This window comes from Neomelitea salexigens DSM 19753, from assembly GCF_000422345.1.
GTDB lineage: Bacteria > Pseudomonadota > Gammaproteobacteria > Pseudomonadales > Spongiibacteraceae > Spongiibacter > Spongiibacter marinus_A.
In genome coordinates this window covers 57,672-115,342 of record NZ_AULP01000006.1, presented here as the reverse complement: position 1 = coordinate 115,342, position 57,671 = coordinate 57,672, and the positions used below count along the sequence as shown (strand labels likewise).

Annotated in this window: 51 protein-coding genes and 1 tRNA gene (2 of these 52 cut by a window edge); 29 read left to right on the top strand and 23 right to left on the bottom strand. The window is 57.1% G+C overall.

Going from position 1 to position 57,671, the window contains the following annotated elements:
- On the bottom strand, window positions 1–20 hold the start of the coding sequence (locus H573_RS0110710; RefSeq protein WP_027874272.1) for an OsmC family protein. The gene continues 403 nt to the left of window position 1, outside the view; 20 of the gene's 423 nt are visible here — the first part of the coding sequence; its start codon is at window positions 18–20; its stop codon lies beyond the left edge, outside the window.
- Between the two features lie 145 nt (window positions 21–165).
- On the opposite strand from H573_RS0110710, the gene crp reads away from it, so the two are divergent.
- Window positions 166–804, top strand: coding sequence for a cAMP-activated global transcriptional regulator CRP (crp, locus tag H573_RS0110705; RefSeq protein ID WP_027874271.1), 639 nt, complete (start codon window positions 166–168; stop codon window positions 802–804).
- 33 nt (window positions 805–837) lie between these two features.
- Here crp and trpC read toward each other — a convergent pair whose 3' ends face one another.
- The 3 genes from trpC to H573_RS0110690 are packed head-to-tail and all read right to left on the bottom strand — an operon-like array spanning window position 838 to window position 3,262.
- Window positions 838–1,635: an indole-3-glycerol phosphate synthase TrpC gene (gene trpC, locus H573_RS0110700; RefSeq protein WP_027874270.1), complete on the bottom strand. Its 798-nt coding sequence runs from the start codon at window positions 1,633–1,635 to the stop codon at window positions 838–840.
- On the bottom strand, window positions 1,632–2,669 hold the full coding sequence (gene trpD, locus H573_RS0110695; protein WP_027874269.1) for an anthranilate phosphoribosyltransferase: 1,038 nt from the start codon (window positions 2,667–2,669) through the stop codon (window positions 1,632–1,634). Before trpD ends, trpC begins: the two co-directional genes overlap by 4 nt.
- A gap of 8 nt (window positions 2,670–2,677) precedes the next feature.
- A complete protein-coding gene (locus H573_RS0110690) occupies window positions 2,678–3,262 on the bottom strand; it encodes an anthranilate synthase component II (RefSeq protein WP_027874268.1) in 585 nt (194 codons plus the stop codon).
- Window positions 3,263–3,401: 139 nt separating this feature from the next.
- Between H573_RS0110690 and H573_RS0110685 the strand changes: the two genes are divergently transcribed.
- The 5 genes from H573_RS0110685 to H573_RS0110665 all read left to right on the top strand — a co-directional run bounded on the left by H573_RS0110685 (window position 3,402) and on the right by H573_RS0110665 (window position 8,005).
- On the top strand, window positions 3,402–3,668 hold the full coding sequence (locus tag H573_RS0110685) for a Trp family transcriptional regulator (protein WP_027874267.1): 267 nt from the start codon (window positions 3,402–3,404) through the stop codon (window positions 3,666–3,668).
- Window positions 3,669–3,681: 13 nt separating this feature from the next.
- Window positions 3,682–5,085, top strand: a complete 1,404-nt coding sequence (locus H573_RS0110680; RefSeq protein ID WP_027874266.1) for an anthranilate synthase component I family protein — start codon at window positions 3,682–3,684, stop codon at window positions 5,083–5,085.
- Window positions 5,082–5,747 (top strand): anthranilate synthase component II, encoded by a 666-nt coding sequence (locus tag H573_RS0110675; protein WP_027874265.1) that lies wholly within the window; start codon window positions 5,082–5,084, stop codon window positions 5,745–5,747. The genes H573_RS0110680 and H573_RS0110675 overlap by 4 nt, the downstream gene beginning before the upstream one ends.
- Before the next feature lie 227 nt (window positions 5,748–5,974).
- Window positions 5,975–7,369, top strand: coding sequence for an alkaline phosphatase PhoX (locus tag H573_RS0110670; RefSeq protein WP_027874264.1), 1,395 nt, complete (start codon window positions 5,975–5,977; stop codon window positions 7,367–7,369).
- A gap of 45 nt (window positions 7,370–7,414) precedes the next feature.
- Window positions 7,415–8,005 carry a DUF488 domain-containing protein gene (locus tag H573_RS0110665; protein ID WP_027874263.1) on the top strand — a complete coding sequence of 197 codons (591 nt, stop codon included), beginning with the start codon at window positions 7,415–7,417 and terminating at the stop codon, window positions 8,003–8,005.
- On the opposite strand, the gene H573_RS0110660 is transcribed toward H573_RS0110665, so the two are convergent.
- From H573_RS0110660 to H573_RS17850, 4 genes are read right to left on the bottom strand one after another with little or no spacing between them, the layout of a single operon-like run.
- Complete coding sequence (locus H573_RS0110660; protein ID WP_051171208.1) at window positions 8,002–8,688, bottom strand: phosphoglycolate phosphatase; 687 nt, start codon at window positions 8,686–8,688, stop codon at window positions 8,002–8,004. The genes H573_RS0110665 and H573_RS0110660 overlap by 4 nt on opposite strands.
- A complete protein-coding gene (rpe, locus tag H573_RS0110655) occupies window positions 8,685–9,353 on the bottom strand; it encodes a ribulose-phosphate 3-epimerase (RefSeq protein WP_027874261.1) in 669 nt (222 codons plus the stop codon). The genes H573_RS0110660 and rpe overlap by 4 nt, the downstream gene beginning before the upstream one ends.
- Window positions 9,354–9,392: 39 nt before the next feature.
- Window positions 9,393–10,049 carry an N-acetylmuramate alpha-1-phosphate uridylyltransferase MurU gene (gene murU, locus H573_RS0110650; protein ID WP_307682347.1) on the bottom strand — a complete coding sequence of 219 codons (657 nt, stop codon included), beginning with the start codon at window positions 10,047–10,049 and terminating at the stop codon, window positions 9,393–9,395.
- A 5-nt stretch (window positions 10,050–10,054) separates the two neighbouring features.
- Window positions 10,055–11,095, bottom strand: coding sequence for an aminoglycoside phosphotransferase family protein (locus H573_RS17850; protein ID WP_036256520.1), 1,041 nt, complete (start codon window positions 11,093–11,095; stop codon window positions 10,055–10,057).
- A 122-nt stretch (window positions 11,096–11,217) separates the two neighbouring features.
- Between H573_RS17850 and H573_RS0110640 the strand changes: the two genes are divergently transcribed.
- The 7 genes from H573_RS0110640 to H573_RS0110610 are packed head-to-tail and all read left to right on the top strand — an operon-like array spanning window position 11,218 to window position 19,001.
- A complete protein-coding gene (locus H573_RS0110640; RefSeq protein ID WP_205618932.1) occupies window positions 11,218–13,602 on the top strand; it encodes an LPS-assembly protein LptD in 2,385 nt (794 codons plus the stop codon).
- Window positions 13,595–14,860, top strand: a complete 1,266-nt coding sequence (locus H573_RS0110635) for a peptidylprolyl isomerase (protein ID WP_027874258.1) — start codon at window positions 13,595–13,597, stop codon at window positions 14,858–14,860. Before H573_RS0110640 ends, H573_RS0110635 begins: the two co-directional genes overlap by 8 nt.
- Window positions 14,860–15,852, top strand: a complete 993-nt coding sequence (gene pdxA / locus H573_RS0110630) for a 4-hydroxythreonine-4-phosphate dehydrogenase PdxA (protein ID WP_036256517.1) — start codon at window positions 14,860–14,862, stop codon at window positions 15,850–15,852. Before H573_RS0110635 ends, pdxA begins: the two co-directional genes overlap by 1 nt.
- Window positions 15,849–16,637 (top strand): 16S rRNA (adenine(1518)-N(6)/adenine(1519)-N(6))-dimethyltransferase RsmA, encoded by a 789-nt coding sequence (rsmA, locus tag H573_RS0110625; protein ID WP_027874256.1) that lies wholly within the window; start codon window positions 15,849–15,851, stop codon window positions 16,635–16,637. Before pdxA ends, rsmA begins: the two co-directional genes overlap by 4 nt.
- A gap of 11 nt (window positions 16,638–16,648) precedes the next feature.
- A complete protein-coding gene (gene apaG / locus H573_RS0110620) occupies window positions 16,649–17,026 on the top strand; it encodes a Co2+/Mg2+ efflux protein ApaG (RefSeq protein ID WP_027874255.1) in 378 nt (125 codons plus the stop codon).
- Window positions 17,027–17,033: 7 nt separating this feature from the next.
- A complete protein-coding gene (locus H573_RS0110615; protein ID WP_027874254.1) occupies window positions 17,034–17,849 on the top strand; it encodes a symmetrical bis(5'-nucleosyl)-tetraphosphatase in 816 nt (271 codons plus the stop codon).
- Between the two features lie 45 nt (window positions 17,850–17,894).
- Window positions 17,895–19,001, top strand: coding sequence for a tRNA nucleotidyltransferase/poly(A) polymerase-related protein (locus H573_RS0110610; RefSeq protein WP_027874253.1), 1,107 nt, complete (start codon window positions 17,895–17,897; stop codon window positions 18,999–19,001).
- Here H573_RS0110610 and folB read toward each other — a convergent pair whose 3' ends face one another.
- Window positions 19,002–19,358: a dihydroneopterin aldolase gene (gene folB / locus H573_RS0110605; RefSeq protein ID WP_027874252.1), complete on the bottom strand. Its 357-nt coding sequence runs from the start codon at window positions 19,356–19,358 to the stop codon at window positions 19,002–19,004. It lies immediately after the preceding gene.
- Window positions 19,359–19,363: 5 nt separating this feature from the next.
- Complete coding sequence (gene tsaD / locus H573_RS0110600) at window positions 19,364–20,395, bottom strand: tRNA (adenosine(37)-N6)-threonylcarbamoyltransferase complex transferase subunit TsaD (RefSeq protein ID WP_027874251.1); 1,032 nt, start codon at window positions 20,393–20,395, stop codon at window positions 19,364–19,366.
- Window positions 20,396–20,589: 194 nt separating this feature from the next.
- On the opposite strand from tsaD, the gene rpsU reads away from it, so the two are divergent.
- From rpsU to H573_RS0110575, 5 genes are all read left to right on the top strand, one after another.
- Window positions 20,590–20,805: a 30S ribosomal protein S21 gene (gene rpsU / locus H573_RS0110595; RefSeq protein WP_027874250.1), complete on the top strand. Its 216-nt coding sequence runs from the start codon at window positions 20,590–20,592 to the stop codon at window positions 20,803–20,805.
- A gap of 131 nt (window positions 20,806–20,936) precedes the next feature.
- Entirely contained in the window at window positions 20,937–21,383 is a 447-nt protein-coding gene (locus tag H573_RS0110590) for a GatB/YqeY domain-containing protein (protein ID WP_027874249.1), read from the top strand.
- Window positions 21,384–21,447: 64 nt separating this feature from the next.
- On the top strand, window positions 21,448–23,337 hold the full coding sequence (gene dnaG, locus H573_RS0110585) for a DNA primase (protein ID WP_027874248.1): 1,890 nt from the start codon (window positions 21,448–21,450) through the stop codon (window positions 23,335–23,337).
- Between the two features lie 123 nt (window positions 23,338–23,460).
- Window positions 23,461–25,248, top strand: coding sequence for an RNA polymerase sigma factor RpoD (gene rpoD, locus H573_RS0110580; protein WP_027874247.1), 1,788 nt, complete (start codon window positions 23,461–23,463; stop codon window positions 25,246–25,248).
- 175 nt (window positions 25,249–25,423) lie between these two features.
- Window positions 25,424–25,843 (top strand): hypothetical protein, encoded by a 420-nt coding sequence (locus H573_RS0110575; protein WP_154653873.1) that lies wholly within the window; start codon window positions 25,424–25,426, stop codon window positions 25,841–25,843.
- A gap of 4 nt (window positions 25,844–25,847) precedes the next feature.
- Here the strand turns inward: H573_RS0110575 and H573_RS19050 are convergent, their stop codons facing one another.
- Genes H573_RS19050 through H573_RS19045 form a run of 3 tightly spaced genes read right to left on the bottom strand, consistent with a single transcriptional unit; the run spans window position 25,848 to window position 30,333 of the window.
- A complete protein-coding gene (locus H573_RS19050; RefSeq protein WP_051171207.1) occupies window positions 25,848–28,076 on the bottom strand; it encodes an ATP-binding protein in 2,229 nt (742 codons plus the stop codon).
- A complete protein-coding gene (locus H573_RS0110565; protein WP_027874245.1) occupies window positions 28,073–28,444 on the bottom strand; it encodes a response regulator in 372 nt (123 codons plus the stop codon). Before H573_RS0110565 ends, H573_RS19050 begins: the two co-directional genes overlap by 4 nt.
- 20 nt (window positions 28,445–28,464) lie before the next feature.
- Window positions 28,465–30,333, bottom strand: a complete 1,869-nt coding sequence (locus H573_RS19045) for an adenylate/guanylate cyclase domain-containing protein (RefSeq protein ID WP_161624255.1) — start codon at window positions 30,331–30,333, stop codon at window positions 28,465–28,467.
- A gap of 169 nt (window positions 30,334–30,502) precedes the next feature.
- On the opposite strand from H573_RS19045, the gene H573_RS0110555 reads away from it, so the two are divergent.
- From H573_RS0110555 to H573_RS0110525, 7 genes are all read left to right on the top strand, one after another.
- A tRNA-Ile gene (locus H573_RS0110555) sits at window positions 30,503–30,579 on the top strand.
- A 161-nt stretch (window positions 30,580–30,740) separates the two neighbouring features.
- Window positions 30,741–31,088 carry an ATP-binding protein gene (locus tag H573_RS0110550; protein WP_027874244.1) on the top strand — a complete coding sequence of 116 codons (348 nt, stop codon included), beginning with the start codon at window positions 30,741–30,743 and terminating at the stop codon, window positions 31,086–31,088.
- Between the two features lie 228 nt (window positions 31,089–31,316).
- Window positions 31,317–31,832 carry a DUF2939 domain-containing protein gene (locus H573_RS19040; protein WP_161624254.1) on the top strand — a complete coding sequence of 172 codons (516 nt, stop codon included), beginning with the start codon at window positions 31,317–31,319 and terminating at the stop codon, window positions 31,830–31,832.
- 220 nt (window positions 31,833–32,052) lie between these two features.
- A complete protein-coding gene (locus H573_RS0110540) occupies window positions 32,053–33,336 on the top strand; it encodes a YncE family protein (protein WP_036256512.1) in 1,284 nt (427 codons plus the stop codon).
- A gap of 195 nt (window positions 33,337–33,531) precedes the next feature.
- Entirely contained in the window at window positions 33,532–34,605 is a 1,074-nt protein-coding gene (locus H573_RS0110535; RefSeq protein ID WP_027874242.1) for an efflux RND transporter periplasmic adaptor subunit, read from the top strand.
- Window positions 34,602–37,739: an efflux RND transporter permease subunit gene (locus H573_RS0110530; protein WP_027874241.1), complete on the top strand. Its 3,138-nt coding sequence runs from the start codon at window positions 34,602–34,604 to the stop codon at window positions 37,737–37,739. The genes H573_RS0110535 and H573_RS0110530 overlap by 4 nt, the downstream gene beginning before the upstream one ends.
- A gap of 130 nt (window positions 37,740–37,869) precedes the next feature.
- Window positions 37,870–38,148 (top strand): DUF3081 family protein, encoded by a 279-nt coding sequence (locus H573_RS0110525; protein ID WP_027874240.1) that lies wholly within the window; start codon window positions 37,870–37,872, stop codon window positions 38,146–38,148.
- A gap of 71 nt (window positions 38,149–38,219) precedes the next feature.
- Here H573_RS0110525 and H573_RS0110520 read toward each other — a convergent pair whose 3' ends face one another.
- The 8 genes from H573_RS0110520 to H573_RS0110485 all read right to left on the bottom strand — a co-directional run bounded on the left by H573_RS0110520 (window position 38,220) and on the right by H573_RS0110485 (window position 45,725).
- Window positions 38,220–38,615 (bottom strand): PaaI family thioesterase, encoded by a 396-nt coding sequence (locus H573_RS0110520; protein WP_027874239.1) that lies wholly within the window; start codon window positions 38,613–38,615, stop codon window positions 38,220–38,222.
- Window positions 38,616–39,113 carry a PaaI family thioesterase gene (locus H573_RS0110515; RefSeq protein WP_051171204.1) on the bottom strand — a complete coding sequence of 166 codons (498 nt, stop codon included), beginning with the start codon at window positions 39,111–39,113 and terminating at the stop codon, window positions 38,616–38,618.
- A 31-nt stretch (window positions 39,114–39,144) separates the two neighbouring features.
- A complete protein-coding gene (locus H573_RS0110510) occupies window positions 39,145–39,789 on the bottom strand; it encodes an exonuclease domain-containing protein (RefSeq protein WP_051171203.1) in 645 nt (214 codons plus the stop codon).
- A gap of 1 nt (window position 39,790) precedes the next feature.
- Window positions 39,791–41,641, bottom strand: a complete 1,851-nt coding sequence (locus H573_RS0110505) for a putative nucleotidyltransferase substrate binding domain-containing protein (protein WP_027874236.1) — start codon at window positions 41,639–41,641, stop codon at window positions 39,791–39,793.
- A 23-nt stretch (window positions 41,642–41,664) separates the two neighbouring features.
- On the bottom strand, window positions 41,665–42,183 hold the full coding sequence (locus tag H573_RS0110500; protein ID WP_051171202.1) for a hypothetical protein: 519 nt from the start codon (window positions 42,181–42,183) through the stop codon (window positions 41,665–41,667).
- Between the two features lie 131 nt (window positions 42,184–42,314).
- Window positions 42,315–44,048: a sodium:solute symporter family protein gene (locus H573_RS0110495; RefSeq protein ID WP_027874234.1), complete on the bottom strand. Its 1,734-nt coding sequence runs from the start codon at window positions 44,046–44,048 to the stop codon at window positions 42,315–42,317.
- Window positions 44,049–44,063: 15 nt separating this feature from the next.
- A complete protein-coding gene (locus H573_RS0110490) occupies window positions 44,064–44,333 on the bottom strand; it encodes a DUF4212 domain-containing protein (protein ID WP_027874233.1) in 270 nt (89 codons plus the stop codon).
- 96 nt (window positions 44,334–44,429) lie between these two features.
- A complete protein-coding gene (locus H573_RS0110485) occupies window positions 44,430–45,725 on the bottom strand; it encodes a DcaP family trimeric outer membrane transporter (RefSeq protein WP_051171201.1) in 1,296 nt (431 codons plus the stop codon).
- Window positions 45,726–45,931: 206 nt separating this feature from the next.
- On the opposite strand from H573_RS0110485, the gene acs reads away from it, so the two are divergent.
- Together acs and H573_RS0110475 are read left to right on the top strand one after the other, a co-directional pair.
- Window positions 45,932–47,893 (top strand): acetate--CoA ligase, encoded by a 1,962-nt coding sequence (gene acs, locus H573_RS0110480; RefSeq protein WP_027874231.1) that lies wholly within the window; start codon window positions 45,932–45,934, stop codon window positions 47,891–47,893.
- Window positions 47,894–48,042: 149 nt separating this feature from the next.
- Window positions 48,043–48,693, top strand: coding sequence for a response regulator (locus tag H573_RS0110475; RefSeq protein ID WP_027874230.1), 651 nt, complete (start codon window positions 48,043–48,045; stop codon window positions 48,691–48,693).
- A 35-nt stretch (window positions 48,694–48,728) separates the two neighbouring features.
- Here the strand turns inward: H573_RS0110475 and H573_RS0110470 are convergent, their stop codons facing one another.
- Window positions 48,729–50,681: a metallophosphoesterase family protein gene (locus H573_RS0110470; RefSeq protein WP_084498021.1), complete on the bottom strand. Its 1,953-nt coding sequence runs from the start codon at window positions 50,679–50,681 to the stop codon at window positions 48,729–48,731.
- Window positions 50,682–50,823: 142 nt separating this feature from the next.
- Window positions 50,824–54,381: a PAS domain-containing hybrid sensor histidine kinase/response regulator gene (locus tag H573_RS0110465; protein WP_027874228.1), complete on the bottom strand. Its 3,558-nt coding sequence runs from the start codon at window positions 54,379–54,381 to the stop codon at window positions 50,824–50,826.
- Window positions 54,382–54,578: 197 nt separating this feature from the next.
- Between H573_RS0110465 and rapA the strand changes: the two genes are divergently transcribed.
- Window positions 54,579–57,452, top strand: a complete 2,874-nt coding sequence (rapA, locus tag H573_RS0110460) for an RNA polymerase-associated protein RapA (RefSeq protein ID WP_027874227.1) — start codon at window positions 54,579–54,581, stop codon at window positions 57,450–57,452.
- Between the two features lie 24 nt (window positions 57,453–57,476).
- Window positions 57,477–57,671, top strand: partial view of a hypothetical protein gene (locus H573_RS0110455; RefSeq protein ID WP_027874226.1) — the 5' portion only. 75 nt of this gene lie beyond the right edge of the window; the window shows 195 of its 270 coding nt (coding positions 1–195); its start codon is at window positions 57,477–57,479; its stop codon lies beyond the right edge, outside the window.

Genomic DNA, 57,671 nt, shown 5'->3' with positions numbered 1-57,671 from the left:
CACTTTACCGTTGCTTTCATCATTACCCCGATAGAATTTGTCAATCCGCTAAGCTTATCACAGCACCTGCATCCAGGCTCGCCATTGCCGGCAAAGCGCGGCATACTAATACACGCGAATGAAACAGCGCTTTGCCCATAACCAAACTAAAAAAGAGAGTGGCCCGTGTTCCAGGCACCGAAACCCGACATACCAAATCTCGACGACTTTCTCGCGCACTGCCATCGGCGCCGACACCCTAGCAAGAGCACGCTGATCTACGCTGGAGACGACAGCGACGCGCTCTATTATATTATCGACGGCTCGGTGACAGTAATTATCGAAGACGACGACGGCCGTGAAATGATTGTCGCCTATTTAAACAAGGGCGACTTCTTTGGTGAAATGGGCGTGTTCGACGAAGACATCCCGCCTACTCGTAGCGCCTGGGTAAAAAGCCGAACCGACTGTGAGATTGCCGAGATTAGCTACAGCAAGTTTCGCGAACTCCAGGATCAATACCCGGACATCCTGCTAGCCCTCGGCAAGCAAATGGCAAAACGTTTACGTCTCACTACTCGCAAAGTTGGCGATCTGGCCTTTTTGGATGTTACTGGCCGCGTCGCGCGAACGCTCCTCGACCTGTGCAAACAGCCAGATGCCATGACTCACCCGGATGGTATGCAGATCAAAATTACCCGTCAGGAAATTGGCAGGATTGTTGGCTGCTCCCGTGAGATGGTTGGTCGCGTACTCAAAACGCTGGAAGAACAGGGGCTGGTCCACGTAAAAGGCAAAACGATGGTGGTGTACGGCACCCGCTAAGCAGCGGCTGCCGATACCCCGACCCGTAGTCCCCTATTTAGCAAACAGTTCTGCTAATTTTTCCCCGGGCTCTGCCGCGCGCATAAAGGCCTCGCCAACGAGAAAGGCATCGACGTTGTGCTGGCGCATTGCCGCAACATCGTCAGCGCTGTGAATACCGCTCTCGGTAACCACAATGCGGTTCTCGTCAATTTGTGCCAGCAGCGAGAAAGTATTGTCCAGGCTGGTCTCAAAATTGTGCAGGTTGCGGTTATTGATGCCGACCAGGCGGTTACCGAGCGGCAAAATACGCTGAAGTTCCTCAGCGTTATGCACCTCGATCAACACATCCATTCCCAACTCGTGGGCCAGGGCATTGAGCTGCGCAAGCTGCGCATCGTCCAATGCGGCTGCTATTAGCAAGATACAATCAGCTTCAATCGCCCGCGCTTCGTATACCTGATAAGGGTCGACAATAAAATCCTTGCGGATCACCGGCAGCGAGCAAGCCTCACGCGCCTGCTGTAAATATGCCTCGCTACCTTGAAAAAAATCGGCATCGGTCAGCACCGACAAACAGGCAGCGCCGCCCTGTTCATAGCTTCGGGCAATTTCCGCCGGATGGAAGTCTTCGCGGATCACGCCTTTGGAGGGCGACGCTTTTTTGATCTCTGCGATAACCGCTGACTGACCCGCCGCTAACTTCGCCTCCATGGCGGCAACAAAACCTCGTGGCTGCGATGCGCTGGCTATCTCCGCTTGCAGCTGGTTGATAGGGCGCCGCGCACTGCGCTCGGCCACTTCTTCAAATTTTCGATCAATGATACGGTTCAAAACCGTTGGTGTTGTCATTGCGTCATACCCTGTGTGAAGGCCGCTAACTCTTGCATTTTTTCCAGCGCTCGACCGCCGTGAATCACATCTTCAGCGAGGGCCACCCCCGCCTTCAAATCGCCGGTAACACCGGCGACATACAGCGCCGCCCCCGCATTTAGCGCGATCATATCCGCGGCTTTCTCTGCAGCGGCAGTATCCCGCTTGCCAAGCGCATTGCGGATCAATGCCAACGACGCTTCACTGTCGTCCACATCGAGACCAATCAAGCTCTGGCTGGCAATACCCACATCTTCCGGCTGTAGACGGTATTCGAGAATCTCACCGTTTTTCAGCTCCGCCACCTGCGTTGACGTTGCCAAACTGATCTCATCCAGGCCGTCGCCTGAGTGCACCACCATTACGTGCTCAGCACCCAAGCGCCCCATCACCTCGGCTAGAGGGCGGCACAAGTCGGCGCTAAACACACCCAGCAACAAGCGCTTAACTCCTGCCGGGTTGGTCAGTGGGCCAAGAATATTAAAAATCGTGCGCTGGGCCAGTTCCTTGCGCGGGCCAATGGCGTGTCGCATCGCGCTGTGATGGTTTACGGCAAACATAAAGCCGACCCCCACTTCGCGTATGCAGCGCGCGACCTGTTCGGGTGTCAGGTCAAGCACGATACCCGCTTTCTCCAGCAGGTCGGCACTGCCACTGTTTGACGACACAGAGCGGTTACCGTGCTTAGCCACATGCGCCCCGGCAGCAGCCACCACAAAACTACTGGCAGACGACACGTTGAACAAGTTGGCACCGTCACCGCCGGTGCCAACAATATCGACTGCGTGCTCCACTCCCTCGATATCGACTGGCGTCGCCAGCTCTCGCATCACGCGTGCAGCACCTTCTATTTCGTCGAGGCTTTCGCTTTTCATCCGCAAGCCCATCAGGAAGGCGCCAATCTGCGCATCGCTGCACTGCCCGGTCATCACTGCGCGCATCACATCAGCCATCTCATCCGTGGTCAGATCAAGCTGTTTAACCACTCTCGCCAGTGCCGCCTTAATGTCCATTTTTTCACTCATGCCTTGCGCTCCAAAAAATTGTTCAAAAGTTCACGCCCCTGTGCGCTCAGGATGGCCTCCGGGTGAAACTGTACCCCTTCTACATCCATACTGCGGTGCCGCAAACCCATAATTTCGTCGACATTCCCCAGTCCGTCCTCGGTCCACGCGGTCATCTCCAGACAAGTCGGCAAGCTGTGCTTTTCGACCACCAGAGAATGATATCGCGTAGCAACTAACGGCATATTCAGGTCTGAGAAAACCCCTTCACTGCGGTGGTAAACCGCAGAGGTTTTGCCGTGCATGACTTGTCGCGCACGCACCACCCTGGCACCAAATACCTGGGCGATACTCTGGTGCCCAAGGCAGACGCCCAACACCGGGCACTTCCCTGAAAAATGTTGGATCGCCGCCATCGAAATGCCCGCCTCATTCGGCGTACACGGCCCGGGAGAAATCACCAGATGACTCGGCGACATTTCTGCCAGGCGCTCAATGCTCAACTCATCATTGCGATACACTGCCACCTCAGCCCCCAACTCGCTGAGATATTGCACCAAGTTGTAGGTGAAGGAATCGTAGTTGTCGATCATTAACACCACAACAGCAGCGCACCTCAAACAGTTCGTGATTGGCTGTAGGCAGGGCCTACTGAGCAGGGCATTGTACGCAAGGCCGCTACCTAAAACACCTAGACCGAATGCTTTGACCCAACAGCATTTTGTGATAGTGTACTAGTACATGAATACGACGCGCAAGACACAAGATGACCGTCATCGGCAGGAACTGCTGGAACACCTCTTTGCCGCAACATCCGAAAGTGAGTTAGATCAGCGCTTAAACGATCTGCTCACACCGTCGGAGTTCAGCGAGGTAAGCAAGCGGCTACAAATTTTCAAGCTGCTCGATGCCGGAATACCTCAGCGCCAAATCGCCGAGCAACTGGGTGTTGGCATTGCCACCGTCACCCGTGGCTCACGCGCCCGCAAACAACACTCCCGAGGCTAAGCACCGACGTCCTATGAGCCAACTACCCCCTCGACTGCGCCTGCCCCGCAAGCCGCATTACATTACCATCAGCGCTGACTGCGATTTTTTTAAACTGTTTAAGAAAATCGAGAAGCGCTACGACAACTGCTTCTATCTGGAGTCGCTCGGCGAGGACAGCCATATGGCCCGCCACTCCATTATCGGTTTCGACCCCGAGCAGCTGCTCTACGCCAATGGCAACACGCTCACTATTGAGGAGCGCGACGGCAGCAAAGCCGACTACCCCAGCGACAACCCCTACTCCCTGCTCCGGGAAATCGTCCCGCAGGACATTATTTCGCGGAAATACGCCGGCGGCCTCACCGGCTATCTCGGCTACGACGCGATGAACTATTTTGAGCCCAGCCTCAGCATCCAGAGTAGCGAGCTGTTTGATGCCTTTCGATTTGGGCTCTTTAAAGACGGCTTGATCCTCGACAAGATGACCGGGGAACTCATTTATTTTTACTACCACGACAGCCGCCTGGATGATGTTGAAGCCCTGCTCGCCGAAGACGATGTCGTAAACGGCCCCTTGAAAATAGTCTCCTGTGGCGAAACCATGAGCCGCGACGATCACCGCGCCGCGGTCATGAAGGTGAAGCAGGACATTATCGACGGCAAGATTTTTCAGACGGAGGTGGGTTTCAAAAAGCGCTTTCGCCTCGAAGGCGACACCATCAATATCTACGAGGAAATGCGTGAGATTAACCCCTCGCCGCAGATGTACTACGTAAAATTCGGCGAGCAAAAACTGATCGGTGCCAGTCCCGAGTTGTTGTTTAGATTGCGCCAGGGCGAGATGGAAACCTTCCCGCTGGCGGGCACCACCCGGCGCGGCGCCGACCCACAAGAGGATACCGCACTGGCCCGTGCACTGCTCAACGACCCCAAAGAAATCGCCGAGCACAATATGATTGTCGACCTGCATCGCAATGATATTGGTCGTGTGGCCCAGTTTGGCACGGTGAAGGTGCGCAGTCTGATGGACATTAAGCGCTTCAGCCACGTGCAGCATATTTCGAGCGAAATTGTCGGCATTATCGCCGAGGGCGAAGACATGTTCTCGGCCCTGCCCAGCAACTTCCCGGCGGGAACGCTAACCGGCGCCCCCAAAATCGAGGCTATGCGGATCATCAACGAACTGGAAGGCGACGGACGCGGTCCCTATGGCGGCGCTGTTGGGCACTTTTCATTCAATGGTGACTGCACCTTTGCCATCCCCATCCGAACGGTATTCGCCAATGGCGAAGAAGCTTATGTGCAAACCTGCGGCGGCAATGTGTACGACTCCAACCCCGACGATGAATACGAGGAAATTCGGCGCAAGTTTGCCGGCACCAAAAAGGTCCTGGATAAGTTTATGGTCGATGACTGCAAAGGAGGCGAATCGTGAAAGTCCTCATCATTGATAACTACGATTCCTTCACCTACAACCTCTACCAATATATTGGCGAGATATTGAGCAGCGAAAAAAGTCGCGGGCAGCTCGTCGACTTTAGTATTGTCGTTAAACGCAACGACGAATTAAGTTTGGACGAGATCCGCCAGCTCGATGCCGACCGCATTATCGTTTCACCCGGCCCGGGCTCGCCGGATGACGAACACTACTTTGGCGTGTGCTCACAGGTGATCGCCGAGCTCGGCAAGCACACCCCCCTACTTGGCGTCTGCTTGGGCATGCAGGGCATCGTCCACGTATTCGGCGGCAAGGTGGTCAAAGCGCCACTGCCCATGCATGGCAAAATCAGCCCGATTACCCACAATGACCAAGGCATGTTTGCCAATGTCCCGGACCAACTGGAAGTCATGCGCTACCATTCGCTGATCGCCGAGGCAGAGTCTCTGCCCGATTGCCTGCAAGTCACTGCGCTAGTCGGCGACATCCCGCCCAATGCCTTTAGCGACCCCAGCCAGGTTCGGCGCGGCGGTGAGTTCGAAATTATGGGGGTTCAGCACCGCGAACACCCTATCCATGGCATCCAGTTTCACCCCGAGTCCTTTGCGACCGAGGGCGGCAAAGAGCTGATTCGTAATTTTCTGTTTGGCGACCACTAGTCCAAGCGAGCACGGCGGCTGCGGGCTAGTATTGGCCCTTCAGCCGCCCCTTCAATAGCCCCACCCTGTCACGCCTTCTGCAAAGTACCTACGCCGTTATCTGCGACACAAACGCGCCCTCCGTGTCATTAAACTGCCACAGTTTTGCTCTACCTTTCGCGGCCTAGTGAATCTTTGCCTAAGGCCTGCTGCCCCCAGGCAGACGCGCCAGTGAGAGGAGTAGACAGGTGACACAGCCACCCCTTATCAAGAACCGCCGCGACGTGCTGCGCGCAATGTTTCTCGGCGCCGCTGCCGTTGGCCTCGCCGCGTGCGGGGGAGGCTCGAGTCGCGGCACAAGCAACACCACGCCAGATAACGGCGACACGCCCCAGCCACCACACCCCCCCGCTTCCCCGGCAACCGAGCTGCCGCTGTCACCGGGCCCGCTAGCCAATATCGGCGACTTATTCACCTCTGACGTTGACGACATATTGATTCCCGAAGGCTTCTCCATACGCCGCGTGGCCCGCGCCGGCTTCTCGCCATCACTCAACTTCACGCTCTGGCACAGCAACCCCGATGGCGGGGCGGTATTCCAAAGCGACGACGGCGGCTGGGTTTACGTATCCAACAGTGAGTCCACGCCCGGCGGGGTGGGCGCTCTGCGCTTTGATGCCAACGGCAGCATTACCGACAACTACCGTATTCTCAAAGATACCCGCAACAACTGCGCAGGCGGCGCCACGCCCTGGCAAACCTGGCTGTCCTGCGAGGAAGTCCGGGATGGCCTGGTGTACGAATGCGACCCCTTTGGCGATGCAGACAGCGCCGTGGCCCGGCCAGCGCTGGGGATTTTCAACCATGAGGCAGTGGCCGTAGACCTGCCCACTCGCACCGTGTATCTCACCGAGGATGCCGGCGATGGTCGGCTCTATTGCTACACCGCCTTAGGGGATGCCCCATCGATAAATGGGCGGCAGGGGCTCAACCTGAATAACGGCCTGCTCGAAGTGCTGGAAATCGAGGGCTTCGAAAATGGCGGTTATCAGGACGCACTCAGCGATGCACGACAGCTACACAAAGTGAAATGGGTGGAAGTCCAATCTCCCGAACGCCCCCAGGCTGACGTTCGCGCCGATATTGCATCAACCGGCGCCGGTGCACCGGGAACCGTCTTCAAAGGCGGAGAGGGAATATGGATACAAAGCTTTACCGACGGTCGCACCGTTGCAGGCAGTAGCCACCCTTTGCGGGCTGTGGTGTTCTTTGCCTGTAAAGGCGACAACCGGGTATATGCCTTGGATATCGACAACGATCTTATCGAAGTGGTGTTCGACAACGAACAGCTCACCGCCGTTGACGAAACCCCCTATGACGATGTCGACAACCTGGTTGTCAGCCCCGCCGGCGACGTTATCGTCGCCGAAGATGGCGATGCGATGCGCTTGATGGTAATGGTCCCCAATGCCAATGCGAAGATTTTGCTGCAAGTCCCCGGCGGTAAAAGCGAACTCACTGGCCCGGCATTTACCGCCGACGGCAGCCGGCTGTACTTCAGCTCTCAACGCGGCCCGGTAAATTTCGGCATACCGTGGTTTGGCACAACCTACGAGCTGACCATTCCGGAAAACTTCCGCTAGAGCCAAGCCCAAGTGGGCGTGTAAACTGGTGGCTTTGAGCACGCTATGCACGCCCTCTACTCCATTGGCTACGCAACAAAACCGCTAGAGGAATTTTTGCGCCAACTGCAGCAACACCGCATTGATGCCATTGCCGATGTTCGCTCTGTTCCCTACAGCCGCGCCTTCCATGACTACCACCGCGAACCACTGGCAAAGCGTTTGCGAGAGGCAGGCATTGCCTATGTCTATTTGGGCGAGGAGCTGGGGCCGCGCTCAAAAGACCCCGCGCACTACAACGAGCACGGTCAGGTGCAATTCAGCCGCCTGCAAACAGCGGCGCTTTTCCAGCGCGGTATCGAACGAGTATTTAACGGCCTGAACAAGCCTTTGCGGATTGCACTGATGTGTGCAGAAAAAGACCCGGCAAGCTGCCATCGCAGCCTGTTAATTGGCCACCACCTTCTCCATCAGCACACTGTGGACACCCTGCACCTTAGCCACGACGGCGAACTGGAGAGCGAGGATGAGTTGGAAAACAGGCTAATTGAGCTCAACGGCATTCAGGCTGATATGCTCACCCCAGCGTGTGAATGCCGATCATTGGCGTGGCAGGCTCAGTGCCGGCGCTACGCCTATATCAAGCCGCAAAATTAACGCAGCGACCCAAAATCATCCACCAACAGATCGGCTCCAGCCTCGGCAATCGGGGCGCCGTGGTTATAGCCGTAGCTAACACAGGCAGCGGGCATGCCAGCGGCGTGGGCAGCGTCTATATCGTTAGAGGAATCGCCCACCATTACGGTATTGCCAGCAGCTACGCCCAACCGCTCACAGGCGTGCAGCAAAGGCGCGGGGGCGGGCTTTCGCTCGGCAAGTGTATCGCCCCCCACCACCACCGGCAGTAACGACTGCAGACCAAATTCCGCAAGAATTGGGTGCGTAAAACGCTCGGGCTTATTCGTGACGCACGCCAGTTTGATACCGGCTTGCTGCCAGTATTCCAGCGCCGCTATCACGCCCGGAAACAGCTGACTGCGGGAGCTGCTGTCCTCGGCGTAGGCCAGATAAAATGCATCTAACAAAACACCGTGCGGCACTGGCGGCCCCGAGCGCTGGGATGTACCCTCCGCCCAATCGAGCGCGCGCTCGACCAGTTTGGCAGCGCCGTTGCCCACCCATGTTCGTACCCGCTCTTCCCCTGCGCCGGGATAGCCACAGTGAATCAAGGCGGCATCCATTGCCGCAGCGAGATCGGGCACCGAGTCCACCAAGGTGCCATCGAGGTCGAATAAAATAGCCTTCAGCGGCGCCTCGCCGAGCAACTGCTGAAGCTTCATACGCCGGCCAGCTCGCTGCGCATATTGTCGATCACTGCGGTGTAGTCGTCTGCATTAAAGATCGCCGAGCCCGCAACGAATGTATCGGCACCTGCGGCAGCAATCTCGGCAATATTCTTAGCGGAAATTCCACCGTCTACCTCAAGGCGAATGTCGCGACCACTGGCGTCGATTAGCGCCCGCACTTCGCGAACTTTATCCAGGGTAGAGGGAATAAATTTCTGCCCACCGAACCCTGGGTTCACCGACATCAGCAACACCATGTCGAGCTTGTCCATCACGTATTTCAATACCTCTGGGCCTACCGCCGGGTTCAACACCAAGCCGGCTTTACAGCCCGCATCGCGAATCATTTGCAGCGACCGGTCAACGTGGGTGGAGGCATCCGGATGGAAGGTGATAATACTGGCGCCCGCCTCGGCAAAATCACCGATCAAGCGATCCACTGGAGACACCATCAGGTGCACATCAATCGGCGCCTTAATACCGTGATTGCGCAGGGCTTTGCAGACCATCGGGCCGATAGTCAGATTGGGGACGTAGTGGTTATCCATGACATCGAAATGCACGACGTCTGCGCCAGCCTCGAGTACCGTGTCGACCTCTTCGCCCAGGCGGGCAAAATCAGCAGAGAGAATTGAAGGAGCTATCCAGTAATCGGCCATAAAAATTCCATTAGCTTTAGGGAAATATCGTGTCCTAGTTTACGCAGAGCGCAGGTAGGCATCCAGTTCAGCGAGCCGTTGCGGCGTTCCAATATCCCACCAGCGCCCGCTGTGCAGCCTACCTCGCAGGCTGCCCTGTGACATAAGATTTTGCATAATCGGCTTTAGCGGCCGTCGACCCGCCGCGAGCCCGGCAAAACACGCAGGCTGCCAGACACTGATTCCCGCAAAGGTATAGCGCGGCGAGCCCGATTCACTCAGTTTGCCATCGGCACTCAGGGAAAAGTCGCCGTCGGGATGATGGGGCGGATTCTCGACCATTAGCAGCTCCGCACTCTGTGGCCGGCATGACAAAAAATCCCCAAAGTCGACATCACAGAACACGTCACCATTGATCAGCAAGAAAGGCTCCGAGCCCAACAGCGGTAAAGCGTTAATGATACCCCCGGCGGTCTCCAGCGGCTCACTTTCCACTGAGTGGCTGATCTGCAAACCGTAGCGCTCGCCGCGCCCGAGGTAGTCGCATAGTTGTTCAGACAGCCAGGCACTATTCACCACAACATCGGCAAAGCCGGCGGCGGCCAGTTTCTCTAAGTGATAGTCGATCAGCGGTTTGTCGGCGGCGGTCAGCAAGGGCTTGGGGCAGTGGTCCGTCAACGGCCGCATTCGCTCCCCCAGCCCCGCGGCCAGGATCATTGCCTTCACAAGATAACCTCGCGGAACCACGACTGCTGGCGCGCCAGCGGCAACAGGGTGTCGCTAAACCACGTGACAAATTCGCGGCAGTCCTCGTATTGCTCCGCCACGCTAAGGGTATAAGCCATCACCAGGGGAAGGTCATCCAGGTACGCCGACTTGCCGTCCCGTAATTTGAGGCGAGCAAAGATGCCCAACACCTTGATGTGGCGTTGCAAGCCCATCCAGTCGGCGTCCCACAAAAAGGCGTCTTCGTCAGGCACCGCGATCCCCGCCGCCACCAATTGTTGGCGGTACGCCAGCAACCAGGTTTTTACAGAAGCCGGCGGCCAGTGCACGTAGCAGTCGCGCAGCAAGGACATGACGTCATAGGTGAGTGGACCGCGCACCGCATCTTGAAAATCAATCAGCCCTAACTCGCCATCGTTCAACAGCATAATATTGCGGCTGTGAAAGTCGCGATGGACAAAGCCCTGCGGCTGCGCCTCGGCGCGCGCGGCAAGGCGATCAAACAAACGCGCCAGCATCTGCCATTCGGCATCGCTCAGTGAGTGGCCCAGCAATTGCTCGACAAACCAGTGGGGAAACAGTGCCATCTCTTCCAGAAGGCGCGCGCGATCGTAGTCCGGCAGATCGCCGTCGGCCAGTGGCATCGACTGCATATTTAGCAGGCAGGTAAAGGCCTCGCGATAGTAGCGATCGGCAGCATCTATGGAGTCCAGGCACGGCAACAATAGCTGGTCGCCAAAGTCTTCCTGCAAGAGAAAACCGCGCTCCAAATCCCAGCCCAGCATTCCAGGAACCCGCAAGTTGGCGGCCATCATACGCTGCTGAACCGCGATAAATGCCGGATTGTCTTCTTTCTCTGGCGGCGCGTGCACGGCAATAAAATGCATGTCGCCAGGCAAGCTCAGGCGGTAGTAACAGCGGAAGCTCGCATCCCCCGACACCACCGACAGCGTCGCGGGCTCTTCAGGGGGTAGGCCTAGCTGCTGCAGGCTCCAACGTTTCAGCTCGTCAGCTATCTGTGTCTTATCTGCTGTCATCAAGGGCGAGAATTTTCGTCAATATCGCTGTGAAACGGGCATCCTAGCAGAGAATGCTTTATTATTCGCCTTCGCCAATTCAGGCCTACAGCAATAAATATTAAAGCCAGTATCGCATGCCCGTGTTCCGCACTCTCATACTGCTGATGATCAGCAGCTACGGCGCCGCCAGCCTCGCGCAAGGCGCGGCAGAACAACGCTGTGGGCCGATCAGTAGCGAACAACTGGACGCTGACATCTCCCAGCTGCCCGCCTACTACCAGCACTGGAACTGGCTACCTCAGGAATACCTGCCCGAATCGGTGCGCTGTAATATGGCGCCGGGCTGCGCCGGTCGCTTTGTGGAACCCGCTCGCGACTGGAGCGGTTCGCAGTTAAGCCCCACTGAGGCGCCATTAGTCGTCTCTGCCGATACCATCGAGTCGGTGGGTGACCGCGCCACCATGTCCGGCGACGTACAACTGCGCAAAGGCAATCTCAGCCTGGACGCCGGCTATGCTCGCTACCGACGCAGCGACAGCAGCGTGATGCTGCGAGACAGCGTAGTGCTGCGACAGCCCGGCTTTATGCTGCGCGGCCAAAGTGCCGAGCTAGATACCAATCAAGGCCTGGGCGAACTGCTCGAAGCAGAAATTCTCAGCTATCAAACCGGCGCACGAGGCAGCGCCGGGCGCATAGCACGCCCCGCCTTCGACCGCTTTGAACTGGAAGCGGCCAGCTATACCCAGTGCACACCCGACAACGAGACCTGGTCACTACATGCCAAAAGCATTGAGCTGGACTACGACAGCGGCCGGGGGGTAGCGCGCGGCGCAACCGTGCGTATCTATGATGTACCGGTGTTCTACACCCCGTATTTAAACTTTCCCGTTGACGACCGCCGCAGCACCGGCTTTTTGTTTCCGACGCTGGGCTTCTCCAACAATAGCCTGGATATTTCGACCCCCTACTACCTCAACCTCGCGCCAAATTATGACCTCACCCTGGCACCGCGCTATATCGAGACCCGCGGCGAAGCCTTAGAGGGGGAGTTTCGCTACCTGAATAAATACTCCGAGTGGTCCATCAATGGCAGCTATTTGCCAGACGACCAAACCAAGAAGGATGATCGCTGGCTGCTCGGTATTGCCGAGCAGGGTTTTATGGGTGAGAGCTGGTATAGCAAGGTCGATTACACGCGGGTAAGCGACGACAGCTATTTCGACGACCTCGGTCTCGCTAACCTCGCCGTTAAGCGCAGCACCCACCTCAACCAAAAAGCGGAACTGGGCTATCTCGGCGACAATTGGAGCGGGCATTTGGAAGTGCAGCGCTACCAAACCATCGCCGCCGTTGACGACCCCTACCAAAAACTTCCGCAGCTCACCCTCAACTATCAATCACCGGCGCGAAACTTTCAGCTAGAGCCCTCGCTGGAATTTGAATATTCGCGCTTTGATCACCGAGATGCGGTGAGCGACGGCGGAAATAAAATTACCGGCCAGCGCGTATACGGGGCGGCTGGGGTTAGCCTCCCCATGCGCTGGCGCTGGGGCTTTATCGAGCCGGCGCTGAAAAGCCGCCACGTCGCTTACGAACTGGAAGACGCCGACAAGATCGGCGTCAACGACAACCCCAGCGCCAGCTCTAATCAGTTGAGTGTCGACGCCGGCTTATTTTTTGAGCGCGAACTCCAGCTAGCGGACAAGGCGCTTACCCAAACGCTAGAGCCACGCATTTACTACCGCAATGCAGAATACGAAGACCAGAGCGATCAGCCGGACTTTGACAGCGCCGCGTTAACCTTTACCTACCAGCAACTGTTTCGCGATACCCGCTTTACCGGCCACGACCGCCTTGGTGATGCCGATCAATTGGCGATTGGCGTGAGCAGCCGCTTTATCGATAACAATCTCGGCAGAGAATTTCTCAGTTTTAGCCTCGGCCAGCTCTACTATTTTGAAGAAGGCCGCGTTCAGCTACCCGGCGACCCCGAACGCAAAAGCAGTAACTCCGACATTGCCAGCCAGTTGCGCTGGTCGCCGAGCAATCGCCATAGCGTCAATGCCGACCTGCTTTACGACGCCCGCCAAGGCACACTCAATCAAAGCAACCTGCGCTACCATCGACGCAATGACGACGGCAGCGTCATCAACCTCGGCTACAGCATCCGCCGCGAAGGCAACCAATTTGGCGGCCTGGAAAATGATGTACGGCAGGTAGACGCCTCAATCGCCATGCCGCTGAACAACCAGTGGAAGCTATTTGCAAAAACCCAATATGATTTGGAAGATAACCGCTCGGTCGAGAACCTGATTGGCGCGGAGTATCAAAACTGCTGCTGGCTAACGCGGATTGTCTATCAGCAGGCACTGGAACCCGATGACAATAGCAGGTCTAATACCAGTGACACTGAAACAAATTCTGCCATCTTAGTTGAATTTCAGCTCAAAGGGCTGGGTGGTCTGGGCACGGCCGTTACCAGCGTACTTAAAGAAAGCATCCTTGGTTACCAATCGAATGAATAAACTGAAAACACCCCTGCTCGCTTCCCTGTGCATGCTGCTGTTTAGCGTGGCTAGCCATGCCGAAACCCAGTGGCTGGACCGCATCGTCGCTATTGTCGACGAGGATATTATTCTCGCCAGCGAAGTGGATGAGCGGCTCACCAGCGTCCAGCAAAACATTGCCCGCTCCGGCCAGCAAGGGCCACCGGAAGATCAGCTGCGCCGTGAAATTCTCGACCTGCTGATCCTGGAGAATATCCAGCTACAAATGGCCGACCGCGTCGGTCTGCGCATTGACGACGAGCAACTCACCGCTGCCGTTGGCCGCGTGGCCGCCAAAAACAATATGACGCTTGAGCAGTTCCGTCAGGCCCTGCTCGACAGCGGCGCATCGTACCGCGATGTGCGCGAGCAAATACGCCGCGAAATGCTTTTGCAACGCGTGCAGATGGGCAACGTTAACCAGCGTATTCAAATTACCGACCAGGAAGTCACCAACTACTTAAACTCCGAAGAAGGCCGCGCCCGTACATCGCCCGAGTATCGCCTGGCACACTTATTGGTGCCGGTAGCGTCTGATGCCAGCGACGCCGATCGCGAGCGCGCACGTCAACAAGCCCAGCAACTAGCGGCCAAACTGCGTAAGGGCGCTGACTACAACAGCCTCGCCCAAGGCAGTGTCAACGCCAGCGACCTCGGCTGGCGGCGTGAGACCGATCTGCCCTCGCTGTTTGCCAGCGTAGCCCCAAATATGAGCGATGGCGGCGTATCAGAGCCCCTGCAAAGTGCCAGTGGCTACCACGTTATTCAGCTGCTGGAGAGCCGTGGCCTTAACGAGACCGTCGCACAAACTCGCGCCAGCCACATCTTGTTAAAACCATCGGCGATTCGCAGCGAGGCACAAACCCTCAGCTTGGCGAAAGAACTGCGCCAGCGAGTGCTCAATGGCGACTCCTTCCGCGACCTTGCCAAGGAATACTCCGAAGACATCGGCTCCGCCCAGGAAGGAGGTGACCTTGGCTGGACGTCGCCGGGGCAATTGGTTCCCGAGTTTCAGCAAGCCATGGAAGACACCGCCATCGGCGATATCAGTGAGCCAGTGAAAAGTAACTTTGGCTGGCACATTATTAAAGTGGTGGATAGACGCCAGCAAAACGTCAGCCAAGACTTGCGCAAGCGCATGGCTCGCAATGTCTTGCACGAGCGTAAATACCAAGACGAACTGGATATCTGGCTGCGTAAAATCCGCGCTGAAGCTTACGTCGATATCAAGCTCTAATGTTGCCGCGTATCGCCATTACGCCGGGCGAGCCCGCAGGGGTTGGCCCGGAGCTACTTATTCAAATTGCTCAGCAAGAGTGGCCCGCAGAGTTGGTGGCCTACGCCGACCCGGCGCTGCTCACTGAGCGCGCCTCGGCGCTCGGCTTGCCCATCTCGCTCAGCCCCTTCGACGCCGCGTCACCCCGCCCCCATCAGCCGGGACGCATCAGCATTGCCCCGGTTGCGTTAGCTGCACCGGCGCAACAGGGGGTATTGAATACGGCCAACGCCGACTATGTTTTAGCCTGTCTGCGCGCGGCAACCGACGCCTGTTTACACGGCGAGTGCCAGGCCATGATGACGGGGCCCGTGCAAAAATCGGTCATTAACGACGCCGGCATCGCCTTCAGCGGCCACACAGAGTTTCTCGCCGAGCGCTGCCAGGTAGAAAAAGTGGTGATGATGCTGGCCAGCGCTGCAATGCGCGTGGCGCTGGTGACAACCCATCTGCCGCTAAGCGCCGTGCCAGCGGCGATCACCTCCCTTGAACTGGAGCGTACCCTCGATATTCTTCACCGCGAGTTGCGTGAACGCTTTGGCTGCCAACAACCGAGAGTGTTAGTGTTGGGCTTAAACCCCCACGCTGGCGAAGGCGGCCACATGGGACGGGAAGAAATAGAGACGATAGAACCGGTATTGGCGAGCTATCGCGCCAAAGGCTGGCAATTGATTGGCCCGCTTCCCGCCGACACAGCCTTCACACCCCGCCACTTAGAGCAGTGTGACGCGGTATTGGCGATGTATCACGACCAAGGGCTGCCGGTACTGAAATATCAGAGTTTCGGCCAAGCCGTTAATATCACCCTGGGCCTGCCCATTATTCGCACCTCTGTCGACCACGGCACGGCACTTGACCTTGCCGGCAGCGGGCGCGCAGACCCGGGCAGCATGGCAACAGCCATGCGCTATGCTATTGATATGGCCGGCCACGCAGCGAGCAACACACTATGAGTACTCATCGCGCCCGCAAGCGCTTTGGCCAAAACTTCCTGCACGACCGCGGCATTATTCAAGGGATCGTGCGTGCAGTTACACCGCGAGAAAATCATCGCTTACTGGAAATCGGCCCCGGTCAGGGCGCCATCACCGCCGAATTGCTGGCCAGCGGCTGCCAACTGCATGTGATTGAGCTGGACCGCGATTTGATCCCGATCCTGGAAGAGAAATTCGCGACCCGCGACAACTTCCATCTGCACGAAGGCGACGCGCTCAAATTTGATATTGCCGCGCTGGCTGGCGATGCACCACTACGGGTGGTCGGCAACCTCCCCTACAATATTTCAACGCCGCTGATCTTTCACTTGCTCAGCGCCCAGCACCGCATTACCGACATGCACTTCATGCTGCAAAAGGAAGTTGTTGACCGCCTGGCCGCGCAGCCGGGCAGCAAGGCCTACGGACGACTAGGTATCATGGCGCAGTATTACTGCGAGGTAGAGGCCCTGTTTGATGTACCCCCCGAGTCGTTTTCGCCGCGCCCCAAGGTAATGTCCTCTATTGTTCGGCTCACCCCACACAAGACCCTGCCCTGCCCCGCAGACGATGTTAACGTCTTGCAGCGCGTACTCAGAGAGGCCTTTACCATGCGCCGCAAGACGCTGCGCAACAACCTAAAGAACACCCTCAACGATGAACAACTGCAGGCGCTGGGCCTCAACCCCGGCGCTCGCCCCGAGACACTCCAGTTGGCAGACTTCGTCGCCATTGCCAATTATATTAGTCGCAACCCCGTTTAATCAGGACCCGCATGCCAGACAGCAACCCCGTACACATTCAGGTTGAAAGCGAGTTTCTCGCCGACCAATCCGCACCGGAAGAATCGCGCTACGCCTTCGCCTATACCATTACCATCAACAATACTGGCGACGAGGCCGTGCGCCTGCTCAACCGCCACTGGATCATTACCGATGGCGACAATCAGGTTCAGGAAGTGCAGGGCGAGGGCGTTGTCGGTAAACAACCACTCATCGAGCCAGGCGAGTCCTTCAGCTATACCTCGGGCGCCGTTATCGACACCGCTGTCGGCACGATGGAGGGCAGTTACGAGATGATCAGCGCCTCTGGTCGGCGTTTTATCGCCCCCATCGGTATCTTCTCACTCGCCCAGCGCTCGGCGCTGCACTAAGAGCCCCGTGGCGCGCTACGCAGTTGGAGACTTGCAGGGTTGCCTACAGCCACTGCTGTGCCTGCTCGATGAAGTTGCCTTTAATCCTGCCCGCGACGAACTTTGGCTCGTTGGCGATCTGGTCAACCGTGGCCCCGACTCGCTAGACACCCTGCGCTATCTGTACCGTATTCAAGACAGCGTAAAGATCACCCTGGGGAATCACGACCTCCACTGCCTGGCGCTGGCCCGTGGCTTCACTCAAAAAGGGCGCCACCCCAGCCTGGAGGCCTTACTCAAGGCTCCAGAGCTCGCCACGCTGATGGACTGGCTACAACAGCAGGCGCTGGTGCTCCGCAGCGATGACGGGCGCTATGTCATGAGCCATGCCGGGATACCGCCGCTATGGACCACACAGCAGGCACTTGCGCTGTCGGCAGAGCTGGAAAGCACCTTGCGCAACCCCACTGAAGCGGCCCAGTTTTTTCGCCACATGTACGGTAACGCGCCCGCCCTCTGGCACGACGACCTACAGGGCCATGACAGACGGCGCTGTATTACCAATTACCTGACCCGCATGCGAATTTGTAGCGAGCAGGGTGAGTTGGAACTGACATTCAAAGGCGCGAGGCAGGACATCCCGCCGCCCTACCGCCCCTGGTTTGAATGGCCACAACCGGCGCGCAGCGAAATACAACTATTCGGCCACTGGGCCGCGCTGGAAGGCCGCACCGAAAACCCGAACATCATTGCCTTAGACAGCGGTTGCGTCTGGGGGCGGCACATGACGCTGCTAAATATGGAGAGCGGCGAGCATCACCGCTGCGACTGCCCCAGCCATTAAGCCCCCACTTCCCAGCAACCAAGAAATAGCGGAGTATGCCACCCTATGGACATCTATTTAGTCGGCGGTGCAGTCCGCGATGAACTGCTGGGCTACCCCTTCCATGAACGCGACTGGCTGGTGGTCGGTGCGACGCCAGAGACCTTGCTCAAACAGGGCTATGAGCAAGTTGGCAAAGACTTTCCGGTGTTTTTGCACCCCGAAACAAAAGAAGAGTATGCGCTGGCGCGCAGAGAACGCAAAACCGCCGCAGGCTATCACGGCTTTCAGTGTGAATTTGGCCCGGAAGTCTCCCTTGAAGATGACCTACTGCGCCGCGACCTGACCATCAATGCCATCGCCAAAAGCGCTGCCGGCGACATTATCGACCCCTACAATGGCCGCAGGGATATTGAGCGTCGCCTGCTTCGCCACGTTTCACCCGCCTTCAAAGAAGACCCCTTGCGTATCTTTCGCGTGGCGCGCTTTACCGCCCGCTACGCCCACCTGGGCTTCACAATCGCCGATGAAACCCGCGCGCTGATGCGCGAAATGTCGACGCCGCAAGAGCTGCAGGCCTTAAGCCCGGAACGCATATTGGTAGAGATCAACAAAGCGCTCAGTGAACGCACACCCACTGCCTTCTTTAACGCCTTACTGGACTGCCAGGCACTGCCCACCTTGTATCCGCAATGGGCTTCCAGCCTGGACAGCGACTTGCTCGGTGCGCTGGACACTTCTGCCAACGCCCCACTCCAAGGCCCTGAGGTCCGCTTTGCACTGAGCTGCAGCAAGCTCGACACCACCGCTAGCCTAAAATTGTGCAAACAACTCCACGCCAGCAAAGCGGCTAGCCAGCTAGCGCAGCTCGGCGCGAGCTTGCTGCCGCTCTCTACAGCACTGGGCAGCCAGCCCAGCGCGGAGTGTGTGTTAGCGATACTGGAGAAGCTAGACTATCTGCGACGCCCACAGATATTGACGGAATTTTGCCAGCTTGCCGACTTGCGCGGCGAAAGTGGTGACTACCTGAATTTACTGACCCAAGCGGCTGATACCTTAGCGAAGATTAACGCTCAAGACTTTATCGCCAAGGGGATAACCGGCGCCGCATTGGGCAAAGCCCTGAGAAACGCCCGACTGGAGCAGTTGCAGCAGTTTATCAATGCAGCTTAATCAGACGCGATCGCCGCGCTCAATCACAATGCCAACTTCCTCGGCATAGTGCAGCGCGTCGGGCTTGGCTAACCGCAAGCGCAACCACGGTACACCGAACTCTTCACGAACAAGCATCGCGCAGCGCTCAGCGAGCGTTTCCACCAGCTTGAATTCACTGCCGCGAATAAACCCGCACAGACGCTCGCTTATGGCCTGATAGTCCAGCGTCAAGGCAATATCTTCGGAGGCCGCGGCAGCACGGATGTCATAGCCCAGCTCCAGGTCCAGAATCACGGTCTGACGATGCGCGCGCTCGTAGTCGTGGATGCCGATAATGGTATCCACCTGCAACCCACGCACATACACAGTATCCATGACGACTAGCGCTCCAAACCCGGCAATTCATTCATTGGCCAACGCGGCTTAACCTGCACCGCCAGCGTTTCGCTCTGCCCCGCCAACAGGCGACAACAACCGGCGTAAGCGATCATTGCACCGTTATCGGTACAGTAAGCAGGGCGCGGATAATACACAGCTGCGCCAATTGTCGCCAGCCGCCCTTCCAAACGCTCACGCAGTGCTGTGTTGGCGCTCACCCCTCCGGCAATCACCAGCCGCTTCAAGCCCTCCTGCTTCAGTGCGCGCAGGCATTTAATAGTCAGCGTGTCGACCACCGCTTCCTGAAAAGCGGCGGCAATATCGTTGCGATCGCCGTCACTCAACTGCCCATCGACCCGACACTCGGCCACGGTATTTAAGGTGTAGGTTTTCAGGCCACTAAAGCTGAAGTCTAAGCCGGGGCGATTAACCATCGGCCGAGGGAAGGTAAAGCGGGACACATCACCCTGAGCAGCGGCCTTCGCCAACTGGGGGCCACCGGGATAGGGAAGGCCGAGCATCTTCGCGGCCTTGTCGAATGCTTCGCCGGCGGCATCGTCCAGCGACTCGCCTAACAAGCGATAGTTACCAATGCCATCCACACGAACAAGTTGTGTGTGACCACCAGACACCAATAACGCAATGAAAGGAAACTCCGGCGCGGTGTCCTCTAACATGGGCGCCAATAAATGCCCTTCCATATGGTGTACCGCCAATGCCGGCACGCCCCAGGCGTATGCCATTGCGCGCCCGGCGCAGGCCCCCACCATCAGCGCGCCAGCAAGCCCTGGACCAGCGGTATACGCTACGGCATCGATATCGCTGCCACGCAAATTGGCGCTATCCAGCACCTGGCGCACCAGCGGTAGCAATTTGCGAACATGGTCTCGGGACGCCAATTCGGGGACGACACCACCAAATTCCGCATGCAGCGCAATCTGACTATAGAGCGCATCGGCCAACAAGCCCCGCTCACTGTCGTAAATCGCCACACCTGTTTCGTCACAGGAGCTTTCTAGTCCCAGTACCCGCACAGCCTACCTATTTGCTCCACCGATTGAGCGCGCATGATACTGATTTCCACACAATGGCACCAGATAAGGCGCTTTTTACTTTGCATTTTCACAAATGAGCGTTTAGAATTCTGCGCCCTTGGAGTGCCACCTTTAGTTAATTGGGTGGACCGATTAGAATTCATTGCCAAATTTTATCAGGACAGGTTTAACGAATGCCTTCAGTCAAGATCAAAGAAAACGAGCCCTTTGATATCGCTCTGCGCCGCTTCAAGCGCTCTTGCGAAAAAGCCGGTGTACTCGCTGAGGTTCGCCGTCGCGAATTCTACGAGAAGCCCACAGCGGTTCGTAAGCGTCAGGCTGCGGCGGCGGTTAAACGCCACGCGAAGAAAGTCTCTCGCGAAATGAAAAAGCAGCAACGTCTCTACTAAGTTGCTCAGCGGGTGCGACCAGCACCTGCTTTCAGTGCGACAACGCGCTACCATAAATGGGCGGCTAAAAGCCGCCCGTTTTTGTGCCTGACACATTTATCTTTTCCGCCCTACTGCAGAGGACAGACACCATGAGCCTTAAGCAATCGCTGACTGACGCCATGAAAGCGGCTATGCGGGCGAAAGAGAAAGAGCGCCTGGGCGCCATTCGTTTGGTACTCGCTGAATTCAAGCGTATCGAGGTGGATGAACGCATAGAGGTCGAAGACGCGCGCGGCCTGGCCGTCCTCGACAAAATGTGCAAACAGCGTCGCGACTCCATTAGTCAGTATGAAGAAGCCGGGCGCACAGAGCTTGCCGAGCAAGAGCGCTTTGAAATGGCCATTATCCAGGAATTCATGCCCGCGCCGCTCAGCGACGAGGAGCTAGACGCACTGATTGATAAGGCTATTGCCGACAGCGGTGCAGACTCCGTAAAAGCCATGGGGCAGGTGGTCGCACTGGTCAAACCCGCCGCCCAAGGCCGCGCGGACATGGGCAGTGTGAGCCGCAAAATCAAAGAGCGACTCAGCCAATAATCGCCAGCTGGCTAGCCAAGCACGTGCCTGCTAGGCTAGCCATTCCGCCTTCGGAATAACGCCAGTGGCCGCAAAAGGACGCATCCCGCAATCTTTTATCGACGACCTGTTGTCGCGGGTGGATATTGTCGATGTTATTAACCGGCGCGTGTCGCTAAAAAAGACAGGCCGCAACTACACTGCCCGCTGCCCGTTTCACGAAGAGAAAACCCCCTCTTTCAGCGTTAATCCCGACAAGCAGTTCTACTACTGCTTTGGTTGCGGCGCAGCCGGCAACGCCATTGGTTTTATCATGGACTACGACCGCCAGGACTTTCCCTCGGCGATCGATAGCCTCGCCCATAGTGCCGGCCTGGAAGTTCCTCGCGAAGAGCTCAGCCCCCAGCAAGCACAGCGCCAGCAGCGCCGCAAAACGATTTACGACGCCATGGAACAACTGGCCGCGTTCTACCAAAACCAGCTGCGCCAGCACCCTCAAGCCCAACGCGCCGTCGACTACCTGAAACAACGCGGCCTCAGCGGACAAATCGCCCGCGACTTCGGCATCGGCTTCGCACCGCCGGGCTGGGACAATGTACTAAAGAGCTTTGGCAGCAACGACGAGTCACGCCAGCAACTGCTGGATGCCGGCATGCTGGTAGAAAAAGAGGACAGCGATAAAGTCTACGACCGCTTCCGCGACCGCATTATGTTTCCTATCCGCGACAACCGGGGCCGCGTCGTCGCCTTCGGTGGTCGCGTACTGGGCGACGACAAGCCCAAATACCTAAACTCCCCGGAAACCGACATCTTCCACAAAGGCCGCGAGCTATACGGCCTCTATGAAGCCAGGCAGTACAACCGCCAGCTCGAGCGGGTGATCATTGTCGAGGGCTATATGGATGTGGTCGCCCTCGCGCAGTACGGCATTCGCTGCGGCGTGGCGACCCTGGGCACTGCCAGCAATAGCGACCATTTGCGCACCGCCTTTCGCTACTGCAGTGAAATCGTGTTTTGCTTCGACGGCGACGACGCCGGCCGCCGAGCGGCGTCGCGAGCACTGGAAAATGCGCTGCCCACTATGGAAGACGGCCGCCGCATTCGCTTTTTATTCCTCGCCGAGGGCGAAGACCCCGACGACACCGTCAGACGCGTCGGCGGCCCCGGCTTTGAAGCACTGGTCGCCCGCGCCGCACCGCTGGAGGAGTACTTCTTCGACGCCTTCAACGACCGCCTTGACCCAGCCACCCTCGAGGGCAAAGCGGCACTCGCCAAACTCGCCACACCGCTGCTAGTTCAATTGCCGGACGGCGTGTTTCGCGAGCTTATGTTCGATGAGCTGGCCAAACGCAGCGGCCTGAGCCGCGCCGCACTCGACAAGCTGCGCGAGCGCAGCGAGGCAGAGGCCCAAACCGCTGCGCAACCGGGTGCCGCTGACGAAACGCCATCACCAGAACAACGCAAACCTAAAAACACGGACACTGAGCGCCTGCTCGGCAGCCTGCCGGACAACAAGCGCGACCCGGCACTGTTTGCACTAGCTATGTTGCTGTACGCCCCAGGGACCATCGCCGCCTCCACCACCGCACTGAAGGCCGCGCCGCCCTCGCGCACGAGCGAGCTGTTGGAAGAAATATTATCCCTGCTGCAAAAACGCCCGGAGTCCTCCACAGCCATGCTGCTCGGGCACTGGCACGGCCAGCCGCAATATTTACTGCTGACCGAAGCACTAAAAACCATTGAACTGCTGGGCGCCACCCTGGATGACCAGCGCGCCAAAACGGCTTTTTTTGACACCCTCAACTACTTCGAGGAGCGCCAGCGCGATCGCGACCTAGAAGTCCGCCTGGAGAGCCTTCGCGAGCGCGACGAAGTCGACAAAGGCCCCGACGGCAACTACGCTGAACTCAGTGATGACACCAAAGCTCAGCTCAAACACGTACAGCAACTGCTGGCCAATAAACACCAGCGCTAAGCGACGGCGGTAGAAATAGATAGGCAATTCTGAACAGAGCCTGTTTTTGCTGGTCGTAGACCATACAGCTGGGGTATAATACGCGGCTGTTTTTTCACCTGCACCTACGAGTATTTTGCAAGAATGAATGATTCCACTCATCAATCGCGCCTCAAACAACTCATTGCCAAAGGCAAGGAGCAGGGATACCTGACCTATTCCGAGGTTAATGACCACCTTCCCGAGGACATCTCCGATCCGGATCAGGTTGAAGAAATCATCCAGATGATCAACGACATGGGCATCCAGGTCTTTGAGCATGCACCGGATGAAGACACACTGATCATGACCGGCGGCGACTCCTCTGACGACATCGCCGCCGCCGAAGCTGCCGCCGCACTGGCCGCAGTGGAAACCGAAACAGGTCGCACCACCGACCCTGTTCGCATGTACATGCGTGAAATGGGCACCGTCGAGCTGCTGACGCGCGAAGGCGAGATCGTTATCGCCAAGCGCATCGAAGAAGGCATCCGCGATGTGATGGCCGCACTGGCCTACTACCCAGGCATCGTCCCAAGCGTACTGGCCGAGTACGACAAAGTTGCCGCCGAAGAGCGCCGCTTGGGCGATATCATGAGCGGCTACCTCGACCCCGCCGACAACGTGCCCTCGCCACAGGCGCAGGCCGCTGCCGCAGCGGAGTCCAGCGACGACGATGAAGAAACCAGCTCTGGCCCCGATCCAGAAGAGGCGCGCGTCCGCTTTACTGCCTTGCAAAAACAGCAAGACAAAGTCGAGAAGAGCATCGCCAAGAACGGTCGCTACAGCAAGCAAACCGCGAAAGAGCTGGCGGCACTGGGCGAACTGTTTAAGTTCTTCAAACTGACGCCCTCCATGTTCGATCCGCTGATTGAAGAAGTGCGCACCACGCTCAGCTCAATTCGCGCGCTCGAAAAAGAAATTATGCTGATCTGCGTGAAAAACGTCGGTATGGATCGCAAAGAGTTTATCCGCAGCTTCCAGGGCAACGAAGCCAATGCTGACTGGGTGGACGAGCACAGCAGCAAATACCCGGCACTGGCCGACTACAAGCCGACGCTGGCGCGAATCCAGTCGCGCATTGCGGCCATTGAAGAGCGCCAGGATCTGACGATTTCCGACATTAAAGAAATCAACCGTCGCATCTCTATCGGCGAGGCGCGAGCGCGTCGCGCGAAGAAAGAGATGGTTGAGGCGAACCTGCGTTTGGTTATCTCTATCGCGAAGAAATACACCAACCGCGGACTTCAATTCCTGGATCTGATTCAGGAAGGCAATATCGGCTTGATGAAGGCCGTAGATAAATTCGAATACCGCCGCGGCTATAAGTTCTCAACTTATGCCACCTGGTGGATTCGTCAGGCGATTACCCGTTCAATCGCCGACCAAGCGCGCACTATCCGTATTCCCGTGCACATGATCGAAACCATCAACAAGCTAAACCGTATTTCTCGGCAGATGCTGCAAGAGATGGGCCGTGAGCCGACCCCAGAAGAACTGGGCGAGCGCATGGAAATGCCTGAAGATAAAGTTCGCAAAGTGCTGAAGATCGCCAAAGAGCCGATCTCCATGGAAACGCCAATTGGCGACGATGAAGACTCGCACCTGGGCGACTTCATTGAGGACACCACGATCTCCTCGCCGGTAGACTCAGCCACGGGTGAAGGCCTACGCGAAGCAACCAAAGATGTATTGGCAGGGCTTACCGCCCGCGAAGCCAAAGTGCTGCGCATGCGTTTCGGTATCGATATGAACACCGACCACACCCTCGAAGAGGTCGGCAAACAATTCGATGTTACCCGTGAGCGGATTCGTCAGATTGAAGCCAAGGCGCTGCGTAAACTGCGTCACCCTACGCGCTCAGATCATCTGCGCAGCTTCCTCGACGAGTAAACCTCTGTAGCGGCGGCTCCTGCGAGCCGCCCTTGTCAGCCCCGAAAACAGCGGAAGAACGACCTTGTTAGCTCGCACATTACGCCATGTTACTGTTTGCCTGACGCTCGCTATTACCGCTTGCGGATCAACGCCGGAAGAGGCACCCGCTCCACCAGTTATGGATGAGCATGCAGTGCAAGCAAAGCAGCTGGAAGAGGCCTTGCAAACTGCGATCAACTTCGTCAACAAAGGTCACTTTTACGTGGCCGAAGACCAACTCAGCACACTCGCACACGAGCCGCGTAACGCCACCCGCATCCGCCAGCAAGCGCTCAGTTATCTAACCCTGCTTTACCTGAACAAAGACAACCCACGGGCCAGCACCGCGCGCGCCACCCGCAGCCTGGATCAGCTCAATGTGTTGCATAACGGCCGTCAGAACGAACAGACCGTATTGTTTGAAGCACTGGGCTATGCCCTTGAAGCCCGCGTTCTGCTTGAGCAAGCCCAGCGCCAGGCAGACATTTCTCAGCAGCGCCAGCAACAGCTTGAGCAAGAAGTTCAAGCCCTACAACTGGCCTTAGACAAGCTCCGCCAGCTGTCGCTGCAATAACGCCCTACTGCCCCGCCCGCCGTAAATAAAGCGCCAACTGCTGCTCAAGTACACTGGTGTCTTCTTCGGTTCGTGCAAGCATGATCGGCACAGACCGCCACTGACCGCCTCGCAGCTCTGACAAGAACTCACCAACGCCTTGCTCGTCGGCATGTGGCCCCACCACAAATAACTGCCACGGTCGCTCCGCCAGCATACTGCGCGCCTGTTCAACCGACTCCGCTTGATACACTCGCCAATATTGCGCACCCGGCGACTTGGCGATCACCTTCGCCAGCACTCCGCCCTGCTCCAACAGCATTAGGTTCCCGGCCGCGCCCGCAGGAATTAGCTCGCGCACTGCCGCCGTCAGCTCTTCGCGCTCCACAGGCTTCACCAGATACTCATTGGCGCCCAGCAACAGGCCGAGGTCGCGCTCGTTCAACATCGACTGCATGAGCACCGGCACCGAGCTCAGCTCTGCGTCGCTGCGCAGCGCATGCAGCACTTGCCAGCCATCCATAACCGGCATCATCACATCGAGCACAATCAGGTCTGGGCGCTGCTGGCGAGCCTGCGCCAAGCCATCTGCACCGGAGCTAGCGAGGCGCACACCGTAGCCCTCTCGCTGCAGGTGGCGGCGAACAATCTCCTGAGTATTACTGTCGTCATCAATAACCAGCACATCGGCCAATTCCTCACCGACCACCGCAGCCTGCATCGCGCTGCTTTGCTCGCCGTTAACAGGCAATTTAAGCAAAAAGCGGCTGCCCTCCCCCTCGCGACTCTCCGCGCTCAGGCTGCCGCCCAGCAGCTCGGCAAACTTGCGCGAAATGGTTAAGCCCAGGCCTGAGCCGCCATATTGTTTCGTTGTCGACAAGTCGGCCTGTACAAACGCGTCGAAGACTTTTTCCAACTGCTCCTGGCTCATACCAATGCCGCTGTCAGAGACTTCAAAGCACAGCTCGTCGGGCGCCTCTTGCTCCGCCCAGACTTTCAAGCGAATATCGCCACCGCGGGTGAACTTGGCAGCGTTACTCAGCAAATTCAGCAACACCTGGCGCAGGCGCGTAACGTCAGTGCGCAGCGGCGTTTCTTCCACGTGATAACTGCAGTGAAGGCGGTTATTATTTTTTGCGACCAATGGCTGAGCGGTTACCTCAACATCGCGCAGCACCGAGGTGAGTTCCACCGTCTCCCAGAACACCGCCATGCGCCCGGACTCGATCTTGGATATATCCAGTACATCGTTGATCAACGTAAGTAAGTGCTTACCGGCGAGCTGCACCTTCTCTAAGTCCGCTTGAAGCTGTTCGGCCGGGAGCTGGGGGTCGTCCTCGATCTCCTCAAGCAACATCTCCGAATAGCCAATAATCGCGTTCATCGGCGTGCGAAGCTCGTGACTCATATTCGCCAGAAAACCGCTTTTCGCCTGGTTTGCGGCATCGGCGCGGCGGCTGGCCTCGCGCACCCGCGCCATGGCATTGCGCAGGTTGGACGCCATCTCGTTAAAGGAGGTTGCCAACTGGCCGAATTCGTCATGCCCCATATCCGCAATGCGGTAGTTAAAGTTGCCGCTACCCCACTCAGCGGTGCCTTTCTGCAATTGGCGGATAGAGCGACGGGTATAGCGCGTCATGTAATACCCGAGTACGAAGGTCACAATCAGTGCCAGTAAAAACACCGCCAGTGCCACCTTGTTGGTGAGGCTAACAATGTCCTTCAGTTTGGCATTAATTTCATCGGAGCGAATAAGGAGCAGGAGTTCGTTTTCGCTCAGCTGACGGCTGATGCGCAGGTAATACTCCGCCAACTCACTGGGGGCCTGCAGGGCCTCGGCATCGCCGTCACCCCGCTCCGTCGCCATCACATAGCGCTGCCACCCATCCAGCAGCGTATCCACGCGCAGCGGCGCGAAATCCTCAGGCCGCATAAACTCCTTCAGGTCGCGGCTAAGCTGGCGCTGCAGAGCGCGCAATTGCTCAAGGGCCTGCAAGATCTCGTTGCGCTCATCTTCGCTCAATTGCTGGTTGGCCGCGGACTGATTAAGCGCTTCGACCACGCGCATTTTTCGCTGCAGGCCGTAGAGCTGCTGGCTGAAGGCATTCATTTCTGCCTGGGTATTGATCACGCTTTGCAGCAGCCAGACATTGCGGCGGCGGCTATCGTTGCCCCATACCTGCACGAGCACACTGCCGAGCGATAGCAGCAAAATTGCGACGAATGAAAAGGTCAGGCGGCGTGTAAAACTCATTCGCCGGACTCGAGTAAGGCATCGATCTTCGAGAGTAAGCGAGGCAGATCAACCGGCTTAGTATCGTAGTCGTCACAACCGGCCTCCATTGCCCGCATCCGGTCGTCGGCCATGGCATGAGCTGTGAGCGCTATTAATGGAATGCCCTGCAGCGCCGGATCGGCCTTCATTTCTCTGGCCACCTGCCAGCCATCTTTTACCGGCAAGCTCATATCCAATAGCAACAGGTCTGGCCCATGCTCCCGGCTCATATCAATACCTTGCTGGCCATCTACCGCAAGCAATACATCGTAACCGCGACGCTGCAAACGCCGGCTCAGCATATCCCGGTTCATTTCATTGTCTTCTACCAACAACAGGGTGGCCATATCACATCTCTTTAATAGGCTTACTTAGCATTGCGGCTATCCAGCGCCAACAACTGCGCGTGTAAACTGGGGTTAACCGTCATTCTCAATTCGTAGTTTCCCGCCTCTTTACCGACAATCTTGCCGTACAAAGAAAGCGCACCGTCGGACGAAAACAAGCAGACGTCGACCGGCAATTGCAGCGCTGTGTCGCAGGCCACCAGCAGCGCATTATCGCGACATGCGTGCAGGGTTACCGGGAGGCGCTCAGCCCCCAAACGCTTATCCACCAGCACGCTCATATGCATTGCTATCGGTTGCGCATACTGGTGCCAGGACTCGTCTCTGCCCTCCAGTAACAGGTCGTAAGGCAGGCCAACACCCAGCACTTCACTGAGTTCCAACGGCTCGTCGAGTCCCTTCACCGATACGCTAATACGCTTGCCGCACAGTACTTCAACACGGCTAAATGCCAGGGTGCTGGGCGATACGAGGATCTGGCCAGCAGCGGTGCACGACTCAATGCGCGAGGTTAGGTTCACGTTGTGCCCCACCACACCGTACTTGCTGCGCAACTCGGAACCGATATTGCCCGCAATAACATCGCCGGTATTCAAGCCGATGCCAATTTCAATCGCTGGCAGGCCCTCGGCCACATTGCGCGCATTCACCTTAGCCATGCCCTGCTGCATGGCCACTGCGCAGGCCAGCGCTCGGTCGGCGTCATCATCTTCCCGCAGCGGCGCACCGAAAACGGCCAAAATGCCATCGCCGACAAACTCATCCACCGTGCCGCGATATGCTTGGATCACCTCAGTCATCACCGCCAGATAGTTGTTCAATAGGCTTACACAGCGCTCAGGTTCTAACTGCAAACTAATGGTGGAAAAGTCGCGAATATCGGCCATCAACACCGTCACACGGCGCAGCTCGCCGCCCAGCGTCAGCCCATCGTTGTCATCCAGCAGGCGCTGAACAATCTCATCAGATAAATAGCGGCCAAAGACTTTGCGGATAAACCGCTGGCTCTTCTCCAGCTCGGCGAGATACTCCCGTTCGCGATCCTGCCAGGCCTTGCGCTCCAGCAGTGCCGACACCCTGGCGTTCAGCAGCGTGGCATTAACGGGCTTGATCAAGTAATCACTGGCGCCAGCATCGATGCAATGAATCGCGCCAACTTCATCCTGCACACCACTGATCACCACCACTGGAATGCGTCGCAGTTCCTCATCATCACGAATAGCCTGCAGTACCTCGTAGCCATTCAACCCCGGCATCACCAGGTCCAACAACACGAGATCCGGCCGGGCGCTGCGCATAACCTCCAGGCAGCGCTCGCCACTCGCCGCCTCCACTACCAGATAATCCTGGCGCTGCAATTGCTGCGCGATAAGCTCTCGTCCACTGTCGTTATCATCAACCACTAAAATAGTCGCCGGCTCGGCGCTGCGCGGCCCCGACGACAAACCTCGGCGAAAGCTCTTAAAAATTGCCGATACCGGATCCGTATCATCGCTTTGCTGGTTGGGGCGGCGAAATTTTTCCAGCGCTACGTGGAATTGTCGGGATAAGTCAGCAATTTCTCGCAATGCCCCTGCCTGCGGTGCATCGTCGGCCAAGTCATCCAATACAATTTCCAGGTAGCCTTCGACCACGCCAATATGATTGCGCTGGTCATGGCGAAGCCTTGCCAATGCAGTGTCGTCATCGTGTTCGCCAGCGGCGCTAAGGGAAGCCTCCAGCGCTTGCAGAGCACCGACCACGCGCTCCAGATCCGCCAGCACATCGGGCTGGCCCTGCAACTCAGCGACCACCGAAGACAAGCGGCTGCGCATCGCCGCCAAAGAGGCATACAAGCTTTGGCGAACATCGTCCAAGTACGCCTTCTCTATGCGTTGTTGATCTTTCAAAATAGACTCCGCGCCAGCGTGGTTAGGCCAATTATGGCAGCACCGCTGTAAAATTACACAGAGAATAACGCCAGCGCTCGACTGTCGCTGGCATTGCAGACAAGGCATCTTTATAATGCGCGCTTGGTCAAAAGCTGGCATCAATGACGGCTTGGCAACCACCCTCTCGGGGCCCGTAGCTCAGTTGGTTAGAGCATCCGACTCATAATCGGCAGGTCGACAGTTCAAGTCTGTCCGGGCCCACCATCCACACCCAATCTCTTTAGGCGAGCGCCCTCTTAAAGCTTGCAACTTATCCAAATACACTAGGGAATTGCTCTGGACACATGTAGGCGACAGTTGTGTTGATCCGCAGCGTCTGACGCTCCCATCAAATCGCCCGAACAGGCGCCGAGCGAATTCGCTTAATGCGCGAAAACGTGGCGCTGAATACGCTGCTGGAGAGCGCGGTCAAAGCGTCGAGTGTGCTAACGGCCGACAACCACGTCGCGATACACACCGAATTTGATCCTGCCATTCCCAACTTACTACTCGACCCGGCAAGAATTCGTCAGCTATTAATAATACTCATCGACAATGCCCGACGCTTTAGCTCCTCACAGGGACGCATTCACCTGCAAACAAAACGCGAAGACCAAAACGTTGTGATCACCGTTGAAGAACAGGGGCCGGGCATCGACCCTCAGGAATTGCCCTATATCTTTGACCGGTTTTTTCGCGGCAGCTCGGCCAATAGTCGCGACGCCCATCATTGAGACCCGGCGCGGCGTGGGCTATCGCTTGCTCAGCCCGGTAAACGACTAGGGCGCCTCCCCAACGGCTGTTCAGCCACCGCCCTCTTCGCGACTCTCACGGCATTGCCGGGAACTGGCTGGAGTCGTGCAGCAACGCATCTTTGTTTACAATGCGCCCCCGTGCGCAAATCAGCCAGGCAGGAAGTGGCTAGGCACTGATGCGAGCGCCGCATGTTTATTGGAGCCCCCATGAAGAAAGTTATCGTCATCGCGATAGTGTTCGCTGCGTATGTCGCCGCATCGCCCTACCTCACCGCATACCAACTGTTCACGTCTGCAGAAAACAAGGATGCCGAGGCGCTGGCCGAAAACATCGAATTCCCGATCCTGCGGGAAAACGTAAAAAGCCAGTTAAACGCCTCCCTTTCGCAGCAGCTCGCCAGCGCGGGTAATGACAACCCCTTTGCCGCCATGGGCGCCGCATTTGGCTCGGTGGTCGTCAACTCCATGGTGGATGCGTTCGTCACCCCTGAAGCGATTGGCCGCATGCTCGACACCAACGAGGGCCAGCAAGCCAAAAGCCGCGAACAACAAGAAGCGCAAAAAGCAGAATTCAGAGAAAATTTCAAAGACGCTAAATTGGCATACGCCGCCTGGGACACTTTTCATATCACGCTGCATGAGGGCACTGCAGAGCAAAGTATTTTCGTATTAAGCCGGCGCGACTTTGGCTGGAAACTGACAAATATTATAATGAACTTTTAATGCCCAATAACTTGCTAAGCCTACACCACATTAACTGCACCGACCCGGTTCTCGTCCCGAAGCCACCAATCAAGCAAGCGGGTACCCTCTGCGTTAGAGGCTTGCCCTAGCGACACCCCGCGAACTGTCACCAAGGCGACAATTACACACCGCCCCTTTTGATATGATTCAGCCCGAAAGCGCGATTGCTGCGCCCGACTAATAACTAAAGGGTTTCATCATGCGACTGTTTAAGACTTTGCTGCTGTCACTGCTGGTGGTGGTTGCCATCGCACTGTTTCTTCTCTCCCGGCCGTTGAGCCCCGTAGGCCCGCAGCTGGCGGCAAACACGCCGATCAACCCCGACACAACCACGCTGCGCAACGCCGTTGTTGTCGGCAGCAACTGGGATGGAACGGCCGAAGTTTTCGACCCGGAGACCTTTGATGTGCTGGCGCGTTTTAACTTAGTGCCGGATATCGACGAGCGCTTCGCCGAGATTAATGACAGCCTGTACCGCCGAATTGCCGCTCGTTTTATTCGCCACGTCATTGGTGAAGGCAACGACCAGTTGGTCGACGACTTGTTTCCATCTAAAGATGGCCGCTACCTCTATGTGTCGCGCCCCAGCCTTGCCGATGCCATCGCCCTGGATGTGCTGACCGGGAAAATTGCCTGGCGCACCAAAGTGAAAGGTGTGCGTTCCGATCACGCAGCGCTGTCGCCGGATGGCAGTATTTTCCTGATTTCCGCCTCAACAGGGGGCGTTGTACATGCCATTGATACCGCCACCGGTGAGATCGTCGACAATTTCTATCCCGGTGATCAGCCCCATGAAAGCAACTACTCCAAAGACGGCCAGCGCATTTATCACGCCTCGATTGGCCGAGTGTTCGTCCCCACCACTTCTGACTGGCTGGATTGGCTGAAGGGCGAGCGACGCTTTGTGATAGCCGACGCCAACAGCTACGAAGTGCTCAACACCATTGATATGCGCGAAAAGCTCGAAGAGTACGGCATGGACTGGGTGGACTCAGCAGTGCGGCCGATGGCGGTAATGCCCGATGAGAGCTTTGCCTACCTGCAAATCTCCTTCTTTCATGGCTTCTTCGAATACGACCTGAAAGCGCACCGCATCACCCGTCACATCGACCTGCCAGTGCCGCCGCAAATTGCCGCCCTGCCACTGCGCAAATACCAGCTTAATTCCGCCCACCACGGGCTGGCGCTGAATCACGCTGGCACCAAGCTATGCGTCGCGGCCACCATGTCCGGTTATGCCGCGATCGTTGACCGGGAAACCTTCGAATACAAAACCGTTACCCTGTCAGAGCAGCCGCTTGGCTCCAAGCCGTATTGGTCTACAGAAAGCGAAGACGGCCGACACTGCTATGTATCCAGTAGCGAGCAGGATCGCGTGGTCGTCATCGACTTCGAAACCGCCGAACAGGTCGCCAGTGTGCCCGTCGGCAACCATCCCCAGCGCATTCGCACCGGCCAGCTACTGCTCGCCAACCCACAATAACGCCGCTGCCGCCAATGCCCGGTCGTTGGCGGCAGCTCAAGCACAGAGATTCCCTATAGCCGGAAACCGCTCTCCGGCTTCCCGCCACCCCTTCCGGCCTTATGGCCCCCGTTTGCAAACGGATAATTAATTCACTGGTAATTTATATTGTGAAGTAAACAGGTATCCTCTCCCCCTTGAGGAAGAGGACGAACAATGAATATAAAACCGTGGCTGCTGCTGGCAATCGTCAATTTTCTATCCGCCTGTTCCGAGCCACCACCGCCCGTGCCCGAGGCTGCCGTTGAGCAGCTATCCGTCAACGTAAAACGCTTCCCCGCCGTCCCCTGGTCTTACCCACTGGAAACCTCCGGAGTACTGCAGTCGGCGGAAACGGTCGATATTGCTGCAGAGGCTGCCGGCGTGGTAACAAAAGTGCTCGTCAAAGAAGGCCAAGCGGTTCAGCAAGGCCAGCTGCTCATGCGCCTGGACAACGAGAAGCAAAATTTGCGTGTCGAGCGCGCCCGTGCCATTCGCGCCAGCAGTGAAGCCGATATGGATCAGGCGCAGCGGCAATGGCAAAAATTCAGCCAATTACGCGAAACCGGCGCGGTCTCTGATGACCAGTTGGACAATGCGCGCTCCCACTACGACGCGCTGAAAGCGCGCTTCCAATCTGCGCAAGCGGAGTTAGAGCTGGCGCAGCGTGAACTCGCCGACCGAGACATACGCAGCCCGATCGCCGGTGTGGTTGACGGTGAGCCCATAGAGCAAGGCGAGCGCGTACAACCGGGGCAGGCACTGATCGAAATTCAGGCTCAGGAAGCCCTGCAAGTCACCACATGGGTCAACCAGGCCGAAGTGAATCAGCTAAAGTTGGGCACCCCCGTGGAGGTGCGCAGCGATGCCAGCAATAAGGTGTACCGCGCCAGAGTAGAGGCGATTGCCCAGTCAGCCCACCCCCGCACGGGAAACTTTGAAGTAAAGTGTCGCCTGTCCGACGCCGATGTACTGCTTAGAGAGGGCATGTCAGCCAGTGTGCGCATAGACGTTGAAAGCAACCGTAAAGTGCTCTTTATTCCTCGCACAGCCGTGGTCGACAGACACCGTAAGGCGGTTGTTTTTGTGGTCAACCAAGGAATCGCCGAGCGTCGCGAGCCGCGCTTTGGCCTACCCAGTGGCGACGAGATTCCGGTGTTGTCTGGCCTCGAGTCCGATGAAATGCTGATCCTTTCTCCCCTGGAACTGATTACCGACGGGCTAGCCGTTACTGTCGAGACTCAGCCATGAAGTCCTTTTACGCTTGGTTTATCGACCGCCCCCTGATCGTCAATCTGGTGATGATCATGGGCATTTTGCTGGGTTTTTACAGCCTGCAAACCGGCGCCATTAAAAGCGCCCCCGACCTGTCCAACGGCCGCTTTTCCATCACCACGCTGCGGCCCGGCGCCAGCGCCGAGAAAATGGAGCTCAGCGTTACCGTGCCGCTGGAGGAAGAGCTGGAGTCTGTCGACGGTATTCGCGAACTGCGCTCGAATAGCGCCGAAGGCATGTCGCTGATTCAGGTCAACGCCGACCCCGAGGCAGATAAGGCGCAGCTGGCCGAAATGGCCAGAGACCTGCAGCGCGCCATAGACCGCGCCCAATCCCGCCTGCCGACAGACCTGCTGGAAAAACCCTTGCTGGTGGAAGCCAAGTCAGCAGACTTCCCTGTGGCCATCGTGATGCTGTACGGCCAAGCACCGGAAGCCACACTGCGCAAACTGGCGCGCTCGCTGCAAGATCAATTGCGCTCGCTTCGCGGAGTTCGCGGTGTCGACCGCCTGGGCTATCGCGACCGCGAAATACATATTCAACTCGACCCGCTGAAACTGGACCGCCTTGGCGTGTCCTACGCAGAAATAGAACGCGCCATCAAAAGCCGCAATGTCACTGAAACGGGCGGCTCGCTGGCCTCCTTTGTCGGGGAGCAAGACATCGTTGCGGTGGGCGAGTTTAGCGAGCCCAAAGAAGTCGCCTCGGTGATCGTGCGAAGCGACGGCTACGGCAACCACCTGCGAATAAAAGATCTGGCAAAAGTGACCGAGGGCTTTTCCGAAGCCACCGTCTCCTATTACAAGGGCGGCTTGCAGGGCATTGTGCTCACCGTTCGCGCGCAGGCAGACAGCAACGACCTGACGCTGTCGGAAGATATTAAAAGCCTGCTCAATACATTTAGGAAAAACCTGCCCAGCACCGTGCAGTTATCGGTCGTCGACGACGGCGCCGATATCACCAAGGTGGTGATCTCTACCCTGCTGGACAACGCCATGCTGGGCGCGATCCTGATCACCCTGGTGCTGTTGTTCTTCTTCCCCTGGCGCTCGACCTTCTGGGTTGTCGTCGGCATACCCGTCGCCGTGCTGCTCGGCATCGCGCTAATGCCGATCTTTGGCGTGACCTACAACACCGTCGCCTTCGTCGCCATCATTCTAATGCTCGGCCTGCTCGTGGATGACGCCATTGTCACCAGCGAGAGCATCTACAGCCATTTTGAGTCAGGCATGTCGATTCGAGACGCTGCCGTGAATGGGGTAAACAGTGTTTCCAGCCCGGTTATTACCGGTGCCTTAACCACCGTGTTTGCCATGATGCCCCTGCTCCTGATCGGCGGGGAAGACGCCAAGTTTATGTGGGTGATCCCGGCAACCGTCGTGCTGATTATTCTCGCCTCGCTTTTCGAATGTTTGATTTTACTGCCCTCCCACATCGCCGAATCGCTGAAACGCGCCGAGGCCGGGCGCGACAAGGCAAGCTGGTTTCGCCATGTGCAACACTTCTATGCCGCCACCCTGACGCCCATGCTGAGGCGACCTATGATCGCTATGTCGGGTGGGCTGGCACTCTTTTTCCTGTCCATCGTCATGCTCTCGCATTACCTGCAGTTTGAAAGCTACCCCGACACCGATGCCACCGACATCACCATTGGTATCGAGATGCCCGCAGGCACGACTATCGATACCACGGCCGCCGTGATCAACCGCATTGAGCAACGCGCGCTGGAGACCATTCCCGATGGCATTATCACCGGCCACTTCTCTGTTGTTGGTGAATGGAACGATCCAAATAGCGACGATATGATCCAAGTAAAATCTCCGTCGCTGGGTAAAGTGCAACTCACCCTGGTGTCCGGGCGACACCGGGAGCTTAGCGCCGCCGAGATTCGCGACCGCCTCAAGCAACTGCGGCCGGAGTTTACACAGGCGATACGCTTTGTCGTCGACATTGAAAACGAGCAACCGCCGGTGGGTACGCCGGTTGAAGCGCGGGTGATTGCCCACTCCGACGAAGTGCGCGGCGAAATTGCCGACGCGCTGATGACCTGGCTGAGCGAACAGCGCGGTGTTACCGAGGTATGGACCAGCTACACCCCCGGCAAAAACCTGATCGAACTCAAACTGGATTATGCCGCAACCGCCAATGCCGGTATCGCAGTCGCGGATGTCACCCGCGCACTGCGCATTGCCTACGACGGTCTGCTGGTCGAAGAGTTGCAAACCGTCGAGGAGCGCATTCGCTATCGCCTGGAGCTACAGGACAAGTACCGCAACGACATCAATGCACTGCGCTCACTCACCGTATTGAGCCCAAGTGGCGAGCAAGTGCCACTGCGCAATATTGCCCAATTCCAGGTGCGCCAGGGCCAAGCGGTTATCGCACACTACGGCGGTCGCCGCGCTGAAACCATCCGCGCGGAGGTGAACCGCGACCAACTGTCGGTGGTGGACATCAATCACCGCCTACAAGCCTGGTTAGATGAAAAACAATTTGCAGCGAAATACCCGGGAGTCCGGGTTGAGTTGGGCGGCGAACTGGTCGCACAGGCCGAAACCGCTGAGTCGATGGGCACCGGCCTGATGATTGTACTGGTCAGCATCTTTTTCCTGATGGTGTTGCTGTTCAATTCCCTCAGTCAGCCTTTGATTATTATGGCGGTCATCCCGCTGGCCTTTGTCGCCGTGCTGATCGTGCTGACCCTGCACGGTTTCGTGCTGGGCGTTTCGGCCATTGTCGGCTTCCTTGGCCTGGCCGGCGTGCTGGTGAACAGCTCACTGGTTCTGGTGGATAAAGTGAATAAGCTCCACCACCAAAGTGGGCAGCCAGGTGCGATTGTTGAGCGCAGCGCCATTGCCGAAGCCGCCGCCGTACGGCTGCGCCCCATTTTAATTACCGCCCTTACCACCAGCGCCGGACTCGGCCCTGCAGCCTACGGTATTGCCGGTGCGCACCCCACCCAGACGCCGATGATCATGGTGATGTTCTGGGGCGGGATTGTCGGCGCGATCACCACCCTGTATACCGTGCCGCTGATGCTGGCCATCGACAGCGATATCCGCCTCTGGTGGCAAAGCCAGCGCCAGCGGCGCAGCAGTGCCGCCCAGTAGTGCTACGCCAGACGCCGCGTTTGCTCGCCAGCAACGCGATCCGGCACGGCCTGATGGGCGGCAAAGGCGGTAACATCCGGCCCTTCGCTTCGCGACGTAGTAATACTGAACGACGAAAGGGCGACCTCCCATGGAAAAACGCAAGTTCAGGCCAGCCGAGCTGTTACGCAGCTTTGAACTGGTTCAGCAATACGGCGTGGCGAGCAGTGATGGCTGGGGGCGGGAGTACGGCCCCATCAAGGTGAGTTCAGGGATCGATGGCTACACCATTACGCTGGAAAACCGCCGCGCATCGGTTACCGTTAATTTCCACAATACCCTGTCTTTTAGCACCACCGACGGTGCCGCACTGGAAAGCCTGCACCGGGATATTGCCAACGTCAGCCGGGACCTGAATGAGGTTGCCTAGCATCGCCGATAGCACGCTGCACGGGTAACGGCGGCCTGGCTTTTGCCCGGCTCGCCTCAAACTCACCCGCGCTAGTCTTTTACTAAGAACTGCGCCCGCGCCTTGGCAATGGGACGACCTGGGTCATCCTGCCAGGCAGTGATACTCACGTTGATCATTTTGCGCCCAAAAAATACCAACTCGCACCGGCAGAAGGTTTCTTCAAATTTTCCGGCGCGCACGAAGTCCACCGCAAAATCGACGATTTTAGGCGTACTGTCGCTACCTCCCTGGCTCAACACATGAATCATCGCCGACAGTTCCATAAACCCGGCGATGGCGCCGCCGTGCAAGGCAGGCAGAGTCGGGTTACCAATATTGCTTTTCCGCGCTGGCAGTAAAAAACAGCCGTCTTCGTTGATCATTTGGATGCCCAGCGTTCGCGCATAGGGCACGCGGTCAATACGCGCTTGAAAATCGTCTGTCATTTACGCCCCTCCCTCTGTCGCTTCGGCACGTCGAAACTCTCGGCGCATCTCCTCAAACAGCGCTGACTCCATTCGGAAGAAATTACCTACCGCAGAGGCGATCGGGTGTTGAACATCACCGTGATGGGCAAGAGCGCGGGTAAATATCACGCTCTCACTAACGCGGTACACCTCGGCATCGGCAATCACGCTTTTGCCCGGCGTCGCCGCGCGCATGTAATCGATGCGCAGGTCAATCGTGGGCGTCATGCCTAGGTCATCAAGGGCGGTGGCCGCGGCAAACCCGCAGCAGGTGTCTAACAGCGCAGTGATAGCGCCGCCGTGAAGCACTCCTGTATCGGGGTCTCCAATAAGCGATTCTCGATAGGGCATACTCATTTGCACGTGGTGGTGCTCGACGGCCTCGACAGCGATACCCAAGGTCGTGAAGTGATCACCGGGGTTCGACTGCAGTACCACATCCACAAAGCGACGTAACTCTTGAAGGTCCAGAGCCATACCAACTCCCATTACAATTCAGCGCGGCAGTTTACCGAGACTTAATCGCCAAAAACAACTCGGCCGTTGCCAGGGCATCACTGAGTGCATTGTGAGCGGGATAGGCGGGCAAATGGTAGTGTTCGCGGCAGTCAGCCAAACGCAGCTCGCCGTTGCGAACCGGTTGATGAGCGCGCTCACGGCGGCCGTGCTCAATTTGCAGGGTGTCGACATAGGGCAGCAGCAAAGGCGCCGCCAAGTGCGTTTGGCAAAGTGCGTTGAGAAAAGCGATATCCAGCTCAGCGCAGTGAAACAGCAACACTCGGCCGGAGGCGGCCTTGAGTAGCGCTTGCAACACCTCCGCCGGGGGTTCACCGTCTACTCGGTCGCAATCGCGCAGTTGGTGGATAACGGCACTTTCGCCCACCAGCGACTCAGCGCGTAAAAGGTGGTGACGCGCCGCCGACAGGTCGATCTCGCAATGAGTAATCGGCACCCAGCCGATACTCACGACCTCCCCTGTATTTGGGTCCAGCGAGGTCATTTCCAGATCGATTGCGAGGTAGGCGGCATCTCTGGCAGGCGACTGCCAACAGGGCGGTGACAACTGCCAGCAGTCGCGCAACGCGCGCGCGGCACGCCGGCGATACTGATAGCGTTTGAATTGCAGGCGCAGCGCCTGACAGAACACCGACATGTCAGTTACCCGCTCGATAGCGCAGCTTGATAATATCCTCGGCCTGATGGACCACCCTGAATGCCTGCTTTAAGTGGCTGCGCTGCAACCGGGTAAGCTGGCGAGGATCGCAGTAATTATCGGGCTCGTCGCCAGCGGCAATTTGCGCGGCCTGCTGTTGCAAACGGATGCCATTGATCAATGTAAATGCATCCTCAAGATTGCGACTATCTGCCAAGCTCATCTGACCAGCGCGCGCCAGTGCCTGCAAGCGCTTATGGGTATTTACCGCGGGAATGCCATTGGCCAGCGAGTGCAGTCGGGCGAGCTCTATCACCGGCAGTACACCGCGTTTTTTCAGGTCGAGGCTGTGTTGGTGCTCGCCGCTGCGCTCCAGCAGAAAACGGCCAAACATGCTCAGCGGCGGCGAGCTTGCCAGAACATTCTCTGCCAGCGCGGCAAGGAAAATGGTATTGCGCTGGCTGTGAGCCAACATATGTTGCTGCAAGGCCTCAGCCAGGCTGCGGCTGCCGGCAATGGCACGCAGGTCGAAGAAAATACTGATGTGCATCACTGCACTGGCGCTGGGGCTGGTCATCCATCCGTCGACCATCGCCTCCCAATCGGCGGCGCGCTTGCGCCACTTTTCCGACTTGGCCATCACGTCACCCGGGCAGTAGTCATAGCCGCAGTCATTAAGCCCAGCGCAGACAAAGTCGGCGAGTTGCGCAAACCACGCCATGTCGTCGTCGATTGCAGCATTATCAATCAGCAAACCGTTGTCCTGGTCACCACCAAGTAACTGCTCGCCCCGAGCCTGGGAGCCAAAGCCCAGCCAGCAGTAGTCGCAGGGAGCGGGGCCAAGCGATTGTTCGGCAAGGTCGATAAGCCGCCGCGTCAAGGCATCACTTACCGCGGTTGTCATTTGCGTAATCTGCGTCACCGGCGTATCGGCCTCTACCCATTGGCGGAACAGGTTCGGCAGGCGCGCTAGTTGCTCCTGAAGCGCTGTAAGAGTGCTCAACCGCGATACCCGCTGCACAAAGTAGATCGGGTCGTCTTCCCTTGCCACGTTGACATCGGAGGTGGTCAGCACACCGAGCAGCTGTTGCGCCTCATCCAACACCGGCAGGTGATGAACACCGCGATTGGTCATCTCCAACACAGCATCGAAAAGCGTTGCATCACTTGCCAGGGCGCAGGGGTTCTCGGTCATGATGCTGGCCACGGTTTGATCGGGCGATAGCCCCTGGGCCAATACACGGCTGCGCAAATCGCGGTCGGTGACGATGCCCATTAGGGTTTCATCGCGTGTCACAAAGGCCGACGACACGCGGCGCTCGGTCATTGCCTGCGCGGTTTGCGCTATCGAAGTCTCGGGGCCAACTTCGAGCGGCTGTTGACTCATTACCGAGGTAACCGGCTGCATTAAAAACGACGGCTGGCCGCGAAAGCGCGCGGCGCGACGCAATAGCCGCTCACTGCGCGCATGGAAAAAGCGGTCTATATGGCGATGTTGGCGCCGCAAACTGCGCAACGCATCGTCCGGCAGGCGGTATATCAAGCAATCTTCTATGGCAACGAAATAGCGCGACTGTGTGACTTCGCCGTCGCGACTGTGGCCATTCAGGGAAAAACTTTCCCCACTCTCAAAGCGCTGCAGTAAGCCGCTCTCTTGCTGTTCATCAACAACGCCGCTACGCAGGATATACAGGCCGTCACCATCCATCGCACTAAAGCGGTGATGGCGTCGCACATATTTGATACGGAGCTGACGAGCAACGTCTTCCAGTGTCTGTGGGTCAAGGCTATCAAAGGGCAAACATTCGGCGAGAAAATCACTCACCAATGCCAGCTCTGCTTTATCACTCATTTGCGCCCCCTGGATCGAAAGTGTTACTGCTGGCCGCCGCGAAAATCTCGCTCAAAGCTGGTTTGGTAGACGGTAAATTCCAACCCTGTTTGACCAAAGTACTGTGCGCCATCGGCGGTCGCCACGACGCGCAGCTGTGGCGCCTCGGTCGCAGGTACTGAGGTGCGAATTAACCAGACCTTGCCATCGGCGGATTCGGCTTCCATATCCATAGGTGGGTAATCCACGGCACTGTCCGGGGCAATGGAAATTTTAGCGCCCTGCAAGGGGAAGGCAGATTCTAAACGCAGCTTAATCACGTGCTCACTGCGAAACTCCGGCCGCAGCGTCAGTGCAAAGTTGCCGTTCTTGAGGGTGCATTCGCCACTCTGATATCGGCATTTAGACATCGCAGCCAATTTATATACAGCGCCTGCTTCGGCTTTATGGGGCCGCTCGCTCACCATTCTATCGACACCAAAATAAGCGATGATCGCCAAAATCGGCGTAACAATTAATGCGGTAATCGTGTGTTTGCTGGTAAGAATTGATGTCGCACTCATTGCGCAGATCCCTTGTTATTGTGTGTTCGACTTTTACTATCATCCTTGGTCGAATGAATTTCCATACTCGTCGAGGAAAAAAAAAGCAGGCCCCTGACGGTGCCTGCTTTGTATCGACCGCTAGTGTCGGCTTAGTGATCCTGCGCCGCACTAACACCAACAGGAACGCGGATGTGCTCAACAAGTTCCTGCACTTCTGCTGGCGGTGCTTTGGTCACTGCAGACACCGCAAAGGCAACCGCAAAGTTCACCACGGCACCCACTGCACCAAACGCGTTGGGTTCAATGCCAAAGAACCAATTCGCTGGCATATCGCCCAAGAAGGCGGTGCTGGCCACGAACATAATGCCTTTGTGCTGGAACACGTAGAACAAGGTGACACCGATACCTGCAATCATCCCAGCAATGGCGCCTTCTTTGTTGATGCGGCGATTAAAGATACCCATCATCAACACGGGGAAGATCGAGGAGGCCGCCAAACCAAAGGCCAGTGCTACCGTACCCGCCGCGAAATCAGGTGGGTTGAAACCGAGGTAGCCCGCAAAGCCGATCGCACCTGCCATAGCAATTCGGCTGGCTCTCAGCTCTGCTTTTTCGGAGATGTCAGGCATCAATACGCCCTTCAACAGGTCGTGGGAGATCGCCGATGCAATTGCCAGCAACAGACCCGCCGCAGTAGACAATGCTGCTGCGAGACCACCCGCTGCCACGAGTGCAATAACCCAGTTGGGTAGCTTGGCTATCTCAGGGTTTGCCAACACCATGATGTCGCGATCGACTTTGACCATTTCATTGGTCTCCGCACTCGCGGTGTATTGAATGCGGCCATCACCGTTTTTATCTTCGAACTCAAGAAGACCGGTTTTTTCCCAGTTTTTAAACCACTGTGGGCGCTCTTCGTAAGCAAGGTTTTGTTCAGCACTTGGCGGCGCAATGGTGTTGTGCAGGTTCAAACGTGCCATGGCTGCCACTGCCGGCGCAGTTGTGTAGAGAATGGCAATAAACACCAGTGCCCAACCCGCTGAGGTACGCGCATCTTTTACTTTAGGCACCGTGAAGAAGCGGATAATGACGTGGGGCAAGCCCGCCGTACCGATCATTAGCGACAGGGTGTACACAAACATATTCAAGGTGCTGCCACGAACATTGTTGGTGTAGTCGGCAAAGCCCAACTCGGTAATCACCTGGTCCAGGCGGTCGAGCAAGTATACGTCGGTACCACTGATCGTGCTGCCCAAGCCAAGCTGCGGGAGGGGGTTGCCGGTTAAGTTAAAGGAGATGAAAAAAGCGGGAATGGTGTAGGCCAAAATTAACACGCAGTACTGCGCGATCTGCGTATAGGTGATGCCCTTCATGCCACCGACAACGGCGTAGACAAAGACGATAGCCATACCCACCAGCAGACCGACTTCATAACTGACCTCTAAGAAGCGCGAGAAGGCCACCCCTACCCCTTTCATCTGACCGATAACGTAAGTCACCGAACAGATAATCAAGCAGACAACGGCAACGATACGCGCAGTCCTTGAGTAGAAGCGGTCGCCAATGAACTCAGGTACCGTGAACTTGCCGTATTTACGCAAGTATGGCGCCAGGAACATGGCCAGCAGCACGAAGCCACCCGTCCAACCCATTAGGAAAACTGAGCCGCCGTAGCCCATATAGGCGATCAGACCAGCCATTGAGATAAACGACGCCGCGCTCATCCAGTCAGCGGCAGTCGCCATGCCATTAGCAACGGGGTGAACTCCACCGCCGGCTACATAAAAGTCTTTCGTTGAACCGGCGCGCGCCCAGATGGCGATGCCGATATAAATGGCGAAGGTAAACCCCACCACAATATACGTTAATGTTTGAAGTTCCATGATGGCTGCCTCTTATTATGCGTCGTCATCTACGCCGTATTTACGGTCGAGATCGCCCATTTTTTTTGCGTAGATAAATGTCAGTGCCACAAAGGTGTAAATAGACCCCTGTTGCGCAAACCAAAAGCCCAATTTGAATCCACCTAACTTGATAGCATTGAGCTGTTCTACAAACAGGATTCCGCATCCGTAAGACACGATGAACCAGATCACTGACAGCCAGAGCATTAACGTGAGGTTTTCACGCCAGTATGCTTTCGCCATTTCTTTCGATTGAAACGCCATTGTTATTCTCCTTTATTCGTCTGAATCACGGCGACATACTCTTTATGCGCTTTGTTGTCGCCGCAATCCATTCGACTTTAGTCAAGAGCGGGACGCTCAGAACACGTACTTCACACTAAACTGCAAGCGATCCAACTCACCGCTGTCGTCGCCGTTAATGCTGCCTTCAATATGTTTTTCGCCGTGGATCAGCTCAGCACCCAAGGTAAGTGCCTTAACCGGCGAATACAGCAAGTTGGCGTGAGCACTGCGGTAAGCGCTTGGCGTGCCAGCGGGTGCGTTGCTGGGCTGATCGGCTTCGCTAGCGGACAACACAAAGCTGCTGCGCCACTTGGGTGCCCAAAAGTGGCGGTAGGCGATAAAGCCACCCACGGTGTCCAGCAGGTCGATATCGCCATTGCTTTCAATGTAACCATCGCGGAAGCTCTGCAAACCCAAGTAGCGGCCAAGATTACCGGCGTTCAGCTGGAACTTGAGGTCATCTTGACCCAGCTGCCATTTACCCGAAAAACTCAATCCATAACCCATCTCGCTCTCGTCACCTTCAATGGGTTGCGCGAGGTTATTGCTAAAGTTTTCTTTGTAAGCAATCTCACGCAGCACCGTTGCCACGCTATAGCTCAGATCGCCTGATTTACCGTTATAGCGAACAACGACATCGGGCAGACTATTGTTGTCAAAATCACCGCCGCCTGCGGCGCCACTAGTACCGCCATAGAGCCCAGTGGACGGGTTTTCCACAGCAACCATCAACGAACTGCCATTCCCCACACCGTGGGTCCAACGCAACTGCGCCTGGCGCTCAAATACTGTGGCCACCGGGCCAACAAAGTCGAGGGTCTCTGGCAGGCTCGCCACGTTAAAGAAAGTGCCCCAGGTTTGACCGGCAAGGAAGGAGCTGTCTTTGTCGTACTGCCAGCTTACAAAGGCATGACGAATGCGCGATACCGCAGAATTACTGAGTCGCTCATCGCCGATTTGGTTGACACCAAAATCCATTTCAATGTGGGTAGAAATGGTACCGGCATCGGTCTGCGTCGCGGTTTTGAACCAGATACGCGAATATTTTGCCTGCATATCAAAGTGAGCATCGCCGGACTCGCCTCCCACGGGAATAACGGAGGGCACCAGGAAATCGTCGCCCACCGCCGCCAAGGCACGCTCGCCTCCACTGTACTGACTTACCATCGCGTCTAACTTGATATAGCCACCAAATTTATACGTCGTGTTGCTGGTCGATTGGGCGGTGGATTCAGCCAGCGCTGCTTCTAAGCGCTGCACGCGCTGCTCCAGCGACTCCGCGGAAACGGAACCCGCGGCAACAGCCAGTGGCAGTGCCGCAAGAGCAGGTAGGTATCGAGATGCGAAAGTGCGCCTTTTATTGCTTTGCATAAGAGTGTCTCCCGGTTGTTTTTATCTGTCACTGGAGGTTATAGGCCGACTTTGCAAAGCTGCGTATTAGCCATTAGTCAAATATCGACGAAAGTCTATGACGGGAGTGCTCAGTCGCTCGACCAAGGTCTAATAGCGAAAAATGCACTCGCGGAGAATACTGTGTGACATAACAAGAATGCACACCTTGAACCGAGGGCAAAGCCATGACAGAACAACGCTACCCCATCAAAGAGTCGATTCGCGAGAATGCTTACATCTCCGCAGACGATTACCAGGCAATGTATGAACAATCGGTCAATGCCCCCGATGCGTTCTGGAAGCAAGTATCGGAACGAATCAGCTGGTACCAGGCTCCTAGTAAAATAAAGAACTGCAGTTTTGATAAAAACGATCTTTATATTAAGTGGTTTGAAGATGGCGTACTCAACGCCTCTGAAAACTGTTTAGACCGACATCTCAGCGAGCGCGGCGAGAAACTCGCGCTGCAATGGGAACCGGATGAAGAGGGCCAGGCCTCACGACAATTCACTTATAACGAACTTCATCAAGAAGTCTGCAAACTCGCCAACGGCCTCAAGAGCCTGGGCGTTAAAAAAGGTGATGTGGTTACTCTTTATATGCCAATGGTTCCGGAAGCCGTTTTCGCGATGCTAGCCTGCGCACGCATTGGCGCCATGCACTCGGTGGTTTTTGCCGGCTTCTCGCCAGAAGCGCTGGCAGGACGCATTAGCGATGGTCAATCGGCATTGGTAATCACCGCCGATGAGGGTCGTCGCGGCGGTAAAACGGTTCCCCTGAAGCAAAACGTCGACGAGGCCATAGAACTCTGCTCTCCGGCCTGCGTTGAAAAAGTTCTGGTGCTCAAGCACACCGGCGCCGATATTCACTGGCGCGCCAACCGCGACGTGGAATACCACAGCCTCGTTGAGCAGCAGTCTGCAGTTTGCCCACCCGAGCCGATGAACGCCGAAGATCCGCTGTTCCTGTTGTACACCTCTGGCTCAACCGGCAAGCCCAAAGGGGCGGTGCACACCACTGGCGGCTATATGGTGTACACCTCTCTGAGCCACCATACGGTGTTCGACTACAAAGCGGATGAAGTTTACTGGTGTATGGCCGATATCGGCTGGATCACCGGGCACAGCTACGCGGTATATGGCCCGCTCAGTAACGGCGCCAGCTGCATCATGTATGAAGGTGTCCCCAACTACCCCGATTGCGGGCGACTGGGCCGGATTATCGATAAATATCAGGTGAATACCCTGTACACCGCGCCCACCGTGATCCGCGCGCTGATGGCCAAGAGCGAGGAAGCCACGGCCACCAGCAGCCGCAGCTCCTTGCGCCTGCTCGGTACCGCGGGAGAGCCGATCAACCCAGAGGCCTGGGGCTGGTTCCACGACGTCTTTGGCGAGGGCCGCTGCCCTATCCTAGACACATGGTGGCAGACCGAAACCGGTGGCATGATGATTGCCCCGATGCCGGGCGCCACAGAATTGAAGCCCGGCTCAGCCACTCAGCCGTTCTTCGGTGTGCAACCAGCACTGCTGGATAACGACGGAAACGTCTTGGACGGCGCCACCGATGGCAACCTGGTCATTTGCGACAGCTGGCCCGGGCAAATGCGCACCATCTTTGGCGACCACCAGCGCTTTATCGATACCTATTTCTCCACCTTCAACGGCTACTATTTCAGCAGCGACGGTGCCCGCCGCGATGCTGATGGCGACTACTGGATCACCGGCCGCGTGGACGATGTGCTCAATGTCTCTGGTCACCGCATGGGAACTGCCGAGCTGGAAAGTGCATTGGTTGCCCACCCGAAAGTGACCGAGGCCGCCGTGGTTGGCTTCCCCCACGAGATCAAAGGCGAAGGCATTTATATCTACGTTAGCCTGCAGCAGGGCGAGCAAGGCGACGACGCCCTGTTGCAAGAGTTGAAGCAGTGGCTGCGCCGCGAAATCGGCCCGATTGCCTCTCCCGACGTGATTCAGTGGGCCGACGACCTGCCTAAAACGCGCAGCGGCAAGATCATGCGCCGAATTCTGCGCAAGATTGCGGCCAACGAATACGACGCCCTGGGCGATATCTCCACGCTTGCCGACCCCTCAGTTGTTGCACGGCTTATTGAGGGACATCAACACATCAACGAAAACGCTGCGTAAACTGAATGTGCAGATGCGGGGTGGTGACTCTCTCCTCCACCCCGAGAAGCCGGGTCTTTACCACAGGCTTTTCCTAAGCGCTTGCCCCGCACTGCGGGGCTTTTTTATACTGGCCTAATCGAAAAACAATAACTGAACAATGAGGCCCCATGACCCAGCGATTTCTGATCGCCGACGATCACCCGCTTTTCCGCTCGGCCATGCGCGGCGCCCTGAGCGCGAGCTTTCCGACTGCACGCATTGACGAGGTCGGCGATATCGGCAGCCTTCAACAGGCCATCGACGAAGACAGCGACATCGATCTACTGTTGCTGGACTTACATATGCCCGGCGCACAGGGCTTTAGTGCCTTAGTCCACCTGGAGGCCCAGCACCCGGAAATACCGATTATGGTGGTGTCTGCCTCTGAAACCGAGGAAGTGATGTGCCGCGCCATTGATTACGGCGCCAGCGGTTTTTTGCCCAAGAGTAGTTCGCCAGAACAGATCAGTACCGCCATTGCACAAGTGCTGCAAGGAGAGCGCTGGCTGCCGGAAAATGTGCGCTATCAGCAGGCCAGTAGCAGCGATGAAAAATCGATCGCCGAGGTCGTGGCAAGCTTGACGCCCCAGCAGTTTCGCGTTGCCAGTTATTTGGTACAGGGGCTGCTGAACAAACAGATTGCCTGGGAGCTGAATGTCACCGAGGCCACGATCAAAGCCCATATCACTGAAATTTTTCGCAAACTCAGTGTGCATTCGCGAACACAGGCCGTACTGATGCTGAGCCAATTAGACGTGAACACGCCGAGCGTAGAGTAAGCGGAGCCGCAAGGCGGCTCCGCACCGTCGGCGACCTAGCGGCGTATCACCGCGATCTCGGTATCGGCATCCAAAACTGCCCACCACTGTCTGGCGTTGGCATCGTAACCCAGCAGGGGCTGACTCTCACAAGCCGCTGCGCGGTTTGGCATGGCACCGATAAAATCCTCCTGCCAGGCACTTTCAACGACGCATTCCGGCGTGGCGATGGCCTGCCAACTTTGCGCAGTTTTCTGCGCCAGAATACTGCTGGCGAAGGGCACAGACTCATTCACTGTAAAAGCCACCGCATAGGGGTCGGCCTTGGCCGCGCTGATATCCCAGCTCTGTGTCGCGCTGCTGGGCAACACGGTGGGCGCCTTGGCTGTGCCATCTGGTTGCGACAGTGGCAGGCCAGTATCAGCGGCAATATCCCGCTCACCACCATAAGCCCCCTGGTAAACCCCTGTTTGGTTTTGCATGCCGCTGATAAGCAACCGATCCGTCAAGGTGTCTGCGGTCTTGCCTTGCCAGCTGAGCGTCACGTGTTCTTTAAGGTCGATCGTCGTTTCAGGAATCAGCAGCACATTCTCGGCTTCATCAGGCACCGCGCGATAGCGGTTATTCAGGTTCGGCGTCCAACTCTCGTGGTATTGGTAAAGCCACTGATAAGCGAGCCGCGTTAAATCCATCAGGGATTCCGCGCGCGAGAAGCCGGGCACATATTCCATATCGCGGGTGCGTGTGTCCGTGCGGTTAAAGGTGTCATTATCGCCACCCACCAAACGCGCTGACGAGCCGTCATCAGCAACACAGGTATCGGTAATATATTCGGTCTGGAACACCAGCACTGAGCGCGTGCCGTCGGGAATCGAGTTGGGATAGACCACGGTTTCGCAGCGGTTCTTGGCCCGTGAGAACTGATCCATCAACACCCACTGCGCGTCAAAGTCCTGGCTTGGATCATTGCTGCGCGCCTGGTGCTCCGCGTAATAGGACTGATAGTCAACGCGGTCGCCATCAAAGCGCAATATCGACGAATTCACGTCAAAGTGATCTGAGCCTTTGCTTTCACTGTACGTGGCATTTTTCTGGGACACGATCGCTTGTACTAACTCGCGCTCGCCATAGCGAAATTCATAGCCCTTGTATGAGGCATTACCCGCCATGATCTGGGTATACACCCCCATTTGATAATTGCCTCCCGAGGGTGTGGAGCTTGCAGGAAAGGTTGTTTGCATGGTCGTTGCGGAGATCAACGAGCGCTGATATTGATGCTCATGACCCTGCACATAAATGACATCGTGCTCAGCAAAGAACTCGCGAATATCTTTCTGAACACCGTATACCCAGTCATCGCCCTTGGTACCTTCTACAATTTGCTCGCGAGTTTGGCCGTATTTCGCGCCGATCAATCCGTCGTGACTGGCGACAACAATGTGCTCGACATCGGTGTTGTCAGCCACCACGTCTTTTATCCAGTCGATCGCCAAAGGCAGGTTGTAGTATGCCAGACCAATAATGAGTACGTTGCTGCGCACAACATAGTAGTTCACCCATTCGTAACCGGGCATGTGCACCGCGTCCTCGGGAATGTAATTGCGCATATTGGCAATCCACTCCGTCGTGTAGGCATAGTTCATTTCGTGGTTGCCCATCACCGGCAAAAATTCTATGCCGCCTTCTCTGAAGTCTTCGGCGACCGATGTCCACTCGCCCCATTCAATCGTACTGCCCTTGTCGGTGAGGTCACCGACAGCAATGACTAGATCCACGCCCTTGGCCGACTGATGTTTCAGCACCTCCCGCATCGGGTACATCGCAACGTGCGCTTGACCCTGCGCATCGGATCCGCCTTGGGTATCCGGAAGTAAACCAATGCTGAATGGCTCGGCACGCACCGGCGAGGAATCACCGCTACTGGAGCTGTCGCTACCTGAGTTACAGGCCGTCAGCGCGCTGGTAAGAAGAAGACCGCCGAGCAAACGGCGGGAAATTGAGAAAGTCATAGTAAGTCCGCTGTGAGGTGTTTTTGGTGAATTGCCTTAAAAACAGCGGACATTAGACCTACGTATGGTGACAGCCCCATTGCAGGGCCATGAAACTCTGACGACATTTTTATGACACAGCAACTATGTCGCCAAATACCCTTTATGCGTTACCCCAGCCCCTTGCCATTTTACGCATTAAGCCACGCAGCGCCGCCGGCTTAACCGGCTTAGCAAGGAAGCGATAACCTGCATCGATGACCGACCGGCGAACCGCATCACTGTTGTCGGCGCTGATAACAATTGCCGGGAGCGACGTGCCCCAGTGATAGTTCAGGGTTTGCAATAACTCCAGCCCCGTCTCGCCACCGTCCAAGTGATAGTCTGCCAGCACAATATCGGGCGGTGTATCCAGCGGCCACTGACTCAGCACATCGCTGAGCGATGCACCGGCAAACACGCGGCACTGCCACTGCGCGAGCAGGCTCTGCATTCCCGCGCGAATCGCCGCTTCATTGTCCACACACAGCACCGTTAGCCCCGCGAGTTCTGACTGCAGGGCCTCTTCGGCTACCGTAGCAGCTTCGCTCGCCGCAACCGCATTGACGATAGGTACCGTTATAGAGAAAACCGTGCCGCGCCCCGGAACAGAAACCATGCTCAAGTCATGCCCTAGCAGGCTACTGATACGGCGAACAATCGATAGCCCAAGGCCCAGGCCGGCCTCCGTTTCACGGTGAGCCGCGTCGTTTGCGCGCTCAAACTCGTCAAAGATACGTTGCTGGTCCTGCTCGGCAATACCCGGCCCGGTATCGAGCACCTGGATACTCAGTTGCTCTCCCTGTCGTCGGCAACCCAACAACACCGTGCCCTGCGGGGTGTATCGCAGGGCGTTACTAAGCAGGTTTTGCACTACCCGGCGCAGTAAGTGGCGGTCACTGCGGGCCCAAAGCGAACAGGGTGCAACGCGCAATGTCAGGCCGCTGCGCTGAGCTATCACCGAAAACTCACGCCCCATCGTGTCGAGCAATGACTGTATGGCAAAGCTTTCGAGCTGGGGCTGCATTCTCCCGGAGTCCAGGCGCGCAATTTCGCGCAGGGAGGTGATCAGGGTTTCCGCGCCGGCCAGTGCTTCGTCAATGTGTTTCACATCGCTGCTTAGCGAACTGGCCCCGGCCGCCTGCTCTTCCACTTTTCCCGACAGCGCGGCGGTGAAGAGCCTGGCAGCATTGATGGGTTGCAATAGGTCGTGACTGGCCGATGCCAAAAAGCGATTTTTACTGGCGTAGACAGTATTCAACTCCCGCTCAATGCGCGCTCGCGTGGCATTTTCCTCTTCCAGGGACTGATTCACGGCCTCTAGCTCTGAGGTTCGAGCAGCCACCCTTTCCTCCAATTGCGACTTGGCGGCTTCCAGCTCATTAAAGATTCGCCGGTACTCGCTAATATCGGTATAGGTGGTTACATAACCACCATTGGCCATCGGTGTGCCGCAAATTTCAATGACCAAGCCATTGGGTAGCAGGCGCTCCAGGCGATAGGGTTTTGCCCCCTGCAACAGCCCCAGGCGCCGCCGAATCGCCGCATCAACATCGCTATCGGCATCGTGCAAATAACCGCGCTCGGCATTGTATTGGTAGATCTTGGCAATTGGGCAACCGACATAGAGCAGGCGCTCAGGGAAATTAAACAGATCGACATAGCGCTGGTTCCAGGCGACCAGGTTGAGGTTCCCATCCACCACGCTAACCCCTTGCGGGATAGTCTCTAGCGTGATTTGCAGTAGATCCTGGCCAAACTGAATTTGCCGTGAGGTCGTACCGATCAGCGACACAAATTCATCGATATCCAGCGGCTTGCGCTTGGCCAGCAGTTCCAGTGTTCGGTGCGCCGACACCGCCCCAACAATCGAAGCTAGCGACTCTTCGACATCTTTAATAACAAAGCGCGGCACTCGGTCACTAGGCAATAGGCGATGGCCCAGTCGCTGCTCAAAGCGCTGCCACATTCGCTCGCTGCGCCCGTCTCCGAGTAGCGGCACTAACAGGCGGTGAAGCTGCCAGGCATCAATGTCAGTGAGTTCCAACTCCGCTTGTAATTGGCGGCGCTCGACCCGCACCTCGGTAAAACTGCGCGCCTGACGCATATCGATGCTGCTAAAACGGCAGCGCCTGGAAATCAGCACCATTAGCAAACTGTTAACGGCCAGACTCCAAAACACGCCGTGACTCAGTGCGTCACCAAAATCAAAGCCCATCAGTGCTTCCGGACGCAGCCATTGCCAGCCCATTGGGCCGCTGCTCACCACACTGTGGCCCTGTCCCAGCACCGCCGGCAGTAGCAGCGTGTAGGCCCATAAAAAGCCACCGGCTAGCAGGCCGACTACTACTCCCTTGGCATGCCCCCGACTCCAGTACAAGGCGCCGATAATACCGGGCAACAGCTGCGCTGCGGCGGCGAACGATAACAAGCCAAGTGAAGCAAGGCCGCCGTATGCACTGAGCTGTTGCTCCAGCAGCCAGGCGGCAAACAGTACTGCGGCGATGGCAATACGCCGCACTTGCTGCAACCACCGGGCGTTGATCTCGTGCCCCTGACGAAAGCGCTGCCAGAGTGGCACCAGCCATTCATTACACACCATTACCGACAAGGTCACACAGGCGACAATCACCATGCCGGTAGCGGCTGACATCCCGCCTAGCAGGGCGATAACCGCCAGCTGGTTATTGCCCATATGCAATGGCAGCGAAACCACCAACATGTCGGCGGTACCCACACTGGGCAGCAAGCTCATTCCCGCGATCGCAATGGGTGCGATCATTGCGCAAAAGGCCAGCAAATACAGCGGAAAAATCCACCGCGCTAGGCGCATATCACGGCGACTGTGGTGCTCGACAACCATCACGTGAAACTGACGGGGCAGGCAAACAATTGCGGCAACTGCCAACAGCGTCTGCGTGAAAAAATTGGTCAGATCCGGTAATTGCGAGAAATGTCCCCAGCTTAGTGGGGCCGAGTCACTGCTCCACAGCAAACCCAGCGCAAATACCCCTACCATGACAAATGCCGCCAGCTTAACGATGGACTCAATGGCTACCGCCGCCATTAAGCCGCGATGTCGCTGCCGCTTCTCGACAACGCGGGTGCCAAATGCAACGGTGAACAGCACGAGTATTAACGCCGCAATAAAGCTGGTACTACCGGGGTCAACAAATGACACCGTACCGAACATCTCGCCGGTAAAGCTCTGCGAGCCCACATCCTCAGCGCGCTGATCCCAGAGGTGCTTTACACTGGTCCACGCCTGAGTAATCGCCTTCAATTGCAAGGCGATGTAAGGCAGGCTCCCCAATACCGCCAGAAAGGTCACCAGCGCGGCCAACAGTTGGTTCTTGCCGTAGCGTGAGCCCATGAAGTCGGCTATCGACGTTACCCGATTGCGGGTACTCATCACCGACAGGCGGCGCAAAAACGGCCAGCCAACCACAAACAGCAAAATTGGCCCAAGGTAAATTGGCAGAAAACCCCAGCCACTCTCCACGGCCTCGCCCACCGCGCCGAAAAAGGTCCAGGAGCTGCAATACACCGCAAGAGACAAACTGTAAATTAACGGCCGAAAACGGCGCGGCCACTCAGCGCGACGGTCAGCCCACCAGGCGATGAAAAACAACACCCCAAAATAGAGAAAGGCCAGTAGCATGACCCACTGATTTGCTGGCACTGTATGCCTCTTATTCGTTATTGCTATCGACGGCCCAGTCTACCCCAGCGTTTACGGCTGTGCATGCGACTAAAGTCTATGGCCGAAAAGTGGCCCTATTCCCGACTTCCTAGGCGCGCCAAGCCTTCCCCTGAGCGGCTGCGACGCGTAAGATGCCTGCCCGAAAATCGCCCGACGAGACTAGACCAAAGCCCGTTATGCCAGAGACTTTTTATCCCGGCCAACGCTGGATTAGTACCCCCGAGCCAGACCTTGGCCTCGGCATCATTCTTGAAGCAGCTAACCGTCGGGTGGTGATCGCCTTCCCCGCCGCCGAGGAAGAGCGTACCTACGCTGCGGATCGCGCGCCGCTGTCGCGCGTGCAGTTTCAGCCCGGCGATGAAATCAATGTGCCCGACCTGCCGCCAATGACGGTTGAGGACGTTCAGGAACACAATGGCTGCCTGGTATATTTTGCCGCCGACAGCAACGGCGAACTGCAGCCCATTCCAGAACAAATCCTCAGCGCACAAATTCAACTTCACAGTGCGCGGGATCGCCTGCTAGCGGGCCAGCTCGACCACACCAAACGCTACGAGTTACGCGTAAGCACGCTTGAACAACGCAACCGCGCCCGCGCCAATCACAGCCGCGGACTGCTCGGCCCGCGCGTCGAGTTGCTGCCCCACCAGTTTTATATTGCCCGCAACATCGCCCAGCGACACCAGCCACGCGTGCTGCTGGCAGATGAAGTCGGCCTGGGAAAAACCATTGAAGCTGGCCTTATCCTTCACCAACAGCTGCTGGAAGAACGCATCCAGCGGGTATTGATTTTGGTGCCCGACAGTTTGGTTCACCAGTGGCTGGTAGAAATGCGCCGCCGCTTTAATCTGAACTTCAGTATTTTTGACGAAGCCCGCTGCCGGGAAATCGACCCGTATCGCGACGACGCCGACAGCGTGTTCTTCGACGAGGAAGAAGAAAAAGCCCGCGAGCAAAACCCCTTTGAAAGCGAGCAGCTGCTGATCGCATCAATCGACTGGCTGGGCAGCCACCCTCGCCGCGTCAGCCAGCTTGAAGCCGCTGGCTGGGATACGCTGATAGTCGACGAGGCCCACCACCTGCAATGGCAAGAGAACGGCGAACAAACGCCGGGCTACGCCATGCTGGAAACCCTCTGCAGCGCCACTCCTTCTGTGTTGCTGCTGACAGCAACCCCAGAGAACGCCGGTATCGACGGCCATTTCGCTCGCCTGCGTCTGCTTGACCCCGAGCGCTACAATGACCTGCAGGCGTTTCGCGACGAGCAGCGCGACTACACAGACATTAGCGAGCTGATTAACCGAGTGCGCACTAACGGTGTCGACAGCGGCTTACAAGACGCGTTGCGCGCCTACCTGGATAGCGACTTGCTCACCGCTTTTGCTAATGACCCGCAGAGCCATCGCCAGGCGGTCGTCGATGCACTGCTCGATCGATTCGGCACCGGCCGCAGTTTGTTTCGCAACAGCCGCGCCTCAGTGGGTGGTTTCCCCGCCCGGGCCCTGCACGAGCACCCATTATCGGCCCCTGCACTCTACACCGCTGCGGCGGATGAGCTGCCGCTCCAAGACCGTCTGCACCCTGAGCCCCTGCTCGGTGATGACTGGCCGGACATCGACCCTCGCGTGCAGTGGCTGGAGAAATTTCTCCTCGGCCAGCCCGACGCTCGCTGCTTGCTGATTTGCGCCGATACCAATACTGCCCGCGAGCTCGAGCTCTACATGCGTTTGCGACGCGGCATTGCCAGTGCGGTATTCCACGAAGAAATGAGCCTGATGGAGCGCGACCGCGCGGCGGCCTACTTCGCCGATCCCGACGACGGCGCTCAGCTTTTGGTATGCAGTGAAATCGGCAGCGAGGGCCGCAACTTCCAGTTTGCCGAACACCTCGTTCTATTCGACCTTCCCCTGAACCCGGACCTGCTGGAACAGCGTATTGGTCGCTTGGATCGCATTGGCCGTCAAGGGGATGTCAATATTCATGTGCCCTACTACAGCGGCAGTGCGCAGCAAGCGCTGCTGAATTGGTATCGCGACGCCATGGCCATATTTACCGAACCGTGCACCATCGGTAGCGCCATGATGCAGCGCTATGAAAGCCAGCTGGTCGCGGCGCTGGAAGCGTCCACCGAAGCCGTCGATGCCCTGCTGTCAGAAGCGGCAAGCACCGCAGCAAGCCTGCGCGCTGAGCTGCACTCTGGTCGCAATCAGCTGCTGGAATTAAATTCCTGCCGCCGCGATCAGGCTGACGCGCTGGTAGCACAAGTGGCTGAAGAGCAACGCAGCGAGGAACTGGCCGCCTATTTGGAGCAACTGGCTGACCAGTTTGGCCTTGAGCACGAAGACCACAGTGACCAGGCTATTATCCTTCGCCCCGGCGATCATATGCTCAGCGATGTTTTTCCACAGTTACCCGAGGAGGGCCTGACCGGCACTTTCGACCGGCGTCGCGCGCTGAGCCGCGAGGACATGGCATTTCTCACCTGGGAGCACCCGCTACTGCGCGATGCCATGGAGCTGATCGCCAACGGCGATTTCGGCAGCGCCACAATGTGCACACTCGCGGTGAAGGGCTTGCCCGCCGGCAGTATGCTGCTGGAAACCTTCTTTAACCCTTCGCTGCAAGCCCCTGCAGCGTTGGCACTCGATCGCTTCCTGCCCGCCCAGAGTGAGCGGATTCTGCTGGATACTCAGGGCCGACAACTCAGTGACAAAGTCAGCCACGCCCAACTCAACGGCCTCTGCCAACACGTTAAGAAAGGCCTGGTGCCGGCGTTGATGCGGCAAATCCGCGAGCCCTTAACCACTTTGCTAAACAACGTGGAGGCCATTGCCAAACAGCTGGAAAGTCAGTGGCGAGAGCAGGCCTTAACCGCCTATGAGCAGGCGCGCAGCAGTGAGCGCGCGAGGCTACTGGCACTTGCCGAGCGCAATCCAGACATTGACGAGCAGGCCGTGCAACGCTTCGATAGTGAAACCGAACAGGGCCGTACTCATCTCGGGGCCTTGCGGCTAAATACCCACGCGCTGCGACTGGCTATTATCAGCTAAGTTGCCACCGACAGGAGAGCGCCGATGTTTCTTTTTTCCATGAACGCCAGCTCACGCAAAGACCAAGGTGAGTTTAAAAAAGACGAGGAAGTGCCCTTTATTGTCTACATCGACTTTAAAGACCTGTTTGGCGCAGAGCAGCTCGCAACCCTATTTGTGATGCGCGAGGGCTTTCGCGATGTAAAGGTACTTAAGCGCAGGCAGATTAAGGTCGACGCC

Coding starts and splice junctions, on each gene's coding strand:
- trpC (WP_027874270.1), bottom strand. CDS start 1,635: ATGACAACACCAACGGTTTTGAACCGTATCATTGATCGAAAATTTGAA.
- trpD (WP_027874269.1), bottom strand. CDS start 2,669: ATGGACATTAAGGCGGCACTGGCGAGAGTGGTTAAACAGCTTGATCTG.
- H573_RS0110685 (WP_027874267.1), top strand. CDS start 3,402: ATGAATACGACGCGCAAGACACAAGATGACCGTCATCGGCAGGAACTG.
- H573_RS0110680 (WP_027874266.1), top strand. CDS start 3,682: ATGAGCCAACTACCCCCTCGACTGCGCCTGCCCCGCAAGCCGCATTAC.
- H573_RS0110665 (WP_027874263.1), top strand. CDS start 7,415: ATGCACGCCCTCTACTCCATTGGCTACGCAACAAAACCGCTAGAGGAA.
- H573_RS0110660 (WP_051171208.1), bottom strand. CDS start 8,688: ATGAAGCTTCAGCAGTTGCTCGGCGAGGCGCCGCTGAAGGCTATTTTA.
- rpe (WP_027874261.1), bottom strand. CDS start 9,353: ATGGCCGATTACTGGATAGCTCCTTCAATTCTCTCTGCTGATTTTGCC.
- murU (WP_307682347.1), bottom strand. CDS start 10,049: ATGATCCTGGCCGCGGGGCTGGGGGAGCGAATGCGGCCGTTGACGGAC.
- H573_RS17850 (WP_036256520.1), bottom strand. CDS start 11,095: ATGACAGCAGATAAGACACAGATAGCTGACGAGCTGAAACGTTGGAGC.
- H573_RS0110635 (WP_027874258.1), top strand. CDS start 13,595: ATGAATAAACTGAAAACACCCCTGCTCGCTTCCCTGTGCATGCTGCTG.
- pdxA (WP_036256517.1), top strand. CDS start 14,860: ATGTTGCCGCGTATCGCCATTACGCCGGGCGAGCCCGCAGGGGTTGGC.
- rsmA (WP_027874256.1), top strand. CDS start 15,849: ATGAGTACTCATCGCGCCCGCAAGCGCTTTGGCCAAAACTTCCTGCAC.
- apaG (WP_027874255.1), top strand. CDS start 16,649: ATGCCAGACAGCAACCCCGTACACATTCAGGTTGAAAGCGAGTTTCTC.
- H573_RS0110610 (WP_027874253.1), top strand. CDS start 17,895: ATGGACATCTATTTAGTCGGCGGTGCAGTCCGCGATGAACTGCTGGGC.
- folB (WP_027874252.1), bottom strand. CDS start 19,358: ATGGATACTGTGTATGTGCGTGGGTTGCAGGTGGATACCATTATCGGC.
- rpsU (WP_027874250.1), top strand. CDS start 20,590: ATGCCTTCAGTCAAGATCAAAGAAAACGAGCCCTTTGATATCGCTCTG.
- H573_RS0110590 (WP_027874249.1), top strand. CDS start 20,937: ATGAGCCTTAAGCAATCGCTGACTGACGCCATGAAAGCGGCTATGCGG.
- rpoD (WP_027874247.1), top strand. CDS start 23,461: ATGAATGATTCCACTCATCAATCGCGCCTCAAACAACTCATTGCCAAA.
- H573_RS19050 (WP_051171207.1), bottom strand. CDS start 28,076: ATGAGTTTTACACGCCGCCTGACCTTTTCATTCGTCGCAATTTTGCTG.
- H573_RS0110565 (WP_027874245.1), bottom strand. CDS start 28,444: ATGGCCACCCTGTTGTTGGTAGAAGACAATGAAATGAACCGGGATATG.
- H573_RS0110550 (WP_027874244.1), top strand. CDS start 30,741: ATGCGCGAAAACGTGGCGCTGAATACGCTGCTGGAGAGCGCGGTCAAA.
- H573_RS19040 (WP_161624254.1), top strand. CDS start 31,317: ATGAAGAAAGTTATCGTCATCGCGATAGTGTTCGCTGCGTATGTCGCC.
- H573_RS0110540 (WP_036256512.1), top strand. CDS start 32,053: ATGCGACTGTTTAAGACTTTGCTGCTGTCACTGCTGGTGGTGGTTGCC.
- H573_RS0110535 (WP_027874242.1), top strand. CDS start 33,532: ATGAATATAAAACCGTGGCTGCTGCTGGCAATCGTCAATTTTCTATCC.
- H573_RS0110530 (WP_027874241.1), top strand. CDS start 34,602: ATGAAGTCCTTTTACGCTTGGTTTATCGACCGCCCCCTGATCGTCAAT.
- H573_RS0110525 (WP_027874240.1), top strand. CDS start 37,870: ATGGAAAAACGCAAGTTCAGGCCAGCCGAGCTGTTACGCAGCTTTGAA.
- H573_RS0110520 (WP_027874239.1), bottom strand. CDS start 38,615: ATGACAGACGATTTTCAAGCGCGTATTGACCGCGTGCCCTATGCGCGA.
- H573_RS0110515 (WP_051171204.1), bottom strand. CDS start 39,113: ATGGCTCTGGACCTTCAAGAGTTACGTCGCTTTGTGGATGTGGTACTG.
- H573_RS0110510 (WP_051171203.1), bottom strand. CDS start 39,789: ATGTCGGTGTTCTGTCAGGCGCTGCGCCTGCAATTCAAACGCTATCAG.
- H573_RS0110505 (WP_027874236.1), bottom strand. CDS start 41,641: ATGAGTGATAAAGCAGAGCTGGCATTGGTGAGTGATTTTCTCGCCGAA.
- H573_RS0110500 (WP_051171202.1), bottom strand. CDS start 42,183: ATGAGTGCGACATCAATTCTTACCAGCAAACACACGATTACCGCATTA.
- H573_RS0110495 (WP_027874234.1), bottom strand. CDS start 44,048: ATGGAACTTCAAACATTAACGTATATTGTGGTGGGGTTTACCTTCGCC.
- H573_RS0110490 (WP_027874233.1), bottom strand. CDS start 44,333: ATGGCGTTTCAATCGAAAGAAATGGCGAAAGCATACTGGCGTGAAAAC.
- H573_RS0110485 (WP_051171201.1), bottom strand. CDS start 45,725: ATGCAAAGCAATAAAAGGCGCACTTTCGCATCTCGATACCTACCTGCT.
- acs (WP_027874231.1), top strand. CDS start 45,932: ATGACAGAACAACGCTACCCCATCAAAGAGTCGATTCGCGAGAATGCT.
- H573_RS0110475 (WP_027874230.1), top strand. CDS start 48,043: ATGACCCAGCGATTTCTGATCGCCGACGATCACCCGCTTTTCCGCTCG.
- H573_RS0110470 (WP_084498021.1), bottom strand. CDS start 50,681: ATGACTTTCTCAATTTCCCGCCGTTTGCTCGGCGGTCTTCTTCTTACC.
- rapA (WP_027874227.1), top strand. CDS start 54,579: ATGCCAGAGACTTTTTATCCCGGCCAACGCTGGATTAGTACCCCCGAG.